The sequence below is a fragment of the Labrys monachus genome (assembly GCF_030814655.1).
GTDB lineage: Bacteria > Pseudomonadota > Alphaproteobacteria > Rhizobiales > Labraceae > Labrys > Labrys monacha.
Genome location: NZ_JAUSVK010000001.1, coordinates 3,522,054 through 3,578,023, shown reverse-complemented (window position 1 = coordinate 3,578,023; position 55,970 = coordinate 3,522,054). Strand labels below are relative to the sequence as shown.

56 protein-coding genes and 1 pseudogene (2 of these 57 cut by a window edge) are annotated in these 55,970 nt (G+C 64.1%); 39 read left to right on the top strand and 18 right to left on the bottom strand.

Annotated features, from left to right (window positions below):
• Positions 1–1,001, top strand: partial view of a conjugal transfer protein TraG gene (locus J3R73_RS16225; protein WP_307437408.1) — the 3' portion only. It extends 991 nt beyond the left edge of the window; 1,001 of the gene's 1,992 nt are visible here — the last part of the coding sequence; the start codon falls outside the window, past its left edge; the stop codon is at positions 999–1,001.
• Between the two features lie 9 nt (positions 1,002–1,010).
• The gene (locus tag J3R73_RS16220) at positions 1,011–1,460 is read left to right on the top strand and encodes a ribbon-helix-helix domain-containing protein (protein WP_307428848.1); all 450 of its coding nucleotides are present in this window, start codon (positions 1,011–1,013) and stop codon (positions 1,458–1,460) included.
• Positions 1,461–1,508: 48 nt separating this feature from the next.
• Here the strand turns inward: J3R73_RS16220 and J3R73_RS16215 are convergent, their stop codons facing one another.
• Positions 1,509–3,242, bottom strand: coding sequence for a phospholipase D-like domain-containing protein (locus J3R73_RS16215; protein ID WP_213336125.1), 1,734 nt, complete (start codon positions 3,240–3,242; stop codon positions 1,509–1,511).
• A gap of 256 nt (positions 3,243–3,498) precedes the next feature.
• On the opposite strand from J3R73_RS16215, the gene trbB reads away from it, so the two are divergent.
• Genes trbB through J3R73_RS16160 form a run of 11 tightly spaced genes read left to right on the top strand, consistent with a single transcriptional unit; the run spans position 3,499 to position 13,240 of the window.
• Positions 3,499–4,515 carry a P-type conjugative transfer ATPase TrbB gene (trbB, locus tag J3R73_RS16210; RefSeq protein ID WP_246519682.1) on the top strand — a complete coding sequence of 339 codons (1,017 nt, stop codon included), beginning with the start codon at positions 3,499–3,501 and terminating at the stop codon, positions 4,513–4,515.
• On the top strand, positions 4,512–4,844 hold the full coding sequence (locus J3R73_RS16205) for a TrbC/VirB2 family type IV secretion system protein (RefSeq protein ID WP_213336127.1): 333 nt from the start codon (positions 4,512–4,514) through the stop codon (positions 4,842–4,844). The genes trbB and J3R73_RS16205 overlap by 4 nt, the downstream gene beginning before the upstream one ends.
• Positions 4,844–5,125: a VirB3 family type IV secretion system protein gene (locus J3R73_RS16200; protein ID WP_213336130.1), complete on the top strand. Its 282-nt coding sequence runs from the start codon at positions 4,844–4,846 to the stop codon at positions 5,123–5,125. The genes J3R73_RS16205 and J3R73_RS16200 overlap by 1 nt, the downstream gene beginning before the upstream one ends.
• A gap of 13 nt (positions 5,126–5,138) precedes the next feature.
• Entirely contained in the window at positions 5,139–7,577 is a 2,439-nt protein-coding gene (gene trbE, locus J3R73_RS16195) for a conjugal transfer protein TrbE (RefSeq protein WP_307428835.1), read from the top strand.
• Positions 7,574–8,341: a P-type conjugative transfer protein TrbJ gene (trbJ, locus tag J3R73_RS16190; RefSeq protein ID WP_213336134.1), complete on the top strand. Its 768-nt coding sequence runs from the start codon at positions 7,574–7,576 to the stop codon at positions 8,339–8,341. The genes trbE and trbJ overlap by 4 nt, the downstream gene beginning before the upstream one ends.
• A 17-nt stretch (positions 8,342–8,358) precedes the next feature.
• Positions 8,359–8,718: a putative entry exclusion protein TrbK-alt gene (gene trbK-alt / locus J3R73_RS16185; RefSeq protein WP_213336136.1), complete on the top strand. Its 360-nt coding sequence runs from the start codon at positions 8,359–8,361 to the stop codon at positions 8,716–8,718.
• A gap of 2 nt (positions 8,719–8,720) precedes the next feature.
• On the top strand, positions 8,721–10,025 hold the full coding sequence (trbL, locus tag J3R73_RS16180; RefSeq protein ID WP_307428831.1) for a P-type conjugative transfer protein TrbL: 1,305 nt from the start codon (positions 8,721–8,723) through the stop codon (positions 10,023–10,025).
• Complete coding sequence (trbF, locus tag J3R73_RS16175; protein ID WP_213336140.1) at positions 10,025–10,708, top strand: conjugal transfer protein TrbF; 684 nt, start codon at positions 10,025–10,027, stop codon at positions 10,706–10,708. The genes trbL and trbF overlap by 1 nt, the downstream gene beginning before the upstream one ends.
• Complete coding sequence (gene trbG, locus J3R73_RS16170; RefSeq protein ID WP_213336142.1) at positions 10,705–11,784, top strand: P-type conjugative transfer protein TrbG; 1,080 nt, start codon at positions 10,705–10,707, stop codon at positions 11,782–11,784. The genes trbF and trbG overlap by 4 nt, the downstream gene beginning before the upstream one ends.
• Positions 11,781–13,016 carry a TraB/TrbI/VirB10 family type IV secretion system protein gene (locus tag J3R73_RS16165; RefSeq protein WP_307428826.1) on the top strand — a complete coding sequence of 412 codons (1,236 nt, stop codon included), beginning with the start codon at positions 11,781–11,783 and terminating at the stop codon, positions 13,014–13,016. The genes trbG and J3R73_RS16165 overlap by 4 nt, the downstream gene beginning before the upstream one ends.
• Positions 13,013–13,240: a DUF2274 domain-containing protein gene (locus J3R73_RS16160; RefSeq protein ID WP_213336146.1), complete on the top strand. Its 228-nt coding sequence runs from the start codon at positions 13,013–13,015 to the stop codon at positions 13,238–13,240. Before J3R73_RS16165 ends, J3R73_RS16160 begins: the two co-directional genes overlap by 4 nt.
• Positions 13,241–13,524: 284 nt before the next feature.
• Here the strand turns inward: J3R73_RS16160 and J3R73_RS16155 are convergent, their stop codons facing one another.
• Positions 13,525–14,427 carry a LysR family transcriptional regulator gene (locus J3R73_RS16155; protein WP_307428823.1) on the bottom strand — a complete coding sequence of 301 codons (903 nt, stop codon included), beginning with the start codon at positions 14,425–14,427 and terminating at the stop codon, positions 13,525–13,527.
• 185 nt (positions 14,428–14,612) lie between these two features.
• Here J3R73_RS16155 and J3R73_RS16150 point away from each other — a divergent pair, with 185 nt between their 5' ends.
• Genes J3R73_RS16150 through J3R73_RS16140 form a run of 3 tightly spaced genes read left to right on the top strand, consistent with a single transcriptional unit; the run spans position 14,613 to position 17,665 of the window.
• Positions 14,613–15,899 carry a serine hydrolase domain-containing protein gene (locus tag J3R73_RS16150; RefSeq protein WP_307428820.1) on the top strand — a complete coding sequence of 429 codons (1,287 nt, stop codon included), beginning with the start codon at positions 14,613–14,615 and terminating at the stop codon, positions 15,897–15,899.
• Between the two features lie 44 nt (positions 15,900–15,943).
• The gene (locus J3R73_RS16145; protein ID WP_307428818.1) at positions 15,944–16,813 is read left to right on the top strand and encodes an NmrA family NAD(P)-binding protein; all 870 of its coding nucleotides are present in this window, start codon (positions 15,944–15,946) and stop codon (positions 16,811–16,813) included.
• 12 nt (positions 16,814–16,825) lie between these two features.
• Entirely contained in the window at positions 16,826–17,665 is an 840-nt protein-coding gene (locus J3R73_RS16140; RefSeq protein ID WP_307428816.1) for an aldo/keto reductase, read from the top strand.
• 376 nt (positions 17,666–18,041) lie between these two features.
• On the opposite strand, the pseudogene J3R73_RS31540 reads toward J3R73_RS16140, so the two are convergent.
• Positions 18,042–18,161, bottom strand: a pseudogene (locus tag J3R73_RS31540) (3-oxoacyl-ACP reductase); the annotation flags it as partial.
• Positions 18,162–18,363: 202 nt separating this feature from the next.
• On the opposite strand from J3R73_RS31540, the gene J3R73_RS16130 reads away from it, so the two are divergent.
• A complete protein-coding gene (locus J3R73_RS16130; RefSeq protein WP_307428813.1) occupies positions 18,364–19,290 on the top strand; it encodes an AraC family transcriptional regulator in 927 nt (308 codons plus the stop codon).
• A gap of 67 nt (positions 19,291–19,357) precedes the next feature.
• On the opposite strand, the gene J3R73_RS16125 is transcribed toward J3R73_RS16130, so the two are convergent.
• Positions 19,358–19,570: a hypothetical protein gene (locus J3R73_RS16125; RefSeq protein WP_307428810.1), complete on the bottom strand. Its 213-nt coding sequence runs from the start codon at positions 19,568–19,570 to the stop codon at positions 19,358–19,360.
• Positions 19,571–19,744: 174 nt separating this feature from the next.
• Between J3R73_RS16125 and J3R73_RS16120 the strand changes: the two genes are divergently transcribed.
• The 10 genes from J3R73_RS16120 to J3R73_RS16075 all read left to right on the top strand — a co-directional run bounded on the left by J3R73_RS16120 (position 19,745) and on the right by J3R73_RS16075 (position 30,753).
• Positions 19,745–20,581, top strand: a complete 837-nt coding sequence (locus J3R73_RS16120; protein WP_307428807.1) for a MurR/RpiR family transcriptional regulator — start codon at positions 19,745–19,747, stop codon at positions 20,579–20,581.
• 154 nt (positions 20,582–20,735) lie between these two features.
• Positions 20,736–21,941, top strand: a complete 1,206-nt coding sequence (locus J3R73_RS16115) for an ABC transporter ATP-binding protein (protein ID WP_307428803.1) — start codon at positions 20,736–20,738, stop codon at positions 21,939–21,941.
• Complete coding sequence (locus J3R73_RS16110) at positions 21,938–22,858, top strand: carbohydrate ABC transporter permease (RefSeq protein ID WP_307428800.1); 921 nt, start codon at positions 21,938–21,940, stop codon at positions 22,856–22,858. The genes J3R73_RS16115 and J3R73_RS16110 overlap by 4 nt, the downstream gene beginning before the upstream one ends.
• Positions 22,858–23,703 (top strand): carbohydrate ABC transporter permease, encoded by an 846-nt coding sequence (locus tag J3R73_RS16105; RefSeq protein WP_307428797.1) that lies wholly within the window; start codon positions 22,858–22,860, stop codon positions 23,701–23,703. The genes J3R73_RS16110 and J3R73_RS16105 overlap by 1 nt, the downstream gene beginning before the upstream one ends.
• Positions 23,704–23,848: 145 nt before the next feature.
• Complete coding sequence (locus J3R73_RS16100) at positions 23,849–25,072, top strand: ABC transporter substrate-binding protein (protein ID WP_307428794.1); 1,224 nt, start codon at positions 23,849–23,851, stop codon at positions 25,070–25,072.
• 60 nt (positions 25,073–25,132) lie between these two features.
• Positions 25,133–25,996, top strand: a complete 864-nt coding sequence (locus J3R73_RS16095; protein ID WP_307428791.1) for a phosphodiesterase — start codon at positions 25,133–25,135, stop codon at positions 25,994–25,996.
• Complete coding sequence (locus J3R73_RS16090; RefSeq protein WP_307428788.1) at positions 25,986–26,687, top strand: HAD-IA family hydrolase; 702 nt, start codon at positions 25,986–25,988, stop codon at positions 26,685–26,687. Before J3R73_RS16095 ends, J3R73_RS16090 begins: the two co-directional genes overlap by 11 nt.
• Positions 26,688–26,754: 67 nt before the next feature.
• Complete coding sequence (locus J3R73_RS16085) at positions 26,755–28,134, top strand: aminotransferase (RefSeq protein ID WP_307428786.1); 1,380 nt, start codon at positions 26,755–26,757, stop codon at positions 28,132–28,134.
• A 22-nt stretch (positions 28,135–28,156) separates the two neighbouring features.
• Complete coding sequence (locus J3R73_RS16080) at positions 28,157–29,803, top strand: Na/Pi cotransporter family protein (RefSeq protein WP_307428784.1); 1,647 nt, start codon at positions 28,157–28,159, stop codon at positions 29,801–29,803.
• Positions 29,804–30,195: 392 nt separating this feature from the next.
• Positions 30,196–30,753 (top strand): LysR family transcriptional regulator, encoded by a 558-nt coding sequence (locus J3R73_RS16075; RefSeq protein ID WP_307428782.1) that lies wholly within the window; start codon positions 30,196–30,198, stop codon positions 30,751–30,753.
• Between the two features lie 571 nt (positions 30,754–31,324).
• Here the strand turns inward: J3R73_RS16075 and J3R73_RS16070 are convergent.
• Positions 31,325–31,615, bottom strand: a complete 291-nt coding sequence (locus J3R73_RS16070; protein WP_307428778.1) for a hypothetical protein — start codon at positions 31,613–31,615, stop codon at positions 31,325–31,327.
• 164 nt (positions 31,616–31,779) lie between these two features.
• Positions 31,780–32,250 carry a YybH family protein gene (locus J3R73_RS16065; protein WP_307428775.1) on the bottom strand — a complete coding sequence of 157 codons (471 nt, stop codon included), beginning with the start codon at positions 32,248–32,250 and terminating at the stop codon, positions 31,780–31,782.
• Positions 32,251–32,389: 139 nt separating this feature from the next.
• Between J3R73_RS16065 and J3R73_RS16060 the strand changes: the two genes are divergently transcribed.
• Positions 32,390–33,310, top strand: coding sequence for a hypothetical protein (locus tag J3R73_RS16060; RefSeq protein ID WP_307428773.1), 921 nt, complete (start codon positions 32,390–32,392; stop codon positions 33,308–33,310).
• A gap of 135 nt (positions 33,311–33,445) precedes the next feature.
• On the opposite strand, the gene J3R73_RS16055 is transcribed toward J3R73_RS16060, so the two are convergent.
• From J3R73_RS16055 to J3R73_RS16025, 7 genes are all read right to left on the bottom strand, one after another.
• Entirely contained in the window at positions 33,446–34,231 is a 786-nt protein-coding gene (locus J3R73_RS16055; RefSeq protein ID WP_307428770.1) for an SDR family NAD(P)-dependent oxidoreductase, read from the bottom strand.
• Between the two features lie 95 nt (positions 34,232–34,326).
• Positions 34,327–35,574, bottom strand: a complete 1,248-nt coding sequence (locus J3R73_RS16050; protein ID WP_307428767.1) for a DegT/DnrJ/EryC1/StrS family aminotransferase — start codon at positions 35,572–35,574, stop codon at positions 34,327–34,329.
• Between the two features lie 109 nt (positions 35,575–35,683).
• The gene (locus J3R73_RS16045; protein ID WP_307428764.1) at positions 35,684–36,373 is read right to left on the bottom strand and encodes a helix-turn-helix domain-containing protein; all 690 of its coding nucleotides are present in this window, start codon (positions 36,371–36,373) and stop codon (positions 35,684–35,686) included.
• Positions 36,374–36,388: 15 nt separating this feature from the next.
• A complete protein-coding gene (locus tag J3R73_RS16040; protein WP_307428760.1) occupies positions 36,389–37,189 on the bottom strand; it encodes an ABC transporter permease in 801 nt (266 codons plus the stop codon).
• A complete protein-coding gene (locus J3R73_RS16035; RefSeq protein ID WP_307428757.1) occupies positions 37,186–38,091 on the bottom strand; it encodes an ABC transporter permease in 906 nt (301 codons plus the stop codon). Before J3R73_RS16035 ends, J3R73_RS16040 begins: the two co-directional genes overlap by 4 nt.
• A complete protein-coding gene (locus J3R73_RS16030; protein ID WP_307428754.1) occupies positions 38,088–39,185 on the bottom strand; it encodes an ABC transporter ATP-binding protein in 1,098 nt (365 codons plus the stop codon). Before J3R73_RS16030 ends, J3R73_RS16035 begins: the two co-directional genes overlap by 4 nt.
• 267 nt (positions 39,186–39,452) lie before the next feature.
• A complete protein-coding gene (locus J3R73_RS16025) occupies positions 39,453–40,496 on the bottom strand; it encodes an extracellular solute-binding protein (protein WP_307428752.1) in 1,044 nt (347 codons plus the stop codon).
• A 324-nt stretch (positions 40,497–40,820) separates the two neighbouring features.
• Here J3R73_RS16025 and J3R73_RS16020 point away from each other — a divergent pair, with 324 nt between their 5' ends.
• The 4 genes from J3R73_RS16020 to J3R73_RS16005 all read left to right on the top strand — a co-directional run bounded on the left by J3R73_RS16020 (position 40,821) and on the right by J3R73_RS16005 (position 43,641).
• Positions 40,821–41,816, top strand: a complete 996-nt coding sequence (locus J3R73_RS16020; protein WP_307428749.1) for an aldo/keto reductase — start codon at positions 40,821–40,823, stop codon at positions 41,814–41,816.
• Between the two features lie 14 nt (positions 41,817–41,830).
• Positions 41,831–42,274 (top strand): RbsD/FucU family protein, encoded by a 444-nt coding sequence (locus J3R73_RS16015; protein WP_307428746.1) that lies wholly within the window; start codon positions 41,831–41,833, stop codon positions 42,272–42,274.
• Positions 42,275–42,295: 21 nt separating this feature from the next.
• Positions 42,296–42,871, top strand: a complete 576-nt coding sequence (locus tag J3R73_RS16010; protein ID WP_307428743.1) for a DUF1349 domain-containing protein — start codon at positions 42,296–42,298, stop codon at positions 42,869–42,871.
• Between the two features lie 263 nt (positions 42,872–43,134).
• Positions 43,135–43,641 (top strand): DUF1330 domain-containing protein, encoded by a 507-nt coding sequence (locus J3R73_RS16005; RefSeq protein WP_307428741.1) that lies wholly within the window; start codon positions 43,135–43,137, stop codon positions 43,639–43,641.
• On the opposite strand, the gene J3R73_RS16000 is transcribed toward J3R73_RS16005, so the two are convergent.
• On the bottom strand, positions 43,619–44,515 hold the full coding sequence (locus J3R73_RS16000) for a LysR family transcriptional regulator (RefSeq protein WP_307428739.1): 897 nt from the start codon (positions 44,513–44,515) through the stop codon (positions 43,619–43,621). The genes J3R73_RS16005 and J3R73_RS16000 overlap by 23 nt on opposite strands.
• 141 nt (positions 44,516–44,656) lie before the next feature.
• Between J3R73_RS16000 and J3R73_RS15995 the strand changes: the two genes are divergently transcribed.
• Positions 44,657–45,700 carry a zinc-dependent alcohol dehydrogenase family protein gene (locus tag J3R73_RS15995; RefSeq protein ID WP_307428738.1) on the top strand — a complete coding sequence of 348 codons (1,044 nt, stop codon included), beginning with the start codon at positions 44,657–44,659 and terminating at the stop codon, positions 45,698–45,700.
• 88 nt (positions 45,701–45,788) lie between these two features.
• Here J3R73_RS15995 and J3R73_RS15990 read toward each other — a convergent pair whose 3' ends face one another.
• Positions 45,789–48,899, bottom strand: coding sequence for an efflux RND transporter permease subunit (locus tag J3R73_RS15990; RefSeq protein ID WP_307428735.1), 3,111 nt, complete (start codon positions 48,897–48,899; stop codon positions 45,789–45,791).
• On the bottom strand, positions 48,899–50,011 hold the full coding sequence (locus tag J3R73_RS15985) for an efflux RND transporter periplasmic adaptor subunit (RefSeq protein ID WP_307428732.1): 1,113 nt from the start codon (positions 50,009–50,011) through the stop codon (positions 48,899–48,901). Before J3R73_RS15985 ends, J3R73_RS15990 begins: the two co-directional genes overlap by 1 nt.
• An 84-nt stretch (positions 50,012–50,095) precedes the next feature.
• Between J3R73_RS15985 and J3R73_RS15980 the strand changes: the two genes are divergently transcribed.
• The 4 genes from J3R73_RS15980 to J3R73_RS15965 all read left to right on the top strand — a co-directional run bounded on the left by J3R73_RS15980 (position 50,096) and on the right by J3R73_RS15965 (position 52,806).
• On the top strand, positions 50,096–50,701 hold the full coding sequence (locus J3R73_RS15980; RefSeq protein ID WP_307428729.1) for a TetR/AcrR family transcriptional regulator: 606 nt from the start codon (positions 50,096–50,098) through the stop codon (positions 50,699–50,701).
• 258 nt (positions 50,702–50,959) lie between these two features.
• A complete protein-coding gene (locus J3R73_RS15975; protein WP_307428726.1) occupies positions 50,960–51,571 on the top strand; it encodes a TetR/AcrR family transcriptional regulator in 612 nt (203 codons plus the stop codon).
• A gap of 65 nt (positions 51,572–51,636) precedes the next feature.
• On the top strand, positions 51,637–52,212 hold the full coding sequence (locus J3R73_RS15970) for a DUF308 domain-containing protein (protein WP_307428723.1): 576 nt from the start codon (positions 51,637–51,639) through the stop codon (positions 52,210–52,212).
• A 105-nt stretch (positions 52,213–52,317) separates the two neighbouring features.
• Positions 52,318–52,806 carry a hypothetical protein gene (locus J3R73_RS15965; protein WP_307428720.1) on the top strand — a complete coding sequence of 163 codons (489 nt, stop codon included), beginning with the start codon at positions 52,318–52,320 and terminating at the stop codon, positions 52,804–52,806.
• Between the two features lie 54 nt (positions 52,807–52,860).
• Here J3R73_RS15965 and J3R73_RS15960 read toward each other — a convergent pair whose 3' ends face one another.
• Positions 52,861–53,751 (bottom strand): AraC family transcriptional regulator, encoded by an 891-nt coding sequence (locus J3R73_RS15960; protein ID WP_307428717.1) that lies wholly within the window; start codon positions 53,749–53,751, stop codon positions 52,861–52,863.
• A 135-nt stretch (positions 53,752–53,886) separates the two neighbouring features.
• Here J3R73_RS15960 and J3R73_RS15955 point away from each other — a divergent pair, with 135 nt between their 5' ends.
• Together J3R73_RS15955 and J3R73_RS15950 are read left to right on the top strand one after the other, a co-directional pair.
• Positions 53,887–54,642 carry an SDR family oxidoreductase gene (locus J3R73_RS15955; protein WP_307428714.1) on the top strand — a complete coding sequence of 252 codons (756 nt, stop codon included), beginning with the start codon at positions 53,887–53,889 and terminating at the stop codon, positions 54,640–54,642.
• Between the two features lie 37 nt (positions 54,643–54,679).
• On the top strand, positions 54,680–55,474 hold the full coding sequence (locus tag J3R73_RS15950; protein ID WP_307428711.1) for an N-acyl homoserine lactonase family protein: 795 nt from the start codon (positions 54,680–54,682) through the stop codon (positions 55,472–55,474).
• Between the two features lie 119 nt (positions 55,475–55,593).
• Here the strand turns inward: J3R73_RS15950 and J3R73_RS15945 are convergent, their stop codons facing one another.
• Positions 55,594–55,970 carry the 3' portion of an alpha/beta fold hydrolase gene (locus J3R73_RS15945; RefSeq protein ID WP_307428709.1) on the bottom strand. It continues 403 nt past the right edge of the window, so 377 of the gene's 780 nt are visible here — the last part of the coding sequence; its start codon lies beyond the right edge, outside the window; the stop codon is at positions 55,594–55,596.

The following is a 55,970-nucleotide window of genomic DNA, read 5'->3' as shown; positions in this document are numbered from 1 at the left end:
TCGGCCTCTATCGCGATCCCGTGGTGGCGAAGGTGACGGCGCGCTGCGACTGGCGCATCGCCGATCTCGTCGCTGGCAAGCGGCCCGTCAGCCTCTATCTCGTCGTGCCGCCGTCAGACATCGCCCGCACCAAGCCGCTCATCCGCCTGATCCTCAATCAGGTCGGACGGCGGCTGACCGAGGAGCTGAACGCCGCCAACCGCCACCGCCTGCTGTTGATGCTCGACGAGTTTCCGGCGCTGGGCCGGCTCGACTTCTTCGAGTCCGCCCTAGCCTTCATGGCGGGCTACGGTATCAAGAGTTTCCTGATAGCACAGAGCCTCAACCAGATCGAGAAGGCCTATGGCGCCAACAATTCTGTGCTCGACAATTGCCATGTCCGTGTTGCCTTCGCCACCAATGACGAGCGCACCGCCAAGCGCGTGTCGGACTCGCTGGGCACCGCGACCGAGATGCGTGATTCCACCAACTATGCCGGCCATCGGCTGTCGCCCTGGCTCGGCCATCTCATGGTGTCGCGGCAGGAGACGGCCCGACCGCTGCTGACCCCCGGCGAGGTGATGCAGCTTCCTCCGACCGACGAACTGCTGTTGGTCGCGGGCGTGCCGCCGATCCGGGCGAAGAAGGCGCGCTACTACGAGGATGCCCGCTTCAAGGAGCGGTTGCTGCCACCGCCCGACCTGTCCGCTCAGTCCAAGGCGCCGAAAACGCCATCCGGCGACGACTGGTCGGCGCTGACGATACCGACGCTCGTTGCTCCATCAGCATCGCTGCCTCCGGAAGCCGCCGCGACCGATCCCGCCAACGCCGGCATTCGCCGCGAGCCGGAATTGCCAGAGCATGAGGAGATCGTGCCGGATGAGCGCCCGGTAGCTGGTGAGTTCGACGTGCTCGACGACGAACCGGACGTGGACGCCGCCAAATCCCGCACCATCCGCCAGCGGATCACGTCTGTCGCGCGTCAGGCGACGATGGACCCCGCCGACGGCATCGAATTGTAGGAAGCCGCCATGAGTCCCAAGACCCGCATGAATGTCTATTTCGAGCCGGAGCTGTTGAAGAAGGTCGAGGCGCTAGCGCTGCGCCGCAACGTCTCCAAATCGGCTGTGATCGAGGCGGCCGTCGCGTCCTTTCTGTCGGCCGATGCCTCGGAGCGGTTGGAGGCGGTGTTCGCGCGGCGCATGGACAAGCTCGGCCGAAAGGTCGATGGGATGGACGAGGATCTTGCCATCCTCGGCGAAACGCTCTCGCTGTTCATCCGCTTCTGGCTGACCGTGACCCCGCCGCTGCCCGACAGTGCCCAGGCGTCGGCGCGCGCCAAGGGCGCGGAGCGGTTCGACGGATTCCTGCAATCGCTCGGGCGAAGGCTTGCGACAGGCGATCGGTTTCTGAAGGAACTGTCGCGGGACGTGGATGTGCGGCGCGATGGGAGGGCGGAACCAACTGCCGACAATCCATGACAATGATTGCGATCCAAGGGGAGCGACAGAAGGCATTTTCTCTATAGGTCAGCCAGCCGTGTCCGCTCCGAACCAGAAATCCAGTTCGCGCAGGCGACGCTTGTCGTAGGATTTCGTGGCATCGACGATCTGCCATTTGTCGTCATCGGCGAGGCCGGTCCAACGAGGCTTGCCGTCCTCTTTCTGAACGGATTGCCGCCAGCGATACTGCGCATGGATTTCCATGATCTTGCCGGCATATTGGCTGGCCAACCCACCGTTACCTTCGATGACAAGAAGATTTTCGTCATTAACGCCGCTCGCCTTCGGCCCCATGTTGTGCGAGCCGGTCATCACTACCGGTTTGTCGCCATAGGGGTCGATCACGATGACCTTGCTATGGACCATGGCGAAGGTCTGGGGAAGCCGAACCATCTCTTTCTTCCAGTATTTGAGCGGGCCGGGAATCGCCGCAGGCAGGAGCACATCGGCGTTTGCATCGATACGATCGCCGCGATTGAACAGCACGACCGGGTTCTTCTCCGTGCCGGGGTTCTGGTTGACCACGCCCTGGATGTAGAGGTCGGGTTTGAAGTTCGGGCTTCCCGGCGATGCCAGCTCGATGATGTCGTTGAGCAGCGTGCCGCGCGGCCCAGGATTGAACATCAGGAACAGGATGCCGTGCTGGGCCGCCGCGATCAGCGCACCGGCCTGGTCGAGATCGGCGCCGCCGCGCATGGGCGTGAACCAGAGTGTCGTGCCTTTGGGCTTGGCGCTCTTTCGTGGTGTACCGTTGCTTTCGTATAGCGTGTCCGGTGTGGCGTCGCCGGCGTCCGCCAACGCTTTCCACTGATCGAGGTAGAACTGCGCCAGCGAGGAATTTTCGATCAACACCGCGTTGTTCGCCTGGGTGCATAGACCTGTCTTGGTCCAGTTGGTGCTGCCAGTCCATACGGCTTGCGGCTTCTTGTCGGCGTCGCAGATCACCAGAAACTTGTTGTGCGCGAGCGCGCGGGGCGCGGTCATGCGGTTGCGCACGTCGCAGCCGCTGAGTGCGGTGCGTGCGTCGTCATTCTCGTCCTCGCCCTTCTTTTTCACCGCGCCATTGCCGAGCACGATATGGGCGCGCTTCTTGAGCGCTTTGAGCAATGGGATCAGTTCGGGATCGTCCAGCTCGAACAGAGCGGCATAGACGTGTGCCTTGGCTGCGGCCGCGTCTGTCAGCAGCGCGATGAGCTTGTCGCGGATCGGACCGGCGAGAAAGCCGCGAATACGGCTCTTAGGATCGGCGATCTCCTTTCTCAATGCCGTCGATGGGTTCTCGTTAGGCAGCAGTCGTGTCAGCCACTGGCTGGCCACGATGCCGCGATTGAAGAAGCAACTCGCCCGCCCATCGGTTTCAGCACCGATCGCCACAGGCTTGCTCCAGTCCGAGCCTTGATCGACGGCTTCCTGCATCGCCGCTTCGGGGCCGAGCATCGGCACGACGCGATAGGCGACCTCATCACCCGGACTGACTGCGAAGTCCGACCAGAGATACTTTTGGATTGGCCATTCCGTCGTCGGCTTGCGCGTGCCTTCCGGCACGTCCGGGCCGTCTGCAAAGCCCACCCAGCTTGCAACGATTTCCTCGACGAACCCGTCGGCATCTGCGACGCCGGTCGCATTCGGGCTGGGCGCGCTGCCTGCGGCGCGTCTGACCTTGCGTCGCAGCGCGAACCCCCGGCAATCGTTGATGAAGGGCACGCGCCAAGCCAGGAAGGCGCTGTCAACGCCCGGATGCACGATCAGTTCGATAGCCACTGTCCGCCCCCTTTTTAAAAAGAGTCTCCAGTATATCTTGCGAGTGCTTCAGAATTAAATCATCGACGGTCGAATCGGAAGCTGCATCGTAATCTCGGCACAGCACGCGGAATACAACACACTCCGCCGATTGCCGCCTTTTCTTCGCTATGGCCGTACGCAGATAGATACTTGTTGAATCGGCCCAACTTACGGCTCTTTTAATCATCCCCGTCCAGGGAGCGTCTGTGTCGTCCCCGGCAAGATCGGGGATCAGATGGCGGTATCGTACCAGAATTCGGAGAGCACGGCGCGCGGCGCGCGGATGCTGCGGACCGCGCTCGGTCCCGCCATTGCCCGGTTTCTGGAAGACCCGGCGATCGTCGAGGTGATGCTGAACCCGGATGGTCGCATCTGGATCGACCGGCTGTCGGAAGGATTGTCCGATACAGGTGAGCGAATGGCACCCGCCGATGGCGAGCGCATCGTGCGCTTGGTCGCTCATCATGTCGGTGCCGAGGTCCATTCCGGATGCCCTCGCGTTTCCGCCGAACTGCCGGAGACTGGCGAGCGGTTCGAGGGATTGCTGCCGCCGGTGGTCGCAGCACCTGCCTTCGCCATCCGCAAACCCGCCGTCGCAGTGTTCACGCTCGACGATTACGTCGCAGCCGGCATCATGACGGCGGGACAGGCCGAGGCACTGCGTTTGGCCGTGGCATCGCGCGCCAACATTCTCGTCGCCGGCGGCACCTCGACCGGCAAGACGACGCTGACAAACGCGCTGCTGGCCGAAGTGGCAAAGACCACTGACCGCGTCGTCATCATCGAGGATACGCGCGAACTGCAATGCGCCGCGCCCAATCTTGTCGCCATGCGCACAAAGGATGGCGTCGCTTCGTTGTCCGATCTCGTTCGCTCCAGCTTGCGCCTGCGCCCCGATCGCATCCCGGTTGGCGAGGTGCGCGGCCCGGAAGCGCTCGATCTCCTCAAGGCGTGGGGCACGGGACACCCCGGCGGCGTCGGCACCATCCATGCCGGCAGCGCCATCGGGAGCCTGCGCCGTCTGGAGCAGCTCATCCAGGAAGCCGTCGTCACCGTACCGCGCGCCCTGATCGCCGAGACCATCGATCTCGTCGCCGTGCTCGCCGGGCGCGGATTGCAGCGTCGCCTCGTCGAACTCGCCCGCGTCGAGGGCCTTGGCCCGGATGGCGACTACCGCGTCATGCCGGCCGCGAATGGCGTCGCCGATTTACCCACCCGTCTCAATCCCATCCCCACAGGAGATCACCCATGATCCGTTCCCTTCATCAGGTCCGCCGCCATCTGACCCTGGCGGCATCCATCGCCGTCATCAGCGTGATCATGGTGCCCGCCGCTCGTGCCTCCGGCTCGTCCATGCCCTGGGAGACTCCGCTGCAATCGATTCTGGAATCGATCGAAGGCCCCGTCGCCAAGATCATCGCGGTGATCGTCATCATTTCGACGGGCCTGGCGCTGGCCTTCGGTGACTCCTCCGGCGGCTTTCGCCGGCTGATCCAGATTGTCTTCGGCCTCTCCATCGCCTTCGCGGCCAGCTCGTTCTTCCTGTCGTTCTTCTCGTTCAGCGGCGGAGCGCTGGTCTGATGTCTGGCCGGGTTGATCCGTCCCGCGAGGTGCCGGGAATGTCGGTGCCGGTTCACCGGGCGCTGACCGAGCACATCCTGCTCGGCGGCGCACCGCGTGGCCTCGCCATCCTCAACGGCACACTCGCGGCGGCGCTCGGCCTGGGCTTGCGCCTTTGGCTGGTCGGTCTCGCGATCTGGGCGGTCGGTCATCTTGCTGCGGTGTGGGCGGCCAAACGCGATCCGATGTTCGTCGATGTGGTGCGCCGACATCTGCGCATCCCGGCTTTTCTTGGCGTCTGAGGGGGCCGATCTCATGATGAACCTCACCGAGTATCGCAACCGCAACACGCGTCTCGCCGATTTCCTGCCCTGGGCCGCGCTGGTCGGCTCCGGCGTCGTCCTCAACAAGGATGGCAGCTTCCAGCGCACCGCGCGGTTTCGTGGTCCCGATCTCGATTCGGCAGTGCCGGCCGAGCTGGTCGCCGTCGCAGGTCGCCTCAACAATGCGTTGCGCCGCCTGGGATCGGGTTGGGCGATCTTCGTCGAAGCCATGCGTCTGTCGGCGCAGCGTTATCCCGAAAGCCTGTTTCCCGATGCCGCCTCGGCGCTGGTCGATGCCGAACGCAAAGCGGATTTCGAGGAAGCGGGTGCACACTACGAATCCAGCTACTTCATGACCTTCGCCTTTCTGCCACCCGCAGAGGATGCCGCGCGCGCCGAAGGCTGGCTCTATGAGGGGCGCGATCGATCCGGCGTCGATGTCCACGAGGCTCTGCGCGGCTTCGTCGATCGCACCGACCGTATCCTGGCGCTGCTCGACGGTTTCATGCCCGAATGTCTCTGGCTCGATGACGGGGAGACGCTGACCTATCTCCATGCCTGCGCCTCGACCAAACGCCACCGCGTCCGTGTGCCCGAGACGCCGATGTATCTCGACGCGCTCGTCGCCGATCAGCCGCTGACCGGTGGCCTCGAACCCCGTCTCGGTGATCAGCATCTGCGTGTGCTGACCATTACCGGGTTTCCGACCATGACGACGCCGGGGATCCTGGACGAGCTGAACCGGCTGGCCTTTCCCTATCGGTGGTCCACCCGCGCCATCCTGCTTGACAAGACAGATGCAACGAAGCTGCTGACGAAGATCCGTCGGCAATGGTTCGCCAAGCGCAAATCGATCGCCGCCATCCTCAAAGAGGTGATGACCAACGAGGCCTCGGTTCTGGTCGATACCGATGCCGCCAACAAGGCGGCCGATGCCGATCTGGCCTTGCAGGAACTCGGCGCCGACTATGCCGGCATGGCCTATGTCACCGCGACGGTGACGGTGTGGGACGATGACCCACGCATCGCAGCAGAAAAGCTGCGTCTCGTCGAGAAGGTCATCCAGGGTCGCGATTTCACCGCGATGCCAGAGACGATCAACGCGGTAGACGCCTGGCTCGGCTCGCTGCCCGGCCATGTCTACGCCAATGTCCGCCAACCGCCGATTTCCACGCTCAATCTCGCCCATATGATCCCGTTGTCGGCGGTCTGGGCCGGCGAGGTGCGCGACACCCATTTTGCAGCGCCGCCACTGCTCTATGGCAAGACCGAGGGCTCGACACCGTTCCGGTTTTCCCTGCACGTCGGCGATGTCGGCCATACGCTCGTCGTCGGCCCAACCGGTGCCGGCAAGTCGGTTCTGCTGGCGCTGATGGCGCTTCAGTTCCGACGTTATGCCTGCGCCCAGGTCTTTGCCTTCGATTTTGGCGGCTCGATCCGCGCCGCGGCGCTCGCCATGGGCGGCGACTGGCACGATCTCGGCGGCGGTCTGTCGGATGGAGCGGAAGATAGCGTTAGTCTCCAGCCGCTCGCCCGTATCCATGACGTGCCCGAGCGCGCCTGGTCGGCCGACTGGATTGTCGCGATTCTGACCCGCGAAGGCGTTGCCATCACCCCGGAGGTCAAGGAATACATCTGGACAGCGCTCACCTCGTTGGCGTCCGCACCCTTGGTCGAACGCACCATCACCGGCCTCTGCGTCCTCTTGCAGTCCAACGACCTCAAGCAGGCGCTGCGGCCTTACTGCGTCGGCGGCGCGCACGGTCGACTCCTTGACGCGGAAGCAGAACATCTCGGCTCCGCATCGGTCCAGGCGTTCGAGACCGAGGGGCTGATCGGCACCGAAGCGGCTCCCGCCGTTCTCGCCTATCTGTTCCACCGCATCGAGGATCGGCTCGACGGATCGCCGACCCTCATCATCATCGACGAAGGCTGGCTGGCGCTCGACGACGAGGGGTTTGCCGGCCAGCTTCGCGAATGGCTGAAGACGCTCAGGAAGAAGAACGCCTCCGTCATCTTCGCCACCCAGTCGCTCAGCGACATCGATGGCAGCGCAATCGCGCCGGCCATCATCGAGAGCTGCCCGACCCGGTTGTTGCTCCCCAACGAACGGGCGATCGAGCCGCAGATCACCGCCATCTATCGCCGTTTCGGTCTCAACGATCGCCAGATCGAGATCCTCGCCCGTGCCGTCCCGAAACGCGACTACTACTGCCAGTCGCGGCGTGGCAACCGGCTGTTCGAGCTGGGCCTCAGCGACGTGGCGCTGGCGCTCTGCGCCGCCTCGTCGAAGACCGATCAGACCGCCATTGCGGCGGTCGTCGCCGAGCACGGCCGGGCCGGCTTTCTGGGTCCGTGGTTGCGCCATCGCGGTCTCGCCTGGGCCACCGACCTCATTCCCAACCTCACCACAGTGGAGACCTTGCCATGACGCTTCGTCGTTGCCGTCGCCGTTCGTTCGGCGGCTTGTTTGCCGCATCCATCCTGTCCGTTCCCCTTGCGACATCGCCCCTGATCGTCGCACCGGCGCACGCCATCATCGTCTTCGACCCGACCAACTATGTGCAGAATGTCCTCCAGGCGGCGCGTGCGCTGGAGCAGATCACCAACCAGATCACCTCGCTCCAGAACGAAGCGCAGATGCTGATCAACCAGGCCCGCAATCTCGCGAACCTGCCGTACTCCTCGCTTCAACAGCTCCAGCAGTCGATCGCCAGGACGCAGGCGCTCCTCGCCCAGGCGCAGAACATCGCCTATGACGTCCAGAAGATCGATCAGGCGTTCAACACGACCTACGGCACGGCCTCGACCTCGACGAGCAGCGCCACGCTGATCGCCAATGCCAAAACCCGGTGGCAGAACTCGATCGCCGGCTTGCAGGACGCCATGCGCGTGCAGGCCACCGTCGTCGGCAATCTCGACACCAACCGCAGTCAGATGTCGGCGCTGGTGGGGGAGAGCCAGGCGGCGACCGGCGCGCTTCAGGCGACGCAGGCAGGCAACCAACTTCTCGCCCTTCAGGCCCAGCAACTCGCCGACCTCACCGCCGTCCTCGCCGCCAATGGCCGCGCGCAGGCACTCACCGACGCCGAACACGCCGCCGCCGCCGATCAGGGCCGCGAGCAGCGCCGCCGGTTTCTCACGCCGGGCACCGGCTATCAGGCCGGTTCGGCCAAGATGTTCTACGGCAATTGAGCGAGGGGACACGCGCCATGGACGGCAAGATGCTCGCCCGGATCGCCGCCGTCGTCTTCGTCGGCACCGCCGTCACCGCGACGGTGATCGAGCTGACCCGCAAGGATGCGCCACCGGCCTATCACGGCCCGGGCCTTGCGGCCACGACCCCGTCCGATCCACTGCGCACTGAACTCAGGCGCTGCCAACGCATCGGGGAAGCCGGGCGTAGCGATCCGGCCTGCCTCAACGCCTGGGCCGAAAGCCGTCTTCGCTTCCTCGGCCAAGCCGCCAATGAGACGCCGGCGCCCGGCGCGCCGTCGGCACCGAACGTGGGGGCGACCAAAGAGCCCACCACCGAGCCCTCGGATGGGCCAAACACCGTTGAGGCGCGCTGATCATGGGGGACACCGGGGTCATCGATCATTTCCTGGAGGTCTTCACTCGCTACATCGACAGCGGTTTCGGGCTGCTGTCGGGCGAGGTCGCCTTCATCGCCACGACGCTGATCGTCATCGACGTGACGCTGGCGGCACTCTTCTGGTCGTGGGGCGCGGACGACGACATCATCGCCCGCCTCGTCAAGAAGACCCTGTTCGTCGGTGTCTTCGCCTACATCATCGGCAACTGGAACACGCTCGCCCGCATCGTCTTCGAAAGTTTCGCCGGCCTCGGGCTGAAGGCGTCGGGGACCGGCTTCACCACCACCGATCTGTTGCGTCCCGGCAAGGTGGCGCAGACCGGCTTCGATGCGGCGCGGCCGCTGATCGAATCGATCTCCGACCTGATGGGCTTCGTCGCCTTCTTCGAGAATTTCATTCAGATCGCCTGCCTGCTGTTCGCCTGGGCCCTGGTGATGCTCGCCTTCTTCATCCTCGCCATCCAGCTCTTCGTGACGCTCATCGAGTTCAAGCTGACGACGCTCGCCGGCTTCGTGCTGATCCCCTTCGGCCTGTTCGGCAAATCCGCCTTCATGGCCGAACGGGTGCTCGGCAACATCATCTCGTCGGGCATCAAGGTGCTGGTGCTCGCCGTCATCATCGGCATCGGCTCGACGCTGTTTTCCGAATTCACCGCAGGCTTTGGCGGCGAGACCCCGACCATCGACCAGGCCATGGCGATCGTGCTGGCGGCCCTGTCGCTGCTCGGCCTCGGCATCTTCGGTCCCGGCATCGCCAGCGGCCTCGTCTCCGGTGGTCCGCAACTGGGTGCCGGTGCCGCCATCGGCACAGGTCTTGCCGCCGGCGGGATGGTCGCGGCCGGAGGGGCTGCGATCGGCGCGGTCGCTTCCAGCGGTGCCGCTCTCGCCGGAGGGGTCGCCGCTGCCGCCCGAGGTGGTGCGACGCTCGCGGGCGGGGCCACCGCCGCCTATCGCGCCGGCGGCGCTTCGGGTATCGCCAGCACCGGCGCATCCAAAGTGGGTGCCGCCATCGCCAGCCCGTTCAAGCGCGCCGCCGCGTCGATGAAGGATGGTTTTCAGGCCGGGGAGCGGGCCGTCACCGGCGAAGCCGCACCGGACAATGCCGCCGACGCTTCGTCGGCCTCCGCATCTTCTGCCGACAGCAGCGGTCCGCCCGCATGGGCCAAGCGCATGAAGCGCGGCCAACAAGCCTCCCACGGCATCCAGGCCGCCGCCCATGCCGTCAAATCCGGCGACAGCCACGGCGGCGGCTCTTCCGTCAACCTCTCCGAAAGCGACCGCTGATGTTCAAACGACCCGCCACCCACTACGGCAAGACGCCCGAGCCCGAGACACCCTATCAACGCGCCGCCCAAGCCTGGGACGAGCGCATCGGTTCGGCCCGTGTGCAGGCGAAGAACTGGCGCCTGATGGCCTTCGGATCGCTTGCCCTGTCGGCCGGATTGGCCGCCGCACTCGTCTGGCAATCCGCCTCCGGCTCGATCGTGCCCTGGGTGGTGCAGGTCGACAAGCTCGGGGCGACACAGGCGGTCGCGCCCGCCACCGCCGACTACCAGCCGACCGATCCCCAGACCGCCTGGCAGCTCGCCCGTTTCATCGAGCAGGTCCGCTCGATCCCCGCCGATCCGATCATCGTCCGGCAGAACTGGCTGCGCGCCTATGACTTCACGACGACCAGCGGAGCCCTGGCGCTCGGCGACTATGCCCGCGCCAACGATCCCTTCGCCAAGGTCGGCAAGATCCAGATCGCGGTCGACGTCTCCAGCGTCATCCGCGCCTCGCCGTCGAGCTTTCGCGTCGCATGGACCGAGCGCCGCTATCAGGACGGTTCGCTCGCCGATACCGCCCGCTGGACCGCTATCCTCACCATCGCCGTGCAGCCGCCGCGCGAGCCGGAAAAGCTCCGCGCCAATCCGCTCGGCATCTACGTCAACGCCATCAACTGGTCGAAGGAGCTTGGACAATGATCCGGCCGTCTCGTCTGACCGCCGGACATCCGGCGAACCGTATTCACGCCATGCCGCCAATGTGCGGAACCGGAAAGGCGGCTCGTCGTAAAGCCGCGTTCGCAGCTTTGCTGCTTTGCACGTCGGCGCTCGCCGGCTGCGCCACCGCGCAGAAGCCGCCCGAGATCTCCTATGACGATGTCGCGCCCGCTGTGCAGACGGTCGATCCGCCCGCGCCTGTCCGGGTGGTGGAACTGCCCAAGGTGCTGCCTCTGCCCGGTCAGTTGAAACCTGTGGGCAAGGACGGAAAGCCGATGCCGGAACTGGCGGACCCGGCGGCGCGTGTCAACGAGGCCAATGCCAGTGCCCGGATGCAGCCGGTCAGGAACGGCTTCATCAACGCCATCCAGATCTATCCCTTCGTCGATGGTGCGCTCTATCAAGTCTATACCGCGCCCGGGCAGATCACCGACATCGCCCTGCAGCCCGGCGAAACGCTGGTGGGTTCCGGTCCCGTTGCCGCCGGCGACACCGTGCGCTGGATCATCGGCGACACCGAAAGCGGCACGGGCGCAACGAAGCAGGTGCATATCCTCGTCAAGCCGACCCGGCCGGAGTTGATGTCCAATCTTGTGATCAACACCAATGCCCGTACCTATCACATGGAGCTGCGCTCGACCGAGAAGACCTACATGGCCTCGGTCTCCTGGCAATATCCGCAGGATCAGCTCATCGCGCTGCGCCGGCAGAACAGCCAGGCGGAAGCCGTTCAACCGGTGGCGACCGGCGTCAACCTCGCCAGTGTCAACTTCCGCTACGAGGTCACCGGCGATCCGGCACCATGGCGTCCCTTGCGCGCCTTCGACGACGGCAAACAGGTGTTCATCGAATTCCCGAAGGGGATTTCCCAGGGCGAGATGCCGCCGCTGTTCGTCGTCGGCCCCGAGGGCGACACCTCCGAACTGGTGAACTACCGGGTGCGCGGCAACTACATGATCGTCGATCGGCTGTTCGCCGCCGCCGAACTGCGCTTCGGGTCGGACAAGAACCAGAAGCGCGTGCGCGTCACTCGCACCGACGGAAGGCCGGCGTCATGAGCGCGATCGATCCGGGAACAAGAGCCGGTCGGGAGCCGGACGACAGCGACCGGCCGCTCACCGGAGAGCCGGCCACGCCGATGCGCCTTCGAGCTGAACCGCCGCGCGTCACCCGCCTGTCGCGCAAAGTGCTCGCCGGTCTCGGCGTGGTCGCCGGCCTCGGGATCGGCGGGGCGCTGATCTATGCGCTCCAGACCCGGGACGGTGGCAAGGGGCAGGAGCTTTATTCGACCGACAACCGCACGACGCCGGACGGCCTCAACAACCTGCCGAAGGATTATGCGGGCGTGCCGAAGCTCGGAGCCCCGTTGCCCGGCGATCTCGGCCGTCCCATCGTCAGCGCCCAGAACCGCGGCCAGCCGGTGCCGACGCCCACGATCGCCACGCCCAATTCCGGACTGACCCAGGAGGAGCAGCGCCGCCTTCAGGAAACCGAAGCCGCCCGTACCGCCCGGCTGTTCGCCGCGACCGAGACCCGCAATGTCTCCGCGCAGGCACCGGCACCCACCACGACCGCGAAACCGCAGACCCAGCCCGATCTCGCCAGCCTCGGTCTTAGTCCCCAACCGGCGACACCCACCGCCCAGGATCGCCAACTCTCCTTCCTCAACCAGACGAAGGATAAACGCACCGTCGCGCCTGATCGCGTTGCCGCACCAGCGTCGGTGAATGTGGTCCAGGCCGGCGCGGTCATCGCGGCCGCGCTGATCACCGGCATCCGCTCCGATCTGCCCGGCCAGATCACCGCCCAGGTCACCGAAAACATCTACGACAGCCCGACGGGAAAGATCCTGCTGATCCCGCAGGGCACGCGGCTGATCGGCCAGTACGACAATGGCGTCGGCTTCGGTCAGCGCCGCGTGCTGCTGGTCTGGAACCGCCTCATCATGCCGAACGGCCGCTCCATCGTGCTGGAGCGCCAGCCGGGCGCCGATGCCGAAGGTTATGCGGGCCTTGAGGATGGTGTCGATTATCACTGGGGCGAACTGTTCAAGGCGGCGGCGCTGTCCACCTTGCTCAGCATAGGTGCCAACACCGGATCGTCGAGCAATGAGAGCGGTCTCGTCAGCGCCATCCGCGACGGCGCCTCCGACAGCATCGGCCAGACCGGCCGGCAGATCGTCCAGCGCCAGCTCAACATCGCCCCGACGCTCACCATCCGGCCGGGTTTCCCGGTCAGGGTCATTGTGACAAGGGACTTGGTCCTCGAACCCTACGGAGCCACGCCATGACCAAGCTGAAACTCGGACCCATCGCCGACGACAAGCCGGTGAAGGTCACGGTGGATCTCCCGGCAAGCCTGCACCGGGATCTGGTCGAATATGGGCGGCTGCTTGCCGAATCCGGCCATTCACCCATCGAGCCGGCGAGACTGATCGTGCCCATGTTGGAGCGTTTCATTGGAACGGATCGGGGCTTCACAAAGGCGAGTCGGGGGCTTCGTGATGGAAAATAGCGCCCCTAAACAGCGACCTGTAGCGAATGTCGGTATCGGTAGCTGCGAGCCCCCGCAACCAGACATATGATTGCAAAATCAACCAAATAGCCCGCGCAAGCGGGCTATTTGCGTTCGTGCCGAAATCGAGTGTTGCGAGCTCCTACATGAGTACTAACTGCGCAATGCGGTGGGGTCACTGATCGCATGCTGACGATCAGAATGATCGATCCCGAGCCCCAGACTCGCTAGCAGGGTATGGCATAGAGAACGCCGATCCTACGGACCCAGCCACCTTCGATAAGCTACGCCCGGACAGCAATCTCCTGAATGAAATCCAGGAGCGCCCGGACCTTTGCGGGCGGGAGATGCCGAGAGGGGTGATAGGCATAGAGCGGATAGAGTTCCTCCGACCATTCCGGCAGGATATGGACAAGCTCGCCGCGTGACAGGAGCGGCTCCAGGCCGATCGCGAGGCTCTGGAAAATGCCTTGGCCGGCCAGGCAAGCGGAGATCGCCACAGAAGGGTCGTCCATGACCAGGCGACCGGAAACCTTGACCTCATGGACCTCCCCGCCGCGCCGGAACTCCCAAGCGAAGGGCAGGCCGGTCTGCGGATTGCGGAAGAGAAGCGCTTCGTGATGGACGAGGTCGTGGGGGGATCGCGGTTCGCCATGCTTTTCGAGATAGGCAGGAGATGCGACCGTCAGGATACGGATCTCCAACAGCTTGCGCACGATGAGCGACGACTCGTCGGGTGGGCCGAAGCGCACCGCCACGTCGACGCCGGTCATCATCTCCTCGCGGTAGTTGCTGGTGGACAGGTCGACCGACAGCAGAGGATAGCGGACCAGGAACTGCTGGAGCTTCGAGGCAAGCACCATGCGCGCGAACCACGGATCCACCGACACGCGCAGCCGGCCGCGCACGACCGCCGCCGCGCCCGCGGCCTCGGCGGCGGCCTCTTCCATGCCCGCGAGAAGCGGCGTCACCTGCGTGTGGAAGCGGCGCCCTTCCTCCGTGAGGCTGACTTCGCGGGGAGTGCGATCGAAGAGCCGCACGCCGACCCGCCCCTCCAGACGCGCCACCGCCCGGCTCACCGCGGAGGGTGTCAGGCCGAGCATCTCCGCGGCGCGGGCGAAATTCCCCGCCTCCGTCACCGCCGCCAGGACACCGATGCCGGTCAGAAGCCGCGTGTCGAAAGCCATTCGATTTCCCTTCGCCTCCGCAAATCCGCGTCGGAGCACCTGAGCAGTGAATTTAAGTCACTGTAGCATTGATTTTAATGCGCGTGAATCACGTCGTGGCGCCGCTTACAACCGGGCATCGCAGGAATATCGGAGGCGAGCGGCCGGGAAGATCGGGCCTCCTTCGAGCCGGACAGGAGTTAGCCATGGCCAATCTCACACGCAGGACAATGCTTCGGAGCGGGGGAATGCTGGGAGCCATCCTGGCTCTCGATGCGGTCGGCCCGGCTTTGGCCGGAGCAAACCCCGCTGGTTCGTCAGTCCGATTCAAGGCGATCGACGACGCCTTGCGGGGAGGCGTTTCAGGGAACGATGTAGCCGGCGTCATCGCCGTCGCAGCGACGCCGAAAGGCGTGGTCTATGAGGGTGCTTTCGGCAAGGCGAATGTCGCAACGGGCGCCCCGATGACGCTCGACACGGTGTTCTGGCTGCTGTCGATGACCAAGGCCTTCACGGCGACGGCCTGCATGCAGTTGATCGAGCAGGGCCGCGTGCATCTGGACGACGATGCGGCGAAATACCTGCCCGAACTGGCCTCTCCCCAGGTCCTCGACGGCTTTGCCGTGGATGGCACGCCGCGACTGCGGCCGGCCAAGCGCGCGATCAAGGTGCGCCATCTGCTGACGCATACCTCAGGCTACACCTATTCGATCTGGAGCGAGGCGCTGACCCGCTACGAGAAGGTGACCGATATGCCCGACATCGCGACCTGCAGGAACGCCGCCTTCACGGCTCCGCTCGAATTCGAGCCCGGTGAGCGCTGGGAATACGGCATCAGCATGGACTGGGTCGGCAAGCTGGTCGAGGCGGTGTCCGACCAGTCGCTCGAGGTCTACTTCCGCGAGAACATCTTCGAGCCGCTCGGCATGAAGAATTCGGGGTTTCTGATCGGGACCGAGCAGAAGCGCCGTGTCGCCACCTTCCACAACCGTCGCGCCGATGGCGGGCTGGAGCCGGGGCCCTTCGAGATGCCGCAGCGGCCGGAGTTCTTCATGGGCGGCGGCGGCGCCTTCAGCACGCCGCGCGACTACATGGCGTTCCTGCGGGCGCTGCTGAACGGAGGAGCGCTGCATGGCGCCCGTATCCTGCGTCCGGAGACGGTCGCCATGATGATGCAGAACCAGATCGGCGAGCTCAACGTTCAGGAGATGCGCTCGGCGCAGCCGTCCTATTCCCGCAGCTTCGACCAGTTCCCGGGACAGCCGCATCAATGGGGCCTGTCTTTCGACATCAACACGCAACCGGGGCCGAACGGACGCTCCGCCGGCAGCATCTCCTGGGCGGGCCTGCTCAACTGCTACTTCTGGCTCGACCCGGTGAAGCATGTCACCGGCGCTCTCTTCACCCAGGTCCTGCCCTTCTTCGACGAGCGCGTCGTGGCGCTCTACGGCGCCTTCGAGCGCGGTCTCTATGCCGGGCTCGAACACGCCTAGGCAGCCGTCTTTGCAATCAGATTCAAGCCAATCGGAGAATGATGATGTACGCCATTACAGGCATTACCGGGAAAGTCGGCGGCGCCATGGCCCGGGTTCTTCTGGCCGCGGGCCAATCCGTCCGCGCCGTCGTCCGCGATGCGAAGAAGGGCGAGGCCTGGGCAACGCTGGGCTGCGAGATTGCGGTCGCCGAGATGGAAGATCGGGAAGCGCTGACAAAAGCCTTCACCGGCGCGACGGCGGTGTTCATCCTGCCGCCTTCCGAGTTCGATCCCGAACCCGGCTATCCGGAAGCGCAGCTGGTTATCGATAGCGTCACCACCGCCCTGATCGCAGCCCGACCCAAAAGGGTGCTCTGCCTCTCGACGATCGGCGGTGATGCCGTCCAGGACAATCTGCTTTCCCAGCGAACCATGATGGAAAAGGCGGTCACGGCGATCGGCATGCCGCTGACGATCCTGCGGCCTGGCTGGTTTATCGAAAACGCCCTGTGGGACGTGCCATCGGCACGTGACAACGGCATCATTCATAGTTTCCTCCAGCCGGCCGATAAGGTGTTCCCGATGGTTGCCACCCAGGATGTGGGCCGCGTCGCAGCGGATCTCATCCAGGAGGATTGGTCGGGCACGCGCATAGTCGAGCTGGAAGGACCGCGCCATATATCGCCGAACGATCTGGCCGGCGCTTTCGCGGGCGCCCTCGGCAAGCCGGTTCGCGTTGAGACAGTTCCGCGAGGCACGTGGGAAGCCTTGTTCCGCTCCCAAGGCATGAAGAATCCGACACCGCGCATCCGCATGCTCGACGGTTTCAACGAGGGCTGGATCGCGTTTCAGGACATGGGCAGCAAGGTCGTCAAAGGCCGCATCGACGTGGATGCGGTGATTGCCACGCTGGTCGCGGGCGCACGGACGTAGGAGTTTCGGTCGATGGAAAATATCGTCACGCAGGGCGTCTCGATCCCACGTCTAGGTTTCGGAACGTTCCGTATGCCGGGAGGCGGTTGCCAGCCGGTCGTGGAGAGTGCGCTTGCGCTGGGCTATCGGCATATCGATACGGCCGCGATGTATGAGAACGAGGAGGCAGTCGGCGCTGCGATCTCGGCATCCGGTGTTGCGAGATCCGACCTCTTCGTGACAACGAAAGTCTGGCACGATGCGCTTGCCAGGGATACGCTTCGTCGTTCTTTCGACGTCAGCCTGGCCAAGCTCGGGCTGGACTATGTCGATCTCTACATGGTTCATTGGCCGGCCAAGGATATGGACATGGCCGCGACACTCGAGACTCTGACGGCGTTGCGCGAGGAGGGGCGTATGCGCGCCGTCGGTGTATGTAACTTTAACATGCCCATGATCCGGCGCGCGGTGGACGAGATTGGCGCCCCCATCGCTGTTCACCAGGTGGAGTATCATCCGTTTCTGGCCCAGGGCGAGATGCTAACCTACCTTAGAGGAAAGAATATACCTCTGACCGCCTATGCACCCCTGGCTCAGGGGCGCGCCGCCTCCGACCCGGCACTGGCCGAGATTGGCGAGAAGCATAGCGCCAGCGCCGCCCAAATTGCGATCGCCTGGCTGCTCGATCAGGATGGGGTCATCGCCATACCGAAGGCTGGCCGGCCGAAGAGTCAGCGTGCCAATCTCGATGCGCTGGCGATTAGGCTCGACGACGTGGATCGCGCCGCCATCGCCGCGCTGCCGAAGGACCAGCGGTTCGTCCGCCCTCCTTTCGCACCGGATTGGGAAGCGAAAGACTCTCTCGTCCAGTGATCCGTTCGAGATGCCTGCACGCTACGTACCAGCGCGACGAAGCTCATGAGCGAAGTCCCACGTCACTGCAGCAGGCGTGGAATCGGCGGTGACCAGCGTTCGCAGTGGTCGCCACCGCAGGAGCAACCGCCGCGCTCGGCTGACAATCCCCGAAGGCTTAAGCGGGGGCTCCAGGCATGACGCAAGCAGGGCAGCCCGGGCGTCATGGCTGGTGGAGAATTGCCGGTAAGCGAAGGACATGATGGAGGGATGCTGGATATTGTGGCGTAGGCTCCGGGGCCGGGCCCGGATCGCGCTGAGATGATGGCCACCTCCTTCCAGGGCGAGGCGACGGCCATCTGGCGGGCGCGACTAGATATGTTCGATAAGATGAACCCTAGATGTGGATGCCGCCCGCGACTTCGATCCGCTGGGCGTTGACCCAGCCGAAATCGTCGGACAGCAGCGCGGCGATCACCGGCCCGACGTCGTCGGGCAAGCCGGCGCGGCCGAGCGCCTGCCGCCGGTGACGATTGCTATCTTGCTGTTTGGCATAATTCATCTTTCTGCTGAAAGTGGGCCGGAAATCTTGATGCATTATGATGCCGTATGGCCGGCAAACGGAATGCCCGAATGCCCCAATTTCTTGCCTAATCCTGCTCGGCAGGATAGGCTTGCTATGGTTCAGCATGAAGGGAGCATCCAAGGTGCGAGATCCGTTGGCGGAAGCGCTGCTCCGCTTTACCGAACGCCAGCCCGGCGAGAGTCCCTACAGAACGCCGATCGACAGGGTGATCATTCTGCGATCGGACCATCCGAAACCGCCAAGCCACATGATCTCCAGTCCGGCCATGTGCATCGTGGCCCAAGGCGCCAAGTGGGCGATGTTCGGCGGCAATCGGCTTGAGTACAGGGCGGGGCAGGCCTTGGTGATTGGCGTCGAAACGCCCTCGATCGGCCGGGTCATCGAAGCCAGCCCTGGCGAGCCCTGCCTTGTCCTCGCCTTCGAGCTGGACATCGCGATGATGAGGAGCGTCGCGGAGGGACTCGAGGCGCCGCCGAAGGCGAGCGGGGAGGCTGGTCGTGGCGTCTTTGTCACCGATTTCCAAGGCCCGCTGGCCGACTGCGCGCTACGCCTGGTTCGGCTCCTCGAAACACCAAAGGCGATTGCGACGCTCTACCCCGTCATCATGCGCGAGATATGCTATTGGCTGCTGACCGGCCCTCACGGCGGGGATGTCGCCAGAATGACCTTGGCGAACGGCCCATCGCATCGGGTGATAAGCGCCATGCACAGCTTGCGAGACCGTTTCCGGGAGGCGGTTCGGATCGATGAATTGGCCGCGATCGCTCAGATGAGCCCCTCGGCCTTCCACCGTCAGTTCAAGGCCCTGACATCGCTGACGCCGCTTCAGTATCAGAAACAGCTCCGCCTGCTGGAGGCGCGCCGGCTGATGATTTCAAGCGCCGTCAACGTCGAGGCAGCATCCTTCCAGGTCGGCTATGAAAGCCCGTCGCAGTTCAGCCGCGAATATGCGCGCATGTTCGGGGCACCGCCCAAGCGTAACGCAAAACAGATGCAGACCCTGCTCCGCGAAGATCGCGCTGTCGCGGGCGCAGAGTTGATCGCTCTTTCTGTCGAATAGAGATTGATTTTCTTTGAGGTTTCGATCGCGGTTTTATCCTGCTGCGCGACGAACAGGATGAGAATCATCAGCGGCTGTGGTGTGGGAGGGTAAAGCCCGAAGCTCGGCGGTGCCGCGGCCGTTTCTCCGTCTCGGCCCGCCATGGCATGAGGTCGTCGGCTCGGCTGTTGGGACGCGCTTCAAGGATCGTGGCGAGGCTGTCGAGACCGCGGACCTCGGCGGTGATGCCGCCGCGTTTACGGGTTTCGATCTTTGAGGCGATGGCGGAGCGCATCGCCATCCGCGGAGCGCCCCGGACCCCACAAGGCTCCGAATGGTGTAACGCTCCATTTATTTTGCCTGTATCATGAGGGTGAGGCGGATTTTCGGGCTGCCATGGCCAGGCCCGGAAGGCGGCTTCCGGCCCGCAGATCCCTCGCCGATACCATCGACACAGGTAACCACCGGACACCGCATGACGAAGCAAGCAAATTCGAACCTCGACGGCCACCACAAAAGGGTCAATGCTCCAGGACCCCTCGCGCTTCTCGAGGCGAGCATTCCGGATCTGTCGAATGCGGCGGCGCGAGCGGCCGTCTACATCGTGGAAAACGCCGAGAAGGTCGTCAGATACTCCCTCAAGGATCTCAGCAAATTCTCGAGAGCCGGGGAAGCCAGCATCGTGCGGTTGTGCCAGACGGCCGGTTTCAGCGGCTTCTCGGACTTCAAACTCGCGCTTGCGGCGGATCTGGCCCTGAAGCACGCCAATGGCGATCCGCAATCCGGTCGGGACGGGCATCAACTGTCCGCCATGGGCCACGAGCTCGCCCGTTCGATCGTCGCGACAGCGGAGATGACCGACGAGGCCCTGCTCGAGCGCCTCGCTTCCCGGTTTCGAACCTGCAACCGGATCGATCTTTACGGCGCCGGCGTCTCCGGCATCGTCGCCGAATTGTTTTCATATCGTCTGCTGAGGGCCGGATTGAATGCCCACGCGATCCGAGACATCACCCTGGCGCATGAAGTCGCCAATGGCTTGACCGCCTCGTCCGCCGCTATCGCGATTTCCGAGTCCGGGGTGACGGCGAATACGATCGATTTTCTGCGGGTCGCTCGCTCGACCGGTGCGTTCACGTTGGCGGTAACCTGCAATGTCCGCAGTCCCCTGGCCAAGCAGGCCGATGCGGTGCTGCCGATGGCAAAGCTGACCATCCCTGCCTATGGGGGCTTCATCAACGCGGTTCCCCGAGCGGTCTATCTTGCCGAAGCGATGGCGGCCCTCCTCCCTCCCATCAATTCAGCGATGGAGTAAAAATCCGTTGCGAGTGTCATATAATTGAAGTAATACTCCATTAATAGCCGCGGAGGACGCGAGCCGCCCTCCTGCCGGAGGGCGTCCGGGCGCGGAGTAAAAATCCGGAAACGGCGTTCAGCCCGTGCTGGGTGCCTGCAATGAGGGGACTTCGATGGCAGCTTCGAATGTGAAGATAAAAGGGCTCGCCAAGAGCTTCGGCGATACAGCCGTGCTCGAAGACCTCGACCTCGAGGTAAGGGCGGGAGAATTCATGTGCCTGCTGGGGCCGTCGGGCTGCGGAAAATCGACGTTGCTCCGGATATTGGCGGGATTCGACCGGCAGAGCGCGGGCAGCACCTGCGTCGACGGGCGTGATATTCTCGGCATGCCGCCCAAGCACCGCGACATCGCGATGGTCTTCCAGAGCTTCGCGCTCTATCCCCACATGACGGTCCGAGAAAACCTGGCGGCGCCGCTGATCATGAGGACCCTATCTTTCTGGCAGCGGCAGCCCCTCCTTGGGGCCTTGTCGGCGGATGGCCGCCGGCAGAGACGGCGCATTGAAAGCGAGTTGGTCCGTGTCGCCGCCTCGTTGAGGATCGAGGGCCTGCTCGACCGCAAACCGGCTCAGCTTTCAGGCGGCCAGCGGCAGCGTGTCGCCATCGGCCGCGCCATCATTCGCCAGCCCCGCCTTTTTCTGATGGACGAGCCATTGTCCAGCCTGGACGCCGCCCTGCGGGCGGAGATGCGCGGGGAACTCGTCGAACTGCAGCGCCGGTTGGGCATTACCACGATCTATGTGACGCACGATCAGACCGAGGCGATGACGATGGCCGATCGGGTGGTCGTGATGATGGCGGGCCGAGCCATTCAAATCGGCACGCCGATGCAGGTCTTCCACGATCCGCAGCACATCAGCGTGGCGAAGTTTCTGGGCACGCCGGCGATCAATATTTTCCCGGGGCGGGTCACCGAGGGCGGCAGGCTGTCCTTCGGCGGTCATGAGTTCGCCGTGCCGATGCCGGCCGCGCCGCCTCAATCCGTGGATATCGGCGTACGCCCCGAAGACCTGCGTGTCGGCTCGCGCGCGGAGACCTCCCTGCACTGGCGCGGCCGGATCGAGCGGATCGAGCAGATCGGCCATGAGATGCTCGTGCATCTCACCGTGGAGGGCGACGCCCGGACATCCGCGGTCGCACGCCTGACCGGGGACGAACTCGCGCAGTTCTCCTCTCCCGCCGACGGCCGGGTTTTCCTGGGTTTCAAACCGGCGGACGCCAAAGTTTTCGACTCGGCCGGCGCGCGGATACGGCAGCTTCAAACCGATCGAAGGTTCGCGCTGGTCGAGAACGCCCCAGCCACGGGGGTGGTCGGATGACGGCTATAACGATACCGATTGCCGGCAGACGGCGCCCGGGCAATGCGGCGCGCAGGTCGGCCTCCGCGGGATGGGCGTTTGCCTTTCCGGCTGCGCTCCTCCTCGCCACCTTGATGGTGGCCCCCCTTCTCGTGGTGTTCGGACTGAGCTTCACCAACTACAGCCTGGGGGCCACCGACTGGACCTTCACCGGTTTTGCCAACTACCAGGATATGCTTCAAGACGACCGGGCCTTGAAGGCCATCGGGCACACCGCCGTCTATGTCGCGATCGCGATGCCCTTGTCCGTCGTCGTCGGCCTCATCCTGGCGCTGCTCATTCAGCGGCGGCAGAAATTCCGGCATGCTTATGAAGTCATCTTTTTTCTGCCGGCGACCAGCACCTTCATCGCCATGGCGATCGTGTGGCAATTTCTTCTTCATGGACGTATCGGGCCCGTCAATGAATGGCTCGTCGCGTTGGGCTTGAGCCGGGTCGACTTTCTCACGGACCCTTCGATTGCCCTCGTCACATTGTCCTGCATCAGCGCGTGGCAATTGATCGGTCAGACCACGGTATTGTTCCTCGCCGGTCTCGCATCCATTCCCCAGGATATTTACGACGCCGCCGAACTCGACGGGATGGATTATGGCTGGGACCGCTTCCTCCGCGTCACGTTTCCGATGCTCGCGCCGACGACGCTCTTCATCGTCGTCACCACAACCATAACGACGTTCCAGGCCTTCGATTCGATCGCTGCCCTCACGAAAGGCGGGCCGGCCGGTTCGACGGAGACGTTGCTCTACCGAATTTATCTCGAAGCCTATCAATACACCAATATGGGCTATGCTTCCGCGCTTTCCGTCGTCTTTCTCGCATTCATCGTGCTTTTTTCACTGGTCCAGATCTTTTTGGCCGACAGAAGGATTCACTATTGATGGGCATCCGTGCGAAAATAACCCCGGCGAAATTCTCCGCGATCGGAGCGCACGCGATCCTCATCCTGATCGCAGGCGTGGTGCTGCTGCCTTATCTGTGGATGTTGTTGACGGCCATGCGCGCGCCGGCGGAGATCTTTTCCAGTCCGTTCGGCCTTCCGCACGATCTGAGTTTCCTGTTCGACAATTTTCGCCGCGCCTTCCAGAGCGTTCCGATGGCCCGGTTCCTGCTGAACGGCGCCGTCGTCGTGACGTGTCTGCTCGTGCTTCAGCTGGCCGTTGCCGTACCCTGCGCCTATGCTTTGGCGAAATTCGACTTTCGCGGCAGCAAGCTGATGTTCGGTGCCGTGGTTGCTGCGCTGTGCGTGCCCATTCAAGTTCCGATGCTGCCGATCTATATCGCGCTCGCCTATATGGGTGCGCTCGACAGTTATTTTTCCCTCATTTTTCCGTTTGCGGTCTCGCCTTTCGCCATTTTTCTTCTGCGCCAGCAGTTCAAATCATTCCCCGACGAAATCATTCAGGCGGCCCGTCTCGACGGCTTCAGTGAAATCGAAATCATGGCCAGGCTGATCGTACCGTCCGCCAAGCCGGTGATCGCCGCATTTGCGATCTTCTCAATCACGGCGCACTGGAACGACCTGTACTGGCCTCTGATCGTCGTATCATCGGAAACAATGGCGACGCCGCCGCTCGGCATGCTGTTCTTCCGCGATGGCGACGTCGGCACCGACTATGGATCCCTCATGGCCGGGGCCATCGTCACCGTCCTGCCCGTCATGATCATTTTCCTCGTCGCGCAGCGCCAATTCGTCCGAGGCCTGACCATGACGGGCCTCCGATAGACGCCACCACCACTTCAGCCCGGCCGAGGGGGCCGGGGTGATCCCGCCGCAACTCCGCAGGAATGTCAGGAGACGATGACCTATGTCCAGATGGATGACTGCCTTGGCAGCAGGCTGTGTCGCAGCCCTCGCCTTCGCCCCGGCGATGAGCCTTGCCGAAACGGTGACGCTCAACGTGCAATATGCCTGGCCCTCGCATAAACGGTTTCACGAGCCGCTCGCGGCAGAGTTCATGAAACTGCACCCGGATATCAAGATCAACTTCCTTGCGCCGGCCGCCAGTTATACCGACGGCCAACAGCGGATCATGCGGTCGGCGATCACCGGAAATTTGCCCGATATATGGTATTCCGGATACAGCTACCTCGGCGAACTGGCGCGCAAGCTCGACACCGAGGGAAATATTGCGGACCTCGGTCCTTTCCTGGCCGCCGAAGGCGAGGGGTGGGTCGGCTCCAATTATTCCGACACGGTTCTCAAGCTGGGCCAGGTCGACGGCAAGCAATGGGGGCTGCCCTTCACCGCCTCGACGCCGATCATCTACTACAACGACGATCTCCTGAAAGCGGTGGGTGAATCGCGCTCATCCCTCGCAGACTGGGAGGGCGTCATCCGCGCGGCGAAGAAGATCGCCGATACCGGTGGTGCCGACGGCATGTCCTATGCGGTGAACGCCTGGGGCGACGATTGGCTGTGGCAGGCGCTGATCCTCAACAATGGCGGCCGGATGCTGAAGCCGGACGGCAGGAGTGTCGCCTTCGGCGACGAAAGCGGCCGGCGTGCGGTCCGGCTCATCCGGCGCTTCGTCACGGAAACAAAGATGCCGTTCCTCGACGAAGACCAGTCCATTCAGCAATTTGCGGCAGGAAAGCTGGGCATCTTCATCGGCTCCACCGCCGAGGTGAGAGTCATGGGCGATGCCGTCGGTGCCAAATTCCACTTCGGTACGGCTCCTTATCCGGCCCCGGTCGAAGGGCCCGGCGGCCTGGCGGTGGGGGGTAGCGCCGCTCTGATCCTCGCCAAGGATCCCGCCAAGCGGAAGGCGGCCTGGGAGTTCCTGAAATTCGCGACCGGCCCCGCGGGGCAGAAGATCGTGGTTCTCGGCTCGGGCTATATGCCGACCAACCTGCAGACGGTCGTACCCGCCTATCTCGGCGACTTCTACGCCAAGAATGCCGACTGGACGACGAGCGTGGGCCAGTGGCCCCTCGCGCGGCCTTGGGCCGGCTATCCCGGCACGGCAGGACCCCGCATCTGGGACGAGCAGAAGGTTATCCTGTCGCGGATCATGCGTGGCGAGACAACGCCAGATGACGGTCTGAAGGCCCTCGTGGACGTCACGAACCGCTTGTCCGCAACCGCAAACTGACCCCGGTAGGCGCAGGGTCTTCTTCCCTCTCCCTGCGCTTCCCGGATACGAGCTTATCCCATGAAGATCATCCATCTTTCCGATATCCACATGTGCCCGCCCGGGCAGCATGTCGTCGGCTTCGATCCCGCGGCGCGGCTGGCGGCGGTCGTGGACACCGTCAACGCCGAACATGCGGATGCGGATCTGTGCGTCGTCAGCGGTGATCTGACGGACGCCGGAGACGAGCCATCCTATCGCCGTCTGAAGCCGATCATCGAGACGATATCGGTTCCCGTCCATCTCATGCTGGGCAATCATGACCGTCGGGGCGCGTTTCTGAGTGTTTTTCCGGAGGTCCCCACCGACGGACATGGCTTTGTCCAAAGCACCGTCGAGATCGGTGATTTCCGGGTGATCCTGCTGGATACGCTGGATGAAGCCCGGCCCAGCGACGGTTATCTCTGCGAGATGCGATTGTCCTGGCTCGAGCGCGAACTGGCGAAAGATCCGAGCGCCAAGACGATCGTCTTTCTGCATCATCCGCCATTCTCGCTGGGCGTCGAGTATTTCGACGCGATGTTGCTGAGAAACGGCGCCGAGTTCGAGCATCTTCTCGATCGGCATCGCACCGTGGTGCACGTCGCCTTCGGCCACGTCCATTTTCCCGCATTCGGACTGGCTGCCACACGCTCCTTTTCCGCCTCTCGCGGGACCTGCCATCCGATCCGCACGACGCTGGCGGGCATGACTGCGACCTATATCGATCGTCCGCCCGGCTACGACATCCTGCTCGCCGACCGAGGCCGGGTCATCGTGCATCCCATGCAGACCGCGACACCATCCGAGATCGTCGCCAAGGAAGACGCCGACGGCAATGGAGGTGCGGGTTCAATAGAAGTCTTCAGACAAGTAATGAGCGAGGAAACGAAGCATGCCATTTGATCTACTGATCTGCGATTGCGACGGAGTGCTTGTCGACAGCGAGGTTCTCGCCTGCCGTATCGATGCAGAGGAACTTGCCGAACGAGGATTTCAGAACTACCCGCTGCAGGAGATTCTCAAGCGGTTTGCCGGCGTTTCCCAAACCGACATGATAAAAGCCATCGAGGCTGAGAGCGGCCGGACAATCGGCGACGACTTCGCCGCCAGCGTGACGCGACGCGTCCAGGAGGCGTTGAAAAACGATCTCTTGCCGCTGCCCGACGCAGCGCAAATTCTTGCGGCGCTGCCGATCCGTAAATGCGTCGCGTCCAGCAGCGAGCCGAGGAAGCTCGACCTCGCGCTCGCCGTCACGGGATTGACGCCGTATTTCCGACCGCATGTCTATAGTGCGATCCTCGTCAAACAGGGCAAACCGGCACCTGATCTCTTCCTATACGTGGCCCGTGACATGGGTGTGACGCCCGATCGCTGCTGCGTGATCGAGGACAGCGCCGCAGGCGTGGCGGCCGGCATTGCGGCGGGAATGTCGGTGATCGGATTCACCGGCGGCGCACACTGCCTGGAGGGGCACGCCGAGAGGCTCCTGGCTTTGGGCGCGCATGCAATCGCGCGACGGTGGAGGGAGATTCCAGGCCTTCTGAGTGCGCTCGAAACCGCCCCCGCCGCCCGGCAGGCGACGCCCGCCCTCTGATCCCGACATTCGCGCTCTGCGGCTACGGCGGCCGCTCTCCGACAAGCATCGAACAGGCAGGTACACGATGACCCATCCCTTCTCCAATGCCACGGCTGCGCGTGACATCGCGTTTCACGTTCACTCCCAAACGAACCCGAGACTATTCGAAGAGCAAGGGCCGCTCATCGTCACCAGAGGAGAGGGCACTCGAATCTACGACGCGGCGGGCAAGGAATATATCGATGCGATGGCAGGGCTCTGGTGCGCCTCGCTCGGCTTTTCCAACGCTCGCCTGGCCACAGCGGCAGCGGCGCAATATTCCCAGCTGGGCTTCTATCACACCTTCTTTCACCGGACCGGCGACGCCGTCGCGTCGCTGGCGGAAAAGCTCGTCGATCTCACCGGCATGATCGGAGGCAAAGCCTATTTCGCCACCTCCGGCTCGGAAGCCAACGAAACCATGGTGAAGCTCGCCTGGGTTTACCACACCGTGCGCGGCAAGCCGACCAAGCGAAAGATCATCGCACGCGACCGCGCCTTCCATGGTTCTACGATCGCCGCGGCTTCGATGTGCGGTCTGGAGTTCATGCATCGGGAGTTCGGCCTGCCCTTGCCCGGCTTCGTGCATGCGGCGGCGCCCTACCCTTATCGCGGCATGGTCGAAGGCGAATCCGAAGCGGCTTTTGCCCAGAGGCTTGCCGATGATCTCGAACGGCAGATCGTGCAGGAGGGACCCGACTCGATCGCGGCGTTCATCGCGGAGCCCATCTATGCGGGCGGCGGCATCATCGTTCCGCCCCGAGCATATTTTCCGAAAATCCAGGCCGTTCTGGAAAAATACGACATCCTGTGTCTGGACGATGAAATCGTCTGCGGCTTCGGGCGGACCGGCGCCTGGTTCGGCAAGGACACCGTCGGGATGAAGCCCCAGATGATGGCGCTGGCCAAAGGGCTTTCCTCCGGCCATTTTCCGATTTCCGCGGTTGTCATGGCGCCGGAGATTTATGAGGCGCTTCGCAGTTTCAACGCAAACGGCGGAAATTTCGGCCATGGCTTTACCAATTCGGGGCATCCCGTCGGGGTCGCCGTCGCGTCGGAGGCCATTCGCATCTACGAGGAACTGGATATCGTTGGCCATGTCGATCGCATGGGAGCCCGACTCCGCTCGCATTTCGACGCCATAGCGAAGTCCTCCGACCTGGTCGGCGAGGTGCGTGGCGCCGGCCTGATGCTCGGTATCGAACTCGTCGCCGACAAGCCCGGCCGCAAGCCCTTCGCGCCGGAGCGGAAGGTCGGAGCGATGTTCGACCGCATCGCTTACGACAACGGCCTGGTGACGCGTTGCATGGGTGATGTCCTCGGCTTTTCCCCGCCGCTCATCGTCAGCGAGGCCGACGTCGACCACATCGCGGAACGGTTCGAGCGCTCGCTTCGGGATCTCGAACGGTACGTTCTGCAGGGCTGAAACCCAACCGAAGGCGGTTCCCATGCTCGACCTGCTCGGCGCGGTAGCCCTTCTGCTTTGGGGGCTTCGTCTGGTGAAGACCGGTGTGATGCGGTCCCTCGGCATTCGATTGCGCCGATGGATCGCCTCAGGCACACGCAATCGCCTGCTGGCCTTCGGCGTGGGCCTCGTCGCCACGCTTGTGTTGCAGAGCAGCACCGCCACCGCGCTGATGACGGCCTCGTTCGCCGGCAGCGGGTTCATGAGTACGATGATGGCGCAGTCGATCATGCTCGGCGCCAATGTCGGCACCAGCCTGGTGACGCGCATTCTTGCCTTGGATCTCCGCCTCCTCGCGCCCGCGATGATCGCGGCAGGCGTGTCCGCGTTCGGCTTCAGCCGTTCCGCGCCGGCCAAAGGCCTGTCGCGGGCCATCCTCGGCCTCGGCTTGATGCTGCTCTCGCTGCGGCTTCTCGGCGAAGCGACCGAGCCGATGCAGCATTCCCGGGCGCTCATCGCCCTGATGGCGTCACTGGACGCGGTCCCGGTGCTCGCCGTCGCCGTCGCATCGGTGCTTGCCGCCGCCGCGTCCTCCAGCCTCGCCATCGTGTTGCTGGCGATGTCGCTGGCTGCGAGTGCAACCGTGACGCCCGCGCTCGGCATCGCGCTGGTGCTGGGGGCCAATCTCGGCGGCGCTGTGCCACCCGTTCTCGGCACCTGGCGCCATGGCCCGCTGGCACGCCGCGTGACGATCGGCAACATGCTCGTGCGTCTCGCCGGATGTGCCGCCGTCCTTCCTTTCATCGACATGGCGGCACGGCTTCTTTCGGACGTCGCCCGCGATCCGGCGGCACTCGTCATCGCTGCCCATATGGCCTTCAACGGCCTGCTCGCCGTGGCCCTGCTTCCCCTGGTGAGGCCGCTGTCGGCCATGATGGGGCGCTTGCTGCCCGAAGCGGCGGAACCGGATGGCGGACCGTGTCACCTCGATCCGGACGGTCTGGATATGCCGGCCCTCGCGCTTGCCGGCGCGGCCCGCGAAACGCTGCGCATCGGCGACTGCATCACCACGATGCTGCAGACCAACCAGGAGGCGTTGAGACGGAACGATACGGGCCACTCGTCGAGGATCGCCGCGATGGACGACGAGGTCGACCGGCTGAACAGTGCCGTCAAGCTCTACCTCGCGCGGCTCAACCGCTCCGCTCTCGATCACGGGGACGAGCAGCGTTCGAACGAGATCATCGGCTATGCCACCAATCTGGAGCATATCGGCGATATCATCGACCGGAACCTGTGCGATCTCGTGGACAGGAAGATCCGCAATCGGCTGAGCTTCTCGGTCGAGGGAGAGGCCGAGATCGAGGAACTCTATCGGGTGACGCTGGAGAACCTGCGGCTGGCGCAGAGCATCCTCGTCACAGGCGATGTGCAACTCGCTCGCCGGCTCGTCGAATCCAAGGTCGACATCCGCCATCTGGAGGAACGGTCGGCGGCCAATCACATGGCGCGGCTGCGCGACGGGATGATCGAGAGCATGCAAACCAGTTCGCTGCATCTCGACATCCTGCGCGACCTGAAGCGCATCAACGCCCATATCGCAGCCATCGCCTATCCAATTCTCAAGCGGCAGGGTGCCCTGCGCGAAAGCCGGGTGATGACCGGCGAACAGACCGCCCTGTCGCGCTGAGCCGGGTTGAAGAGGCCAGGAGGCGTCGCAACATCCGAAGGAACGAGCGGAGGAAGGGCGGCCCGTTCGTTCGGCGTGGGCATGGCGGGCGACGGATCCTCGCGCCGGTCCACGGCGCCCGATGTCGGATGCCGGGATCAAATTCGGGCGCCGCGGCCGGCCCCGCCGGTCCCGCCGGTCCCGCAGAGGGGCGGGACCGAAATCGGTCACGACCAAGCGGGCGGAGCTCCAAGCCGCCGATCCCTGGACAAAGCCGGTCAGGCGTCGCACACATTCCGTCGAGCCCCTGTCGCAACGTCCGGCCGGCGGCGCGCGCGGTGAGGCTTTGACAAGCTTCCTCACCGGGGACATCAAGTGAAATACGACATAATTATAAATTGAAGGGGAAGGTAATGCCGCCACATCAGGGACTGCGGCATATGCCATGGTCGAGCTTCGGCCTCGACCTCGTGACTTTGCGCGTTTTCAAGGCGGCGGTGGAAGAGCGCAGCCTCGTCTGGGCCGCCGAAAGGGAGCGCCTGGCGCTGTCGGCCATCAGCCGCAGGATCTCGGAAATGGAGGCGCGCATCGGCGCGGCCCTGCTGCGCCGTCATGACCGCGGGGTCGAGCCCACTGCGGCGGGTGAGGCGCTGATGAGGCATCTCGACACGCTTTTCGAGGTGCTCGAACATACGATCGTCGATATGGAGGCGTTTGCCGCGGGCCATCGCGGCCAGATCCGCCTGCAGGCCAATCTGTCGGTGCCGGCCGGCTCCTTCCCCGAGGAACTGGCGAGCTTCCAGAAGAGCCATCCTGATATCGACCTGTATATCGAGGAGCGGATCAGCGCCGACATCATCCATTCCGTGCAGATCGGAACGGCGGAAATCGGCCTTGTCTCCGCCACCATGCATGCGCCCAACCTGCAATTGCTGCATTGGCGCACGGACCATCTCGTGGAATTACGGTGACTTTGGGGTAATGGCAGGCGCGTGTTAAGCGCCTGCCATGCCGGTGCGTTGGCGCGCATTCGGCGTTTGCCCCCAAATTGCCGAGGAAGCGATGCGATATTACGCTGGACTGGATGTTTCACTCAAGACGACGCATATCTGTGTGACGGATCAGGAGGGATCGATCCTGAGGATAGGCGTCCCACTTCGTGGTGTAGCTCTGAATTGAGTCCCGCGCCATTTCCGGCCGGAGCCGGTGGGTCCTGTTCCATCGCCGCAGTCATGGGGGCGATCGGTGATCGCTGGGGCATGCTCGTCATGCGAGACTTGCTCTCTGGGGGCGTCCATGTCGGGACGGGGAGGAAAATCGTTCTGCGCTCAGCTCTGCCGGAGATTCAGTCATGAGCCGAGTGATCTCGTCAGGGGTATCCTCAAGGCAATATTGACCGACGCCGGCCAGACGATGCACCGGCGCTGTCGGAAAGAGCGGGGTGGAGAGCGGCAGGAAGTGCGGAAGTGCTCGGCGTGGAGGGTGCGGCTGCCTCACCTCAGGCCGCGGCGGGACATCAAATGCGCGGCGGATCGTTCGATGCTAAAGACCGGCCGCTGCCCAACCGGCCCGCAGATCCTCCGGCGTCATGCAGGGCGTCAGCGTGACCTTGCAGCCAAGGTCGAAAAACGGTTCTCCGAGCTCCGGCATTTGGCGGGACTCTTTCAGGTCGAAGACGTACAGACCCGACCGGTTGCCATTTTCAACAGTGAAATAAACCGCCTCCGGCTTGAATTTCTCCATGAAGGCACCGATCACCTTCTGCAATGCACCGGACTTGATCGCTTCACTTCCATTGGTTGCATCCAGATGAGTCCGCAGCAGCATTCGCATTGTTTCGCCCTCCCAAGGCATCTTCGAGAAAAGAGAAGTTCGGCGCGCAAAAACGATGAAGACGCGTGCGCCTGTCCGTTTCGCAACGTGGCGTGCATAACGCGACGTCAGGCTGGAAGCGTGCCTCATCCGCTGGACGGACACGTCGATAGGAAAGATAGGCTTTAGATTGGCTTGGCGGTGTGCGAGACGACGAGCCAGTGACCCTCCTGCTTCAGGAATACATCGGTCTCGACAAAATTGACCTCTTTCGTGTCCCGGGACTTGAAGTGCAGGGTGACGTGAACAATTCCGACCGACCGGGCGATGTCGCCGGTGGTTGTGACATAAGGACCGTCGGTCTGCTTGATGTCTACACTGCTCAGGATCTTGAATACATTCTCCCAGCGGCCTTTGACGGCGTCCCAGCCAACCGCAACCGTGCTGTCGCCGGGATTGACAAGCGTCACGTCGGCCCCGTGCGACCAAACATTGACAATGTCGCCGATATTCAGCGAGTGGATGGCCGCATGGTTCGCATCAATCGCGGCCTTGACGTCCGCGTCATCAGCGCGGCCGACCGACGGAATACACAGCGCGAGCAAGGCGGCGGCAGACAAAGTGTTAAGTGCAAAGCGGCTGCGGCGGGTCGTCATCACGGCGCTCTCCTCGGAAATCCTGTAAATTCGCGATCACGCAGTAGCAGTCCGACACGCGGGACGGTTGAAAAACATTGCGTCTATTGAACACCGCCAATAAAGTATTTGAAAGCTGGCGTTTGTCGGGGGGACGGCGTTGGAGCGAGCGGAAATCGAACGCCTTGCCGGCGGGCCGCTGCGCCTCGCTTATGAGGACATCGTCAACCATCCGCGCCTTGCCGAGGCGCGGAAAGTCTTTCTCGATCGGTTCCTGGCTCTGTATAGCGGCGATCCCTATACGGTTCGGCTTCTGATCGAATCCGGGCGGTTTCTCGTCTATCACATCGCCGGCGTCCTCGATGCGGGCGTTGACCCGGCTCGTCGCGAGACATGGCTTACGATCAAGCGCCTCAAACAGGAAATGAGCCTGTTCGGCCTCGCGAGCGACCGCCACATCGACGGTTTGATCGCACGACTATGCTCGGCCGGCTTCATGGACCTCGAGCCCGCCGAGCAGGATCGCCGCATGCGCATCCTGAAGCCGACGGAGAAGCTGAAGGCGCATGATCGCGACTGGCTCGCCGCCCATGTCGCGCCGCTCGCCGTGCTCTATCCGGAGCACGACTATCGCGCCATCATGCATCACGATCCGCAGTTTCACGCCTTGTACCGAAGGATCAGTATCGGCGTTCTGCCGCTCGCGGCTTCGCTCTTGCTGTCGCTCCCGGATACTTTGTTGTTCTTCAATCACGCCGCCGGCGCCGTCGTGCAGGCGGAGCTGCTTCGCACCGCCATGATGATGTCGGCCTATCCCGACGCCGCGGTGCCTTATGCCGATGTCGGGAGGCGATTTGGCGTCTCCCCCACGCATGTCCGCCAATTGCTGATCGCCGCCGAGGCGGCGGATCTCGTCAGGCTTCACACGCGCGGCGGCCGTCATGTCCAAATTCTGCCCCGGCAATGGGCGAGCTACGATCGTGGCATGGCCGTCGGCATGTATCTGCACGACCTCGTCTATGTCGCGACCGAGCGAGCGTTGCAGCCGGCCGATGCAAGGCGGCCGACGACCGTGGAATAAGTCCGAAGGGGCCGCCTCGCCGTCGCGGCGCTGCGGAACGCCATCGACCGGTCACGAATTGCTATCGTCCCTGATGGATAAAGGGACATCGCGCTGGTGCATGGAACCGAGCCAACGCGGATTTCGATTTCCATTCTAGCCCTGCGCGGAGTAGCCGCCGTCGACGGGCAGCGCGATGCCCGTGACGAAATCGGCGCCGGGGCCGGCGAGGAAGAGGGCGGCCGTGCCGAGGTCCTCCGGCTTGCCCCAGCGCCCGGCCGGCGTCCGGGCGATGACCTGGTCGTGCAGATGCGGGGTCGCCTCGCGGCCGCGTATGGTCAGATCGGTCTCGATCCAGCCCGGCAATATCGCGTTCACGGTGATCCGATGCTTGGCCCAGGCCGATGCGAGCGCCTTGGTGAACTGCACGACGCCGCCCTTGCTGGCGCCGTAGGGCGCCGAAAAGCTCGTGCCGAACAGCGACGTCATCGAGCCGATATTGATGATCCTGCCGCCCCGCGCCTTCATATGGGGGAAGACGGCCATCGAGGCGAGGAAGGCGCTCGTCAGGTTGACGTCGATCAGCATGCGCCACTCCTCCAGGCTGTAGTCCTCGGGCTGCTTGCGGATGTTGGTGCCGGCATTGTTGACGAGGATATCGATGCTGCCGAAGCTGTCGATCGCCTGGCGTGCGAGCGACCTGCAATCGGCCTCCTGGGTCACGTCGGCGTGCAGCGCCTTCGCGGCGGCGCCGGCGGCCTGCAAGGCAGCCTCCGCCTTGCGATTCTTGTCGGCGTTCCGCCCGGCGACGACGATGCTGGCGCCGGCCGAAGCCAAGGCGGCGGCAATCGCGAAGCCGATGCCGCCATTGCCGCCGGTCACCAGCGCGACTTTGCCGGACAGGTCGAAACCCGATGCGAAGGCCGGCCTGGTTGCGATCATCGAATGTTCCATGACTATCCGCGATAATGGAATCGCTCCGCCCTTTCGATCGGTGAAAGGGGGAGCGAAGGGAATCGGTTCCGCCCGAGCCTATCCTAGCGCCGATAGGCGTCGAGGACCTTGGCGATGGCGGCGGCGATCTGCTGCGGCTGTTCCTGGCTGAAACCTTCGGTCCACCACATGCAGACCGTCTCCCTGCAGGCCTGCTCCGCCACCGGGCAGATCGCGTCGGCATAGTTCCAGTTGCGCGCGCAGGCGAGCGTGAAGGGCCAGCCGGAATTGCCGAAGGTCTTGTGGTCGCGGATGACCGGATATTTATAGAGCGGGATGGGACCGGGATAGCCGATGAAGCCATCGACGCCCTCCGCCTGCAGCGCCTTCATCACCTGCGGCACGGGAACGCCGAGCCGCTCGGGGAAGAGCCGGAAGCCGTAGAAGAAGAAGGTGCCCGTGGTGCCCTCGCGGATCCTGACCGGCTCGACATCCAGCCCCTGCAGGGCGGCGGTGAGCTGGCCGGCCGAATGGATGCGCCTTTCGACCATGCCCGGCAGCTTGCGCAGCTGGGCGAGCCCGACCGCCGCCTGCAGCTCGGTCATATGGTAGTTGGGGGCGAGGAAGAGATGGTTGCGGCCGCCTTGGTCGCGCGGCCAGCCCTTGTCGGCGCATTGGCGCAGCCTGCGGCCGAAACGGCCGTCCTCCCTGGCGATCACCATGCCGCCGTCGCCGGTGGTCATGTGCTTGGATTGCTGGAAGCTGAAGCAGCCGATATCACCCATGGTGCCGCACAGGCGGCCCTTGTCGGTGGCGAGCAAGGCCTGGGCGCAGTCCTCGATGACGAAGAGATCGTGACGGGCGGCGATCGCCATGATCGCGTCCATGTCGGCGGGATTGCCATAGATATGGGTGACGATGATCGCACGCGTCCGATCGGTGATCTTCTCCTCGATCGATCGGGGATCGATGGCCTGGGTGTCCCGGTCGACGTCGGCGAAAACCGGAATGGCGAGCTGCGACAGGATCGGGATGGCCGTGCCCATGTCGGTGATGGGCGAGAGGATGACCTCGTCGCCGGGCTCGGGATTGAGATAGAGCAGCGCGGTGTGGAGCGCCGCCGTGCCGCTGCTCACCGAGACGGCATGCTCGACGCCATAGAGCTCGGCGAAGGCCGTCTCGAATTCCTGTGTCTTCCCGCCATAGAGGAAGGAGAGGCTGCCGGATTCGATGACCTCGCGCAGTTGCTCCATTTCTTCGGCGCCGAGCGAGCGTCCGGAGGCGTCCCGGATGCTGGGGAGACGTTCGCCGATTGCCGGCGAGCCGCCGTCGATGGCCAATTGAGCGGGCATGGTCTTGCTTCCTGTTGGACGTGCAGAAGGGTTCGCGGCACCGGTCGGGAGCGCCGCGGGGAGGGGGGCGGTGAGCGGAGGGGCGTCGGCCGGCGTGTCGGCGGCGGTCTCAGCCCTTTTGCTTGCGAGGCGCGGCGGCGGAGGCCGGCGGGCTGTGCTGCCGGCTCTCCTCCACGATCTTGGCCTTGATGATCTCGCGCAAGGTCTGCGCCAGATTGGGGGTGGCGCTGGAGCAATTGACCAGGAGGCGGCTGCCGGCGGGATCGAGCGACATGTAGCCGTGCTTCATGGTGCTGTCCAAATAGAGGGAGTCGTTCTTGAGGAGATCGATCGGCTCGTAATATTCGCTGAAGATCCGCACCGCGCCCTCCAGAACGACGACGAACTCCTCGCCGACATGCGAGGTCAGCTCGCCCATCTGCTCTTCCGTGGTGGCGCGCACATCGACATGGATGGGCACGATGCGCTTATGGGCGACGTCCGAGCACAGATAGGTATAGGTGTAGTATTCGGTTTCCAGCGGGCTTCCTGCGAATTGCAGGCTGATGCTGCGGCGCGCCAGGATGCGTTCGGGCTGTTCCTGGACGGGCTGCGGGCCGAGCAGATCGGCGATCTCGACATTCAGGCCTCGGCTGAGCTGCAGGATCTTCTCATAGGTGGGCGAGAGCAGGCCGTTTTCGATCTTGGAGAGCGTGGCCGTCGAGATGCCTGTCATGGCGCTGACCTCGGCCAGCGTCCAGCCATGATACGCCCTGCGCTCCTTCAACAGCCGGCCCAGGGGGGGATTGTCTTCGACCATCGTCGTTCCTCGTACTCACGCCTTGCGCGCAGGGATGCTGCGGCGAAGCAGCAACGCGCCGATGCTGGCAGCGATTGTGGTGATCAACAAGACGATCGACACCAGGGCATTGATCTCCGGCGAAAAGCCGACGCGCATCATCGCCCACAGCCGCAGGGGAAGGGTGGGATCGCCGCCCGCCAGGAAGAAGGTCACCAAGGTCTCGTCCAGGCTGATCGTCAGGGCGAGCAGGGCGCCGGTGACCATCGCGGAGGAGAGCTGGGGCAGCACGACCAGCCGGAAGGTGGTGAAGCCGCGAGCGCCGAGATCGGCCGAGGCTTCGAGCTGCGAGGTCTGCAGGGCTTCGAGGCGCACCATCACCAGCCGATAGATGATGCTGATGACGATGACGATGTGGCCGATGGCGACGGTGAACAGGCTGCGCTCGACGCCGAGCTCGCGGAAGGTGATCAGCAGCGAAATGCCGGTGATGATGGCGGGCAGCACGAAGGGCAGGAAGATGACGAACTCGATATAGGCCCGCCCGCGGCGCTGGCCGGTCCGCATGTAATAGGCAATGGCCAGGGCCAGCACCATGGCCACGCTGACCGAGCCGCCGGCGACGAGCAGCGTATTGCCGAGCGCCGACAGGATCGAGGCATTGTGCGCGAGGGCGGCATAGTGCTCGAAGGAGAAGCTGTTCCAGACCACGGCGCCGCGCCGGATGTCGAAGAAGGACAGCACGACGACGAGCACCGCCGGCCCGTAGAGCAGCAGGAAGACCAGGCCGGCGAACAGCCAGAGGATCGCGATGGTGATGCGCTCGGCGCGGGTCATGATAGGCGTCCATAGCGGCTGAGCAGGCCGGCCACGGCCAGGATGGCGATGATGGCGAGCAGCAGCATGACCGCGAGGGCCGCGCCGAACGGCCAGTCGAAAGCCATGCCGAACTGGCTCCAGATGGCCCGGCCGAAGGTGAAGCCCTGGCTGCCGCCGACCATCTGCGGGGTGAGGAAGTCGCCCAGCGCCAGCACCATCACGAACAGGCCGCCGACGATCGAGCCGGGCAGGCTCAGCGGCAGCACGACATGGCGGAAGGTGTAGCCGGGCGGGCCGCCGAGATCGGCCGAAGCCTCCACCAGGGAAGCCGGGATGCGTTCGAGCGACAGGAAGATCGGCAGGATGGCGAAAGGCAGGTAGATCACCGTCATGGTGATCAGCACCGCCGTCTGGTTGAAGACGAACAGGGTGCTCGGCGCCGGCAGGATATGGGCCCAGACCAGCATCGTGTTGAGGATGCCGTTGAAGCCGAGAATATTGCGCATCGCATAGATCTTGACGATGTAGTTCATCGCCAGCGGGATGACGCTGCACAGCAGCATGAAGTAGCGGAACGATCCTTCGAGCCGCCAGATCAGATAGGCGACGATATAGCCGGCGACCAGCCCGAACAGCGCCACGACGCCGGCGAGCCTGAGCGTGCCGAGATAGATCCCCCAATAGGTCGCGTCCGACAGGAAGGTCCGGTAGTTCTCCAGGGTGAAACTGCGATCGACCGTGGCGCCGTCGATCCTCCAGAAGCTGGAGATCAGGAAGGCGATCATCGGCACGAGGATCAGCGCGGTCGGTATGCCGTAGATGAAGAGCCGCGCCGCCCAGCGGGCGGCCGCATCGTAGCGCCGTCGCCCCGCCGCCGCATGGGGCACCGCCGGCTCGAAAATGGTCGAGACCGGCGTCATGATACGGTGACGCCCGATTGGAGCAGGCTGGTCCGCCGGGGATCCCAGCGGGCCGCCACGATCTCGCCGACGGCGAGCTCGGGCAGGCTGGCGGTGGGGATGCTTGCCCGCAGGGCGAAGGATCTGTCCGCTCCGGCCTCGAGCACGACCTGCGAGACCGCGCCCAGGAAGGTGACGGAGCGGACCCGCGCCTGCACGTCCGCGGACCCGGCGGCCGGCAGGCGCGAGATCTCGACATGCTCCGGCCTCACCACGAGGCTGATGCTCGAGCCCTCGGCCGATCGGTCGTCGGCGGGGACGACGATGCGGCCCACGGCGCTGTCGACGAGAACCTGCCCTTCGGCCCTGGGGCCGAGGATGCCGGGTATGACATTGTTCTCGCCGAAGAAGCGGGCGACGAACTCGCTGGCGGGGCGATAATAGATCTCCTGGGGCGTGCCCACCTGCTCGATGCGGCCATGGTTCATCACGACGATGCGGTCCGCCATGGTGATGGCTTCCTGCTGATCATGCGTGACGAACAGAAAGGTGGTGCGGATGCGTTGCTGGAGCTCCTTGAGGAATTCCTGCATCGAGCGGCGCAGACTGGCGTCGAGCGCCGCGAGCGGTTCGTCCAGCAGCACGATGCGCGGCTCGCAGACGATGGCGCGCGCCAGCGCCACGCGCTGGCGCTGGCCGCCGCTGAGCTCGCTCGGATAGCGGCGGGCCTTGTCGGCCAGCTCGACCACCGCGAGCACCTTGGCGACCCGCTCGGCGATCTCGGCCTTCGGACAGCCTCGCACCCGCAGGCCGTAGCCGACATTGTCCGTCACGCGCATATGCGGGAACAGGGCATAGTCCTGGAAGACGGTGTTGAAGGGGCGCCGGAAGGTCGGCTCGCCGACGATGTCGCGCCCCTCGAACAGGATCTGCCCGGCGCTGGGCGCGGTGAAGCCGCCGATCATGCGCAGGATCGTGGTCTTGCCCGAGCCGGACGGGCCGAGGATGGCGATGAACTCGCCGTCCTCGATGGTCAGATCGATCGGTTCCAGAACGGTGGCCTGGCCGTAGGCTTTGCTGACGCCGGCCAGGCGGAGGATGATGTCGCGAGTCATGGGCCCTTCCCGGACGAATGGCGCAAAAGCGGATCTACGGCGCCCCTATGCGCTAACTTAACTGAGACGAATGCGACGCCGGGCTCTCCCTTCCCCCCTGTGGGCTCCGCATTTCCTGCGGAAATGTCGGGGGGTAAGGGATGGGGGTCAAGACATGGTCTCGACCGATGAGATTGTTGTCTCGACCCCCACCCTTCTATTCCCTCCCCGCAAGGGGGAGGGCAGGCCCAAGCGTCGCGTTTAACAGCCTAAAGTTAGCGCATATGGCTACGGTGCCTGGGTGGCCTTGATCTCGTTCCAGAGCTTGATGCGCCTGGCCTGGTCCTCAGGCGCCTCCAGGAAGACGAGACGATCGGCATAGGTCAGGCCGATCTTCGCGTTGGCGTCGAGATTGGTGGTATTTCCGTAGCCGGTCTTCTCGCTGATATAGGTGCCGACGCGCTTGTCGAGCATGAAGTCGATCCAGGCATGGGCGAGGGCATCGTCGCGCGCGCCGGCGCTGATGGTCCAGCAGTCGATCCAGCCGATCGCGCCTTCCTTCGGAATGGTCAGCGCGGCATCGATCCCCTTCTTCTGCAGCATCGGGACCTGGGGCTCGCCCATCGACATCATCAGCACCACATTGCCCTGCGAGAAGATGGAGACGCCATCGTCGAAGCCGGCATAATAGGTCAGCACATATTTCTTCTGCTCGACCAGCTTGGCCTTCACCGCCGCGAACTCCGCCTCGTTCATATTGAAGGGGTCCTTCACCTTCAGGAACAGGGCGGTGGTGACGATGGCATTGGTGGCGTCGTCCATGGCGATCGCACGGCCCTGATATTTGTCGTCCCACAGGACGCCCCAGCTGTCGGGCGGCGTGGGGAATTCCTTCTTGTCGTAGATGAGCGGGATGGAACCCCATGCGAAGGGCGCCGCATAGGTCTTGCCGTCGAAGACGATGGCCTTCACGCTCTGGAAGGCGGGACCCAGATTGGCGCGGTTGGCGAGCAGGTCCAGCTGCAGCGGCTTCAGGAGCTTCTGCTCCACCAGGCGCTTGTAGGAGGAAGTCTCGACCGCGATGACGTCGTAATCCTCGCCATTGGTGGCGAGCAGCTTGGCGAAAATCTCGTCGACGCTGCCGGTATAGGTCACCTTCACCGCGACGTTGTGCTTGGCCTGGAATTCGTTGACCCACTGATCGTCCGCATAGCCTTCCCAGGTCAGCAGCCGCAGCTCCTGCGCCGCTGCATGGGAGCGCCCCGGAATCATGGTGGTCGAGAGCGCAGCCGCCGCCCCGGCGGCTGTCGAGAGAAATTCGCGCCTGTTCACGTCGTTCTCCTCATGGAATGGAAGGATCGTTTTTCATATATTCTTCGTATTGTGGCGTTAAATTCCTCGGTATAGTGGCCGTTCGCAAGCTCTTATCATCGAAGTGATCGATATAATCGCTGTCGTCTCGCATTTTTAGGCTGGGACGCGACCGTGGGAACGCCTGCTATACCTGGAGATAGTCGCCGTCCGCTTTCCCCTCATCGGCGCGGCATGCAGATCGGTAGCGTGGATTTTTTCCAAACTCAAGCTTTTTTTCGTATACGAATTTTCTTGACCGGAATTTTCGTATGGGTAGTTTGCGACCGAGGTCGGAGAAAAAGCATGACATTTGCGAAACGAGTGATCGGTAACGGATGCGCGGTGCCCGCGCTCGGATTCGGCACCGCCCCCCTTGGAGGCCTCTATGCGCCCGTCTCGCCCGAAGACGCGGCGGCGACGCTCGAGCTCGCATGGGCGCGCGGCGTGCGCTTCTTCGATACGGCCCCGCAATATGGCAACGGCTTGTCGGAGCGCCATCTCGGCGCCTTCCTGGCCGCCAAGCCACGCGAGGATTTCGTGCTGGCGACGAAGGTGGGCCGCCTGCTGCGCGTCCCCGCCGGCGCGCAGGGCGAGGACGCCTATTACAAGGGCACGCCTCCCGAGCGGCCGGTTTTCGATTTCAGCTATGACGGCGTCATGCGCAGCGTCGAGGAAAGCCTGGCGCGGCTGAAGCTGGCGCGCGTGGACATCCTGCATATCCACGATCCCGACGATCATTACGAGGCGGCGATCTCGGGCGCCTACAAGGCCCTGGACGCGCTGCGCAGCCAGGGCGTGATCAAGGCGGTCGGCGCCGGCATGAACCAGTGGCAGATGCTGGCCCGTTTTGCGCAGGACGGCGTGTTCGACTGTTTCCTCCTGGCCGGACGCTATACGCTGCTCGACCAGAGCGCGCTCGCCGAATTCCTGCCGCTCTGCCAGGCCCGCAACATCGCGGTCTTCGCCGCCGGCGTCTACAACAGCGGTATCCTGGCCGATCCGCGGGCCGGGGCGAAATTCAACTATGACGACGCGCCCACTCCGCTCGTCGAGAAGGCGCTGAGGATCGAAGCCGTCTGCCGGCGCCACGGCGTGCCGCTGCGCGCGGCGGCGATGCAGTTCCCCTCGGCCCATCCGGCCGTGGTCTCGACCTTGACGGGTGCCCGCAACCCGGCCGAGCTCGGCGACAATCTCGACATGGCCGAAACGTCGATACCGTCGGCGCTTTGGAGCGACCTCGTCGAGGAAGGCCTGATCCCCGCCGAGGCGCCGCTGCCGCAGACGCGCTTTCAATCCTGACGCCGGAGTTTCCCATGCTGATCGGTCTCGACCCCATCCTCTCTCCCGACCTGCTGTCGCATCTGCGCGCCATGGGCCATGGCGACGAAATCGTCATCGCCGACGGCAGCTTTCCCGCCGCCACCGTGGCCAGACGCCTGGTCCGGGTCGACGGCGTCGGCCTGCGCCGCGTGCTGCGGGCGGTGCTCGCCCTGCTGCCGCTCGACGAATCCGAGCCTGATCCGGTCATCGGCATGCAGGTCATCGGCGATCCCGGCAAATGGATGCCCATGCATGAGGAAATCGCAGAAGGCGTGGCGCGGGTCGCCGCCGGCCTCAAGCCGCTGCTCATCGACCGCCATGATTTCTACCGGCGCTCGACGCAGGCCTTTGCCGTGGTCGCCACCGGCGAGACCGGCTTCTACGGCAATGTCATTCTGCGCAAGGGCACGATCGAAAATCCGCCGGTGGCGGACTGACGGAGCCGGGAGGGCGAAACGATGTTCGATCAATGCCGCTGGCTGAACGAGCCGGCTCGCTGGAGCCTCGATGCGGCGGGCCTGACCGTCGTCACCGACGCCTCGACCGATTTCTGGCGCGAGACGCATTACGGCTTCACCCGCCATAGCGGCCATGTCTTCGGCCGCGACGCGGCGGAGGGCTTCACCGCGACGGTGCGGGTGCAGGGCCGCTATGAACAACTCTACGACCAGGCAGGCTTGATGGTGCTGGTCGACGAGAAGACCTGGATCAAGGCCGGCGTCGAATGGGCTGACGACAAGGCACTGCTCGCCAGCGTGCTCACCGTCGGGCAGTCGGATTGGGCGGTCGGCGCGCTGGAGAGCGATGCCTCGAACTTCTGGCTCAGGGCGACCGTCGACGCCGGCGTGCTGCGCCTCCAGGTTTCGCAGGACGGCCGCCTCTGGCCCCTGGTGCGGCTATGCCCTTTCCCGCGGAGCGAGCGCTATTTCGTCGGCCCGATGTGCTGCACGCCGGAGCGCAGCGGCCTCGAGGTCCGCTTCTCCGAATTCTCCATCGGTCCCGCCTTGCGCAAGGATCTGCACGATTTGTCGTGAGGCGAGGGCGTCGAGGAGAGCCGATCCATCCGGTGAGGAAGATCGCCCAGGCACCGGCCCCGCCCATTCGACCAGCCGCGGCCGGGGAGGGGGCCGGCCTTGCGTCGGCGGCATCAGGGCTGCGGATCGACGGGGGGCTATTTTCATACGGGTATTATTGACGGTTCTGTTTTATCCGGGTATTAATTGCGCCATCTCGTCCGGATGAGCGCGTCATGACTGAACGTCCTTCAAAGCCCTGCAGGGCATTCGACGGCCACGGAATGCCAATCTCGAGCCCCCATGCCGATGTCGCCCTTCGCCATCTCGAGCCAAGCCGGAAAGCCGGCGGGCTGTTCATGCAGCGCGGCCTTGAGGGCATCGTCACCATGCTGAACCTGCTGCGCTTCAGGGAGGTCGCCGACTACACGGATCACCCCGAACTGGCGCCGGTCTCGCCGATCAGCGGCGCGCAGGCTTTCGACCGCTACATCCGGCACACGCTGCCCTATCTGCGCGAGAGCGGCGGCGACGTCCTGTTTCTCGGTTCGGGTGGGCCGTTCCTGATCGGCCCGGAGAGCGAGCGGTGGGACAAGGCGATGCTGGTCCGCCAGAAGAGCGTTTCCTCCTTCCTCGCCTTTGCCAGCCACGGGCCCTATCTCGCCGGTCTCGGCCATCGCATGGCGGCATTGGAAGATTCCCGTCTTCTTCCTCTCGTCGAGGAGACCTTGCCCGTTGCCACGGGGGACCCTCTTCCCGGCCGATCGCTCAGGCGCCCGCCACTTTCATGAAGTCGATGAAGGCCCGCACGGATGCTGCCATGTGGGTGCGCTCCGAATAATAGAGGTAGAACCCCGGAAAGACCCTGCACCAGGGTTCGAGGACCCGGATGAGTTCCTTGCTTTCCACGAAGGGCGCCACCAGGTCTTCGATGAGGTAAGCCAATCCGAGCCCCTGCCGCGCCGCTGAAAGCAGCAGGTCGGTGTCGTCTACGGTGAGGACGTTCTCGACATCGACGTCGATCGCACCGTCGACACCTTCGAACCGCCACGGATACAAGGCGCCCGTGCTCTTCCATTTGTAGGTCAGGCAGAAATGATCCTTCAGATCGGCCGGAGCCTGAGGCAGCCGCCGGTCCGCGAAATAGGAAGGCGCTCCCACGACCGCCATGCGAAGATCGCGCGTAAGGCGCACGGCGACCATATCACGGCTGATCTGCCCCCCGATCCGCACACCCGCATCGAAACCCTGGGCAACGACATCGGCGATATCATTGTCTATCGCGAGATCGAGGCGGACCTGCGGATAGGCAAGGCGGAACTGCTGCAGCCTCGGCAGGATCGCGATCCGCGCGGCGATGCTCGGCAGATTGATGCGAACCACGCCTTTCGGCTCGTCCTGATAGGCCCCGACCGCCAGGACGGCTTCGTCCATAGCCATCATCATCGGCTTGACCCGATCATAAAGGACACTCCCCGCTTCCGTCAGCCCGACACTGCGGGTGGTTCGATTGAGGAGGCGTATGCCGAGACGGCTCTCCAGGGAGCGGACCGTGCGGCTCAGCGCGGACGGCGATATCGCCAGCCTTTTTGCCGCGCGCCCGAATGCCCGCTCGTCGCAGACGGCGACGAAGGCCTTCAGCTGGCTAAATTCCGTCCCGTCCATTGTGATCCCCAGACGCAATACTTCATGCCGAATTTGTACCATATTCGAGCATAATCGCCTGCTGCATAGTGTGCCGGAAGACGGGACGGACCATCCGGTGCGATATCGGGAACGCGCTCGTCGCTCGGAAGGAAGCGGAGAATGGCGAGGATGAGACGCTGGGAAATCGAAGCGATCGGCAGGCGGCACCTCACGCTGAACGATGTCGAGATCCCAAGACCCGGTCGCGGCGAGGTTTTGGTGAAAGCGAACGCGGTCGCGCTGAATTACCGCGACAAGATGGTCGTCGAGACCGGCCGGGGACTTCCTCTCAAATTTCCGTTCACGCCCGGCTCCGACCTTTCCGGCGAGGTGGTCGCTCTCGGCGAAGGCGCTGCACGCTTCGAGGTGGGCATGAACGTCATCTCGACGGCGACACCGGACTGGATCGACGGCCTGCGTGCCGGGACCGCGCGCACACCGGCCTACCGGACATTGGGCGGCTTTTATCCGGGCGTCCTCGCAGAGTATGTGGCGATGCCGGAAGACTGGTTTGTCCTCGCACCGGCGTCGCTGGAGGCTTGGCAGGCCTGCACGCTTTCGGTTGCCGGGCTGACGGCCTGGTTCGCTCTCGTCGAAAAAGCGGGCGTTCGGGCCGGCGATACGGTTTTCATTCCCAGCACAGGCGGGGTCGCCCTGTTCGGGGTGCAGATTGCCAAGGCCAATGGTGCTGAAGTCATTGTCTGCAGCCAGCCTGAGCATGAGGAACGTGCGAGGGCACTCGGAGCGGACCACTTCATCGACGCCAACAGCGACTGGATGGAAACCGTTTATCGGCTCACCTCCGAACGCGGTGCAGACATCATCCTGGAAGTCATCGGCGGCAGGCATCTCGGACGATCTGTCGAAGTCACGGCCGTGGGCGGCCGCGTCTGTCAGATCGGCGCGCTCGACGGATGGGACATCACCGCGCCCGCCATGCCGCTGATGCTCAAGGACATCACCATCCACGGCATCGGAACCGGCAGCAGAAAGGCGCTGGAGCGGTTCGTCAGGGCGATCGATCAGACCCGTATCGTTCCCGTCGTCGATTCGCGCTATTCACTGGCCGATCTTCCCGCAGCCTTCGACCATTTGGATCGAGGGGCCTTCGGGAAGATCGTCATCGACGTCACTCGATGGAGGACCCCGCAGTCTGGCCCGTAATGCCGATCGTGGCGATGGGCCGTGGTGACAGCCGAAGGGCCGTTTCGGGGCCAACTGCGGTCCGCGGCGGGCGTTGCCGTGTCATATATTATTCCGCCGCCATGGCCGCTCGCAGTTCCGTTTCCTCCGTCGAAACCCCATGGATTTCATCCGCAGTCGGCCTGATCCGGAACCACGCGGCATAGAGCGCCGGAAGGAAGAGCAGGATCAAAACCGTGCCGGCCGCCGTGCCGCCGATCAGCGTGTAGGCCATCGACCCCCAGAACACGGAGTGCGTGAGTGGAATGAACGCAAGAACGGCAGCCAGCGCGGTCAGGATAACGGGGCGCGTCCGCTGGACGGTCGCCTCGATGACCGCATGATAATCGTCGAGCCCGGCCGCTTGATTTTCCTTGATCTGCTCCGTCAGGATCAAGGTGTTGCGCATCAGGATGCCGGCCAGTCCTATCAGTCCGAGGATGGCATTGAAGCCGAAGGGCTGATTGAACATGAGCAATGTGGGAACCACACCGGCAAGGCCAAGCGGCGCCGTCAACATGACCATGGTCATCGTCGAGAGACGGCGTACCTGCAGGATTATCACGATCAACATGGCGGCGATCATGGCCGGGAATACCTTCACAAGCGCGACATTGGCCTTGAGCGACTCCTCGATATTTCCACCCATCTCGATGCGGTAGCCTACGGGAAGCGAGGCGATCAGCGGCTGAAGTGCCTTCATGACCTGTTGTGAAACCTCCGGCGGCTGCGTGGCCTCATTGATGTCGGACCGGATCGTGATGACCGGCGTTCGATCCCGGCGTTTCAGGATAGGTTCTTCAAACCGGATTTCGGAATGGCCGATCTGCTCGAGCGGAACCTGGCGGCCATCCCGGCTCATCAGAGAAAAATCGGCCAGCCGTGCCGGATCAAGGCGATTTTCGCCGGCGCTGCGCGCTACCACCGGCACGTTGCGAATGTTCTCGCGAACCTGCGTGACCGTAATACCCGTCAGCAGCAACTGCAGCTGCTGCGCTGCCTCGGCAGGCGAAAGGCCAATCAGGTTTAGCCGATCCTGGTCAGGAATGAAGCGAAGCTCAGGCGTACGATTGCCCCAGTCGCGGTTTGCCTGCCGCACATCCGCGACGCCCCGCATGATGTCGAGGGCCTTTTCGGAAATGCTGTAGAGTTGCGCAGGATCGGGTCCCATGATGCGGAACTCGACAGGAAATGGCGTGTAAGGACCGAAGACGAGCTGCGTAACCCGCACAAACGCCTCAGGTGCCAGCCCTTGCGCAACGGCGTCACGGAGCCGATGCTTCAACGTCTCACGCGCCGCTGCATCGGAGGTCAGAACAACGATCTTGGCAAAGGCGGGGTCCGGCAATTCCGGTGCCATGGCGAAGAAAAAACGCGGAGCACCCTGGCCGATATAGCTCGTGACGATCTTCGCCTCGGGCTGGCCCTTCAGCCAGCGTTCGAGCTTTTCCACCGCGGCCGTCGTTGCCTCGATACTGGTGCCTTCCGGCATGCGCACTTCGACCAGCACTTCGGGCCGGTCCGACGTCGGGAAGAATTGCTGCTTCACCGCGCCCATTCCAACGACAGACAGGGCCATGGCAACGCCGACGACAGCGCAGGTTACGAACTTGTGGCGCACGGTGAATTTGACTAGCCCCCGCAGGCGTCGGTAATTCGGCGTGTCGTAGATGGCGTGATGGCCCCCCTCGACCGGCTTGATCGCGGGCAGCATCTTGACGCCGAGGTAAGGGGTGAAGATCACCGCCACGATCCAGGAAACGATCAGCGCGAAGCCAACGACCCAGAAGATGTTGCCTGCATACTCGCCGGCGGTCGAGCTGGCGAAGCCAACCGGCATCAACCCGATGATTGTCACGAGCGTGCCCGACAGCATCGGGGCTGCCGTATGGCTCCAGGCATAGGCAGCCGCCTTGATGCGGTCCATGCCCTCTTCCATCTTCACCACCATCACCTCGATGGCGATGATGGCGTCGTCGACGAGAAGGCCGAGCGCCAGAATAAGCGCGCCGAGCGTAATACGATCGAAGAACCGGCCGGTTTCCAGCATGATGAAGAAGACGACGGCAAGCGTCAGCGGGACGGCCAGGGCCACGACGATACCAACCCGCCAGCCGAGGCTGACCAGGCTCACGAAAAGGACGACACCAAGCGCCATCGCGAATTTCAGCATGAACTCGCCGACCGCCTCTTCGATGTTCACCGCCTGGTCGCTGACCTTGGCGAGCGTCATTCCGAGAGGCAGTGTCCGGGCGATGGCGGCCGATCTCTCATCCAGGGCCTTGCCGAGCTCCAACCCGTTCCAACCCTGTTGCATCACCGCCCCAAGCATGACGGCGGGCTCCCCGTCATGGCGGATGATGTAGGTCGGAGGATCTTCATAACCGCGCCGCACATCTGCGATGTCGGAGAGCTTCAACGTCCGTCCGCCGGCGACGATCGGCGTATCGGCGATCGCCTGGACGCTGTCATAAGCGCCGTCGAACCGGATAAAGACCTGCGGGCCGCGTGTATCGATCGAGCCCGCCGGCGTGACGGTGTTTTGTCTTTGCAGTGCAGAGGCGATTTCTTGCGCCGATACGCCAAGGGTGGCGAGCTTGGCATAGGAGAACTCGACAAAGATCTGTTCGGGGCGCTCGCCGAGGATATTGATCTTCTTGATCCCGGGCACATGCAGAAGATCCTGCCGGATCACCTCGGCCTGCCGCACAAGCTCGCGCATCGGCATGCCCGGGGCCTTCAGCGCGTAAAGGCCGAAGCTCACATCGGAATATTCGTCGTTGACGAACGGGCCGAGGACTCCGGACGGCAGATTGCGGGCTTCGTCTCCGAGCTTTTTGCGGGCCTGGTAGAACTCTTCCGCCACCGCCGAGGGGGGCGTGCTGTCCTTCAGCGTGACGGTCAGATAGGCATAGCCGGGCCGTGTCGTCGTCTCGACGCGGTCATAATATGTCAGCTCCTGGATACGCTTTTCGAGTGGCTCGGCGACGAGATCCTGCATCTCGCGTGCCGTCGCCCCTGGCCATACGGTCGTCACCGTCAGGGTCTTGATGGTGAAGGAGGGGTCCTCCGCCCGCCCGAGCTTGATGAAGGAATAGACACCTGCTGCGGTCAGGAGGACGATGAAGAACAAGGTAACGGCCCGCTCGCGAACGGCGATTGCGGAAAGATTGAAGCTCATCAGTTGCTCCCGCTTTCGGAGGCGGTCCGGACGCGAGCACCCTCCTGCAGAAGATGAGCGCCGAGCGAAACGACCGGAACCCCGGAACGCAGTCCGGCAATCACAGCTGTCTCACTGGTCACGCGTACAAGCGTGACAGGCTGGAATTTCACTGTCGAGGTGGCGCCGTTCAGGACCCAGACGCCACTGCTCAGGCCATTGTCCAGTATTGCGCCGAGCGGCACTTCCACCTCGGGCCGGCTCACCTGATCGACCACCCGAATGGTTACGGTCGCGCCAAGCGGCGCCGCTGCGGCATCGCCGTCAAGGACATATCGGGCTTCGTAGGTGCGGGTCTGGGAATCGGCGGAATCCGATAGCTGTCGGAGATGCGCCGTGTAGCGGCGGCCATCGCTCCCATACACGTTGGCCTCAGCCATCGAGCCGATTGCCGGCCGGATTGTTTCGGGAAGCGAGACCACCGCCTCGCGGGGACCGGCATGGGCAAGTCGAACCACGGCCTGACCGGCGGAGACGACCTGTCCCGGCTCGGCGAGCGTTTCGATGACCGTTCCGTCGGCATCCGCCACAAGGACAGAATAGGTGGCTTCGTTCTCTGTTACTTTCGCTTCCGCTTCTGCAGCGGCAAGCTGTGCCGCCGCGGTATCGAGCGTGGCCTTCGCCTGCTCATAACGCTGTGGCGTTGCCGCCAATCCGCCCTTGACCAGCGCCGCATAGCGCTGCTCGTCCGCGCTCGCCTGCGTCAGGACGGCGCGTGCCGCCACGACAGCGTTGCGCTTCGCCGTCAGCGCAAGGCGGAGGTCGGTTTCGTCGATTCGCATCAGCGCCTGACCGGCTTTGACCTGCTGGCCGACATTCACGAGCCGCTCCACGATCTTGCCGGGGACGCGAAAGCCGAGATTGCTCTCCACCCTCGCTCCTATGATGCCTGTGAAGGCGCGTTCGGAACCGGTCACCGGCACTGCCGTCGCCATTCTGACGAGGGAGGCTTCCTGTCTCGGGTCGCTCACCGCCGCAGCTTTCTGCGCGGGAAGGGAAAGCGCCACAAATGCGGCTGCCCCCAACCCCGCGATCAGGGCGCCCGACAGCATAATAGCGGGTCTTATTTTCATGCTCGTCGCCTTGCCAAATTAGATTGCGTTCGAGTTCTATATTGAATATAGATGTCGAGTGCAATCTAATTGTGGAGGTCGACGATGCGTGTCAGTCGCGTTCAGGCTGAGGAAAACCGGCAGATGGTGATCAACGTGGCGAGCCGCCTTTTTCGGGAACACGGCTTTGACGGCATCGGCCTCAAGGATCTGATGGAGAGCGCCGGGCTGACCCAGGGCGCGTTCTATAAGCAGTTCGCGTCGAAGGACGACTTGGCTGCCCAAGCCTCCAGGCGTGCGTTGGAGAGTGCATTTCACAGGTGGTCAGCCGCAGCAGCAGCTCATCCGCAAGACCCGCTTGGCGCGGTCATCGCGTTCTACCTCAGTATGGACCATCGTGGAGAAAGGATGGACGGTTGCCCGGTCGTTGCGCTCGGCTCGGATGCCGCCAGGCAGGGCTTCGACGTGAAGGCGTCATTCGAAGCCGGGATCAAGGACTACCTCGATTTGCTCGGCCCTTGGGTCGGCGAGGCCGGTGACGGGGAGCCCGGCAGCAAAGCCATGGCAACTCTTTCAACCATGGTCGGAGCGGTGGTGCTCGCGCGGGCCGTCAACGACGAGCACCTGTCGAAGCGGTTCCTGCAAGCGGCGGCCGAGAGCGTGCTGACAGGGGCGTCTGCGGGCGAGGCCCAGCAAGGACCAGTCCAATGACGATAGGTCCCTCCAACCGATGCGAATGCCTATCCGCGATCTTGCCCCGCCCCGTAACCGTGCGGGAGGGGGCGAACGGCCTGATTGGACAGCCGGCGTTTTCCTGATTTTTCGGAACCGCGAGGGGAGGGAGGACGCTGTCGGGCCCTGCCGACGCGGCGACAATCGCGGGCATGAGCCCAGCGACCGGACACCGGCTGTCCATGCGCATTGCAACGCGGCTTGACAATCATCCTACTAGAAGGTAGGTGAAAGGGCATGAGCAATCTGTCCACCACCTCCGACCACATCCTGGCCTGCGCGCGTACCCTGATCGTCGCCGGCGGTTACAACGGCTTCAGCTATGCCGACATCGCCGACGTGGTCGGGATTCGCAAGGCGAGCATCCATCACCATTTCCCGGCCAAGGTCGATCTGGTCCGAACGCTGGTCGTGCGGTATCGGGAAGAGGCTGAAGCGGGGATGGCGCATCTCGAACGGCAGGTGTCCGATCCGCTCGAACTGCTTCGGCTCTACGCCGGATATTGGGAGGCCTGCATCGCCGACGCCAGCGCGCCGTTCTGCGTCTGCGCGCTGTTGGCCAGCCAGCTTCCCGTCCTGCCCGAGGAAGTTGCTCTGGAAGTCCGGGCGCATTTCCGTTCCCTGTCGGCATGGCTGACATCCGTGCTGGAGCGCGGCGCCCAGCACGGCCGGCTCCGGCTGACGAGCACGCCTCGTGCCGAGGCCGAGGCCTTCATGGCGGCGGTGCACGGCGCGATGCTTTCGGCGAGGGCCTATGGCGACCCGAAGATATTCGGCATCGTGACGCGCCCGCTGTTGGAACGCCTCGCCCCGCGCTCGCCCGCCGATACGGCCCACGCTCCCGACTAGCCACCGCCATCGACGGCCTGCGGCGCCTGCACAAATACCTACCTACTAGTAGAAAGAAAAATCCAATGAACACTCCCGATGACGATCTTTCCCGCACCAGCCAGGATCAATGGCTCAAGCTCTATTACTTCGCCCGGACGGCGTTCTCGGCCGTCTGGGTGGCGGCTGCCTTTACGCTCGGACAGAATTCCGGGGTGATCGCGGCGGTCCTGCTCGTGGCCTATCCGGCATGGGATGCCCTGGCCAATTTCGTCGACGCCTCCAACAGCGGCGGATTGGCACGCAATCGCACCCAGACCATCAATGTCGCGGTCAGCGCGGCGACGACGCTCGCGGTCGTCGTCGCGCTCGGGATGAGCATGAACGGGGTGCTCTCGGTATTCGGCCTGTGGGCGATCCTGTCCGGCCTGCTGCAACTGGGCACCGCGGTCCGCCGCTGGAAAAGCCATGGTGCGCAGTGGGCGATGATCCTCAGCGGAGCGCAATCGGCGCTGGCAGGCACCTTCTTCATCGTGCAGGCGCAGATGCCGACGCCGCCATCCATCGCCAACATCGCCGGCTATGCCGCGGTCGGCGCCTTCTACTTCCTGGTTTCGGCGGTGTGGCTGAGCGTGAGCCAAGGGCGGCGGAAGGCTGCATAGGCCCACCGTCGCGAGCCGACACCGGCATGCCCCGATGCCGGCTCGCGCCGAACTGTCGACGGAACGGAACGACCCTTGTCCCGAAGGACTGAGAAGGAAACCGATATGTTTGGAATTTCGCCGCTCGGCTGGGTGCATACGCTCGGCAGCCTGCCCGCCATCCCGATGGCCGTCTATATGTTTGCCGGCCACGGGCGGATCGTGCCTCGGTCGAGGCCCGGCGCCGTCTACTTCGTCTCGATGCTGATCGGCGCCGCCACGGTGTTCCTCGTCGCGCATCAGTCGGTGAGCTACGGCATCGGCACGGCGACGATCGTGCTGCTGGTCGCCGGCTATGGCGTCGGGCGGCTTTCGGGGCTCGGACGGGGCAAGGCCTATATCGAGACCGTCTGCCTGAGCCTGACCGCCTTTCTGCTGATGCTGCCGACCGTCACCGAGATATTGCGCCGTGTGCCAGATGGTCACCCCTTCGTCACCGATTTGAATGCACCGCTCCTCCTGGGGGCTCAGGCGAGCCTTCTCGTCCTTCTCGTCATCGGCCTGGCAGCCCAGATCGTCCGCCTCCGCAGGCAGGGGGCCGAAGCGGCGGGTTGAAGCGGGGACGCGCGCCGGGGCAGGGATGGCCTTTCGGATCGGCCGTGAAATCCCCTATGCGGCTGCTTCCGCGACGCGCTTCGCCGCCTTGATGTCGCGGACGGGCGGCAGGCCGAACAGGCGGCCATATTCGCGCGTGAATTGCTGCACGCTCTCATAGCCGACTGCGAATGCCGCGCTGCTGGCCGAGAGCCCCTCCGAAAGCATCAGCCGGCGTCCCTCGATCAGGCGAAGCTGCTTTTGGAATTGCCGCGGCGAGAGCGAGGTGACGGCCCGGAAATGCTCGTGGAACGAGGAGGGGCTCATCCCGGCGGCGGCCGCCAGGCGCGCGACCGGCAAGGGCTGGGCATATTCGGCGCGCAGCATCGCGACCGCACGCGCGATGCGCTGGACGTGGCTGTCCGGCCAGCCGAGGCGCCGGATCGCCGTGCCGTGGCGGCCGGCCAGCAGCCAATAATGCATCTCGCGCACCAGCTGGCCCTGCAGCACCGGCAGCGACGCCGGACGATCGAGCAAACGTATCAGCCGCAGCGCCGCGTCTGTCACCTCGGCGTCGGTCGGATCGACCCGAACCGGCGCTTCGCCGGTAGCCAGCACGAGCTTCATCGCCACGGCGAGGTCGGCGATGACGGTCGGGTCGAGTTCCAGCACGAGCGAGAGATAGGGCGCGGCGAGGCTCGCGCCGGTGATCCTGCTCACGGTCGGTACGTCCGCCGTGATCAGCAGCGTGTCTCCCGCCGAAAAGGCGAAGCCCTGCGGTCCCATCGTGACATGCTTGCTGCCCTGCAGCACGAGACAGACGAGCGGCCGGGCGATGGCGTAGACGAGGCCGCTCGGCGCCGTCACCCGGACGATCGTCAGTCCCGGGATCGGCGTCCGGGCCACGCCGTCGGCATCGGCGCGGCCTTCGGCATAGCGGCTGATGGCATCGAGCAGCGCGGTCATCGGGCCTGTCTACGCCATCTTCGGCGGCGGTGCATCCCTTTCGGAGCATCAGGCAAAGAACGCCGAGCTTCCGGCAACACAGGCGAGCCTCCCGCCTCGATAGTGCGGCCGAACCCGTCAGACAGGAGTCGGACCATGACCAAGATCAGCCTCGTTACCGGCGCCAGCCGCGGCCTCGGCCGCAATACCGCCATCAGCATCGCCCGCAAGGGCGGCGACGTCATCCTCACCTATCAGAGCCGGGAGGACGAGGCCAAGGCCGTCGTCGGCGAGATCGAGGCGCTCGGCCGCAAGGCGGTCGCCCTCCAGCTCGATGCGGGCAGCGTCGCCGGCCTCGGAGCGTTCGCCGACAAGGTGCGGACGGCGCTCGCAGAGGTCTGGCAGCGCGACAGTTTCGATCATCTCGTCAACAATGCCGGTCACGGCGATGTGGCGTTGATTGCCGAGACGACCGAGGAGCAGTTCGACAAATTATGCAACGTCCACTTCAAGGGCGTGTTCTTCCTGACCCAGAAGCTGCTGCCCTTGATCGCCCAAGGCGGCCGCATCGTGAACCTGTCGACCGGCCTGACCCGCGTTTCCGCGCCCGGCTGGTCGGCTTATGCGGCGATGAAGGGTGCGGTCGAGGTGCTCACCGTCTATATGGCGAAGGAACTGGGCAGCCGCGGCATCGCAGTCAATGCCGTGGCGCCGGGCGCGATCGAAACGGACTTCTTCGGCGGCGCCGTGCGCGACACGCCGGATTTCAACAAGTTCTTCGCGGACATGACCGCGCTCGGGCGCGTCGGCCTGCCGGACGACATCGGGCCGATGATCGCGGCGCTGTTTTCCGAGGATAATCGCTGGGTCAATGCCCAGCGGATCGAGGTGTCGGGCGGGCAGGGAATCTGAACGGAAAGCTGGAACGGCGACTTGATTGGAGACCGCGATGACAGGCGACGCAACACCCCGGGGAACCATCGACCGGCTCTACGCCCTCAATGCCGGGCTGGCGGTCGCGCCGGACAGATCCGTCTATTCGCCGGGCCGATGGAAGGGCGAGCAGATCACGCTGAGCTGCAACGCCTATTTGATGCGCCGCGCGGGCGAATGGATGATGTGGGATACGGGCATCGACGATGGCGTCGCCGAGGAGGCGGGCGGCAGGGTCATCGCCCACACTATTCGGGGCATCGTGGTCAGAACCATCGTCTGCCAACTCGCGGATGTGGGTATCACGCCCGCCGATGTCGGGCGGGTGTTCCTGTCCCATGCCCATTTCGACCACATCGGCAATGCCGGACTGTTCCGGCATGCGGTCTGGCACATCCAGCGCCGCGAGCATGAGGCGATGTTCGGCCCCGATTACGAGGATCATGGCTATGCTCCCTCGCTCTATCGGTGCCTGAACGAGGCGAAGGTCGAACTGGCGGATGGCGATCTCGACGTCTTCGGCGACGGCTCCGTCAGGGTCGTCTCGACACCGGGGCACACCCCCGGCCACTGCTCGCTTCTCGTCCGGCTGGCGAAGACGGGGCCGGTCCTGCTCTCGGGCGATGTCGCCCATTATCGCTTCAACATGGAGCATCGCTGCGTCCCGTCCATGAACAGCGACCCCGGGGAATCGCGGCGATCGATGGAACGGGTGGATGCGATCGTCCGCCGCGAAGGCGCGCAGCTCTGGCTCAACCATGACGTCGTGCAGACGGCGACCATCCCGCATGCGCCCGCCTATTTCGACTGAGAGGGGCTGCAGCGAACGGCCGGCAGGCGTCCGAGGCGAGTCCCCCGCGCCTGCCCTCAGCGGCAGGCGCCTTTTTTATCGGCCGCAGGGGCTGAACGACATGACGCCGCCGGCACCGCTCAGGTGGATTGGCCGGCCGCTTCCAGAATCAGGGCGGTGATCTCGTCGGGATGGGAGATCAAAGAGAGATGGCTCGATTTGACCTCGATCGTCCTGGCACCCATGCGCTTGGCCATGAAGCGCTCCAGGTCCGGATTGATCGTGCGGTCCTCGGTGGACACCGCATAGAAGCTCGGCTTCGCGCGCCAGGCCGCCTGCGTGGTCTTGCCGGTGAGCAGGGCCTTGTGAAACGGCTCCTGGACCGCGTAGAGCACCTTTGCCTTCGCCTCCGGCAGGTCGCCGGCGAAATCGCGCAGAAAGGCTGCCTCGGTGAGCCGTCCTTCGTCGCCGTCGAAGACGATGCCGGCGGAGGCCGGCGGCGTGGGATAGGTCTTCG

Coding starts and splice junctions, on each gene's coding strand:
- J3R73_RS16220 (WP_307428848.1), top strand. CDS start 1,011: ATGAGTCCCAAGACCCGCATGAATGTCTATTTCGAGCCGGAGCTGTTG.
- trbB (WP_246519682.1), top strand. CDS start 3,499: ATGGCGGTATCGTACCAGAATTCGGAGAGCACGGCGCGCGGCGCGCGG.
- J3R73_RS16205 (WP_213336127.1), top strand. CDS start 4,512: ATGATCCGTTCCCTTCATCAGGTCCGCCGCCATCTGACCCTGGCGGCA.
- J3R73_RS16200 (WP_213336130.1), top strand. CDS start 4,844: ATGTCTGGCCGGGTTGATCCGTCCCGCGAGGTGCCGGGAATGTCGGTG.
- trbE (WP_307428835.1), top strand. CDS start 5,139: ATGATGAACCTCACCGAGTATCGCAACCGCAACACGCGTCTCGCCGAT.
- trbJ (WP_213336134.1), top strand. CDS start 7,574: ATGACGCTTCGTCGTTGCCGTCGCCGTTCGTTCGGCGGCTTGTTTGCC.
- trbK-alt (WP_213336136.1), top strand. CDS start 8,359: ATGGACGGCAAGATGCTCGCCCGGATCGCCGCCGTCGTCTTCGTCGGC.
- trbL (WP_307428831.1), top strand. CDS start 8,721: ATGGGGGACACCGGGGTCATCGATCATTTCCTGGAGGTCTTCACTCGC.
- trbF (WP_213336140.1), top strand. CDS start 10,025: ATGTTCAAACGACCCGCCACCCACTACGGCAAGACGCCCGAGCCCGAG.
- trbG (WP_213336142.1), top strand. CDS start 10,705: ATGATCCGGCCGTCTCGTCTGACCGCCGGACATCCGGCGAACCGTATT.
- J3R73_RS16165 (WP_307428826.1), top strand. CDS start 11,781: ATGAGCGCGATCGATCCGGGAACAAGAGCCGGTCGGGAGCCGGACGAC.
- J3R73_RS16160 (WP_213336146.1), top strand. CDS start 13,013: ATGACCAAGCTGAAACTCGGACCCATCGCCGACGACAAGCCGGTGAAG.
- J3R73_RS16155 (WP_307428823.1), bottom strand. CDS start 14,427: ATGGCTTTCGACACGCGGCTTCTGACCGGCATCGGTGTCCTGGCGGCG.
- J3R73_RS16150 (WP_307428820.1), top strand. CDS start 14,613: ATGGCCAATCTCACACGCAGGACAATGCTTCGGAGCGGGGGAATGCTG.
- J3R73_RS16145 (WP_307428818.1), top strand. CDS start 15,944: ATGTACGCCATTACAGGCATTACCGGGAAAGTCGGCGGCGCCATGGCC.
- J3R73_RS16140 (WP_307428816.1), top strand. CDS start 16,826: ATGGAAAATATCGTCACGCAGGGCGTCTCGATCCCACGTCTAGGTTTC.
- J3R73_RS16125 (WP_307428810.1), bottom strand. CDS start 19,570: ATGGCGATGCGCTCCGCCATCGCCTCAAAGATCGAAACCCGTAAACGC.
- J3R73_RS16120 (WP_307428807.1), top strand. CDS start 19,745: ATGACGAAGCAAGCAAATTCGAACCTCGACGGCCACCACAAAAGGGTC.
- J3R73_RS16115 (WP_307428803.1), top strand. CDS start 20,736: ATGGCAGCTTCGAATGTGAAGATAAAAGGGCTCGCCAAGAGCTTCGGC.
- J3R73_RS16110 (WP_307428800.1), top strand. CDS start 21,938: ATGACGGCTATAACGATACCGATTGCCGGCAGACGGCGCCCGGGCAAT.
- J3R73_RS16105 (WP_307428797.1), top strand. CDS start 22,858: ATGGGCATCCGTGCGAAAATAACCCCGGCGAAATTCTCCGCGATCGGA.
- J3R73_RS16100 (WP_307428794.1), top strand. CDS start 23,849: ATGAGCCTTGCCGAAACGGTGACGCTCAACGTGCAATATGCCTGGCCC.
- J3R73_RS16095 (WP_307428791.1), top strand. CDS start 25,133: ATGAAGATCATCCATCTTTCCGATATCCACATGTGCCCGCCCGGGCAG.
- J3R73_RS16090 (WP_307428788.1), top strand. CDS start 25,986: ATGCCATTTGATCTACTGATCTGCGATTGCGACGGAGTGCTTGTCGAC.
- J3R73_RS16085 (WP_307428786.1), top strand. CDS start 26,755: ATGACCCATCCCTTCTCCAATGCCACGGCTGCGCGTGACATCGCGTTT.
- J3R73_RS16080 (WP_307428784.1), top strand. CDS start 28,157: ATGCTCGACCTGCTCGGCGCGGTAGCCCTTCTGCTTTGGGGGCTTCGT.
- J3R73_RS16075 (WP_307428782.1), top strand. CDS start 30,196: ATGCCGCCACATCAGGGACTGCGGCATATGCCATGGTCGAGCTTCGGC.
- J3R73_RS16070 (WP_307428778.1), bottom strand. CDS start 31,615: ATGCGAATGCTGCTGCGGACTCATCTGGATGCAACCAATGGAAGTGAA.
- J3R73_RS16065 (WP_307428775.1), bottom strand. CDS start 32,250: ATGACGACCCGCCGCAGCCGCTTTGCACTTAACACTTTGTCTGCCGCC.
- J3R73_RS16055 (WP_307428770.1), bottom strand. CDS start 34,231: ATGATCGCAACCAGGCCGGCCTTCGCATCGGGTTTCGACCTGTCCGGC.
- J3R73_RS16050 (WP_307428767.1), bottom strand. CDS start 35,574: ATGCCCGCTCAATTGGCCATCGACGGCGGCTCGCCGGCAATCGGCGAA.
- J3R73_RS16045 (WP_307428764.1), bottom strand. CDS start 36,373: ATGGTCGAAGACAATCCCCCCCTGGGCCGGCTGTTGAAGGAGCGCAGG.
- J3R73_RS16040 (WP_307428760.1), bottom strand. CDS start 37,189: ATGACCCGCGCCGAGCGCATCACCATCGCGATCCTCTGGCTGTTCGCC.
- J3R73_RS16035 (WP_307428757.1), bottom strand. CDS start 38,091: ATGACGCCGGTCTCGACCATTTTCGAGCCGGCGGTGCCCCATGCGGCG.
- J3R73_RS16030 (WP_307428754.1), bottom strand. CDS start 39,185: ATGACTCGCGACATCATCCTCCGCCTGGCCGGCGTCAGCAAAGCCTAC.
- J3R73_RS16020 (WP_307428749.1), top strand. CDS start 40,821: ATGACATTTGCGAAACGAGTGATCGGTAACGGATGCGCGGTGCCCGCG.
- J3R73_RS16015 (WP_307428746.1), top strand. CDS start 41,831: ATGCTGATCGGTCTCGACCCCATCCTCTCTCCCGACCTGCTGTCGCAT.
- J3R73_RS16010 (WP_307428743.1), top strand. CDS start 42,296: ATGTTCGATCAATGCCGCTGGCTGAACGAGCCGGCTCGCTGGAGCCTC.
- J3R73_RS16005 (WP_307428741.1), top strand. CDS start 43,135: ATGCCAATCTCGAGCCCCCATGCCGATGTCGCCCTTCGCCATCTCGAG.
- J3R73_RS16000 (WP_307428739.1), bottom strand. CDS start 44,515: ATGGACGGGACGGAATTTAGCCAGCTGAAGGCCTTCGTCGCCGTCTGC.
- J3R73_RS15995 (WP_307428738.1), top strand. CDS start 44,657: ATGGCGAGGATGAGACGCTGGGAAATCGAAGCGATCGGCAGGCGGCAC.
- J3R73_RS15990 (WP_307428735.1), bottom strand. CDS start 48,899: ATGAGCTTCAATCTTTCCGCAATCGCCGTTCGCGAGCGGGCCGTTACC.
- J3R73_RS15985 (WP_307428732.1), bottom strand. CDS start 50,011: ATGAAAATAAGACCCGCTATTATGCTGTCGGGCGCCCTGATCGCGGGG.
- J3R73_RS15980 (WP_307428729.1), top strand. CDS start 50,096: ATGCGTGTCAGTCGCGTTCAGGCTGAGGAAAACCGGCAGATGGTGATC.
- J3R73_RS15975 (WP_307428726.1), top strand. CDS start 50,960: ATGAGCAATCTGTCCACCACCTCCGACCACATCCTGGCCTGCGCGCGT.
- J3R73_RS15970 (WP_307428723.1), top strand. CDS start 51,637: ATGAACACTCCCGATGACGATCTTTCCCGCACCAGCCAGGATCAATGG.
- J3R73_RS15965 (WP_307428720.1), top strand. CDS start 52,318: ATGTTTGGAATTTCGCCGCTCGGCTGGGTGCATACGCTCGGCAGCCTG.
- J3R73_RS15960 (WP_307428717.1), bottom strand. CDS start 53,751: ATGACCGCGCTGCTCGATGCCATCAGCCGCTATGCCGAAGGCCGCGCC.
- J3R73_RS15955 (WP_307428714.1), top strand. CDS start 53,887: ATGACCAAGATCAGCCTCGTTACCGGCGCCAGCCGCGGCCTCGGCCGC.
- J3R73_RS15950 (WP_307428711.1), top strand. CDS start 54,680: ATGACAGGCGACGCAACACCCCGGGGAACCATCGACCGGCTCTACGCC.